The sequence below is a fragment of the Polynucleobacter sp. es-EL-1 genome (genome assembly GCF_018687975.1).
GTDB lineage: Bacteria > Pseudomonadota > Gammaproteobacteria > Burkholderiales > Burkholderiaceae > Polynucleobacter.
The window spans coordinates 1,837,788-1,893,333 of sequence record NZ_CP061310.1 but is presented as its reverse complement, the minus strand read 5'-3'; the positions used below and the strand labels follow the sequence as shown (position 1 = coordinate 1,893,333).

Genomic DNA, 55,546 nt, shown 5'->3' with positions numbered 1-55,546 from the left:
GGGGCGGGTCAGCTAAATCTAGAAGCCGACTTGGGTAGTCCGAAGTATTGCGCCCAATCGTGAAGATTTGAGAGTTTTGAGATTGTTTGGACGTGTGCATAAAACAATTTTCAGCTTAAGGAAAATTTGCACTATCGGGACAGCATGATTAGTCTGTTAGATAATTCCTACATGGCTTTATTAACTGTTCTCTGCTATCCCGATCCGCGCCTATTGAAGGTTGCCAAACCTGTTGCGCAGGTAGATGCTCGTATTCGAAAAATTGTGGCTGATATGGCCGAAACAATGTATGACGCTCCTGGCGTAGGCTTAGCCGCGACACAGGTTGATATACATGAGCAAATTATTGTGATTGATGTGTCAGACGGTCAAGATGCGCTGATGGTTTTCATTAACCCTGAATTGGTATGGTCTAGCCCTGAGAAAAAATCATGGCGCGAAGGTTGTTTATCAGTGCCTGAATATTATGATGAAGTCGATCGTCCGGCCGTGGTGAGAGTTAAGGCGCTTGATATTCATGGAAAAGAGTTTGAGCTTGAGGCCGATGGCCTATTGTCTGTCTGTCTGCAGCACGAGATGGATCATCTAAAGGGTAAAGTTTTTGTTGAGCACTTATCAATGCTTAAGCGAAATCGAATCTTATTAAAGATGAAAAAACGCGCCAAAGAATTGATAGGTCAGCGCTAAGCGCCCGATGAAAATTGTTTTTGCAGGCACCCCTGAATTTGCTGCAATTGCGATGCGTGCAATTGATGCCGCTGGACATAAAATTGTTTTAACCCTGACGCAGCCAGATCGTCGTGCTGGTAGAGGTATGCAATTACAGTCAAGTCCAGTAAAGATGTTTGCTCAGGAAAAAAATATTCCAGTATTGCAGCCAGAGACTTTAAGGCAGACGCACGCAGATATGCAAAAGCGGGATGCAGCCCGCAATACTTATGAAGTTCTTTCGGATACTGATTTTGATGCGATGGTCGTAGTTGCTTATGGCTTGATTCTGCCCCAGGAATTTTTAGATCTCGCTTCAGCTCAAGGTAGACACGGCTGTTTTAATATCCATGCTTCTCTGCTGCCCCGTTGGCGTGGCGCCGCGCCCATTCAAAGAAGTATTGAAAGTGGTGATGAGGTGACTGGCATTAGCATCATGCAGATGGATGCGGGCCTAGATACAGGTGACGTCGTGTTGGTAAAAGAGTTAATGATTTCTGCGCAGGAAACGACTGCTACTTTGCATGATCGGCTTGCCCAGCTAGGTGCGCAAGCGATGGTAGAGGTTCTTAACAATCTAGACCTGGGGCATGAGCTTATCAACATTGCTCAGCCGGCCCAAGGTTTTAGCTATGCAGAGAAAATACTGAAAAGCGAGGCTGAAATTGATTGGCAGCTGAGCGCGACTCAAATTGATCGGCGCATTCGCGCATTTAATCCATTCCCAGGCGCCACCAGTTCTTTGAATGGCGAGCATTTGAAAATATGGAATTCATCTTTACCCGGCCAGACATTACCTGTACAAAGTAAGCTACCCGGTGAGATTGTAGGTGCTAGCAAGAGCGGTATTTATGTTCAGTGTGGCGAAGGCGTCATCGAAATTCTTGAAATGCAAAAAGCGGGCGGAAAAAGATTGCCTGCAGCCCAATGCATTTCAATTAGCAATGATGGACATTTGAAGATGCAATTTCAAAAACGCAATGATTAGCAAGGAGGAGTGAATGTTTAATTTTGCAAAGACAGCAGTGTTAATGGCCGCAATTACGGCACTCTTCATTATTGTTGGTGGCATGATTGGTGGTGAGCAGGGTATGCTCATGGCCTTACTAATGGCCGTGGGCATGAACTTTTTTAGCTATTGGTTTTCAGACACCCTGGTTCTGAAGATGACTAATGCACAGCAAGTTGATGAGCGTAGTGCCCCAGAGTTTTATGCCATGGTTAAAGAGTTGGCAGAACGGGCTGGACTACCCATGCCTAAAGTTTTCTTGATTGATGAGGCTGCCCCTAATGCATTTGCTACAGGCCGCAATCCTGAAAACGCTTCAGTGGCTGCTACCACAGGCATATTAAAAGTGTTAAGTCGCCGTGAGTTGCGTGGCGTGATGGCCCATGAGCTTGCCCATGTTCGGCACCGTGATATTTTAATTTCAACAATTGCAGCAACCATGGCAGGAGCAATATCAGCATTAGCCAATTTTGCAATGTTCTTTGGTGGTCGAGATTCCGATGGCCGACCCCATAATCCGATTGCGAGCATTATGGTGGCTATATTGGCGCCGCTAGCCGCCAGTATGATTCAAATGAGTATCTCGCGTGCCAGGGAATATGAAGCAGATCGTGGAGGCGCTGAAATTAGTTCTGACCCAGAGGCGTTAGCTCGTGCATTAGAGAAAATTCATGCCTATGCACAGGGTACGCCTTTCCATGCTGTTGAACGGCATCCAGAAACTGCGCAAATGATGATTCTCAATCCCTTAAGTGCTGGTGGATTGGCACAGCTCTTTTCTACGCATCCTCCAACAGAAGAGCGTGTAGCGCGTTTATTGAGTATGGCTAAAGATGGGGCATATCCCGGAGCGGAGTAATTTGACGGACCAGAAAAAACCACGCAGTCTTCCGCTTTCAGAGGCGATCACTATTTCGGCTCAAGCCGTTGGCGAGGTCATGCTTGGACGTTCGTTAACTGAAGTGCTTGATCAGCTCGATACGCATGAGCGCCCAATTGTTCAAAGTTTGAGTTTTGATGCTTTGCGTAAATGGGTCAAATCCCACGAGCTTATTAAGCAATTTATTCCAAAAGCACCGCCACCTGAAGTGGAGTATTTATTGAGTGTTGCCATACCGCTATTTTTGCAATCTGATAGTGATGGCAAGGGCTACGCTTCTCATACGATTGTCGACCAAGCCGTGACTGCATGTAGTGAGTATGAGCCCACCCAGTATGCTAAAGGCTTGGTTAATGCTGTACTTCGTAAGGTAAGTCTAGCCATAAAAGCAGAACGTGAAAAACCTTACCCTCCCGATCCGATCCCTATGTTTTTCCCGCCCTGGTGGAGAGCAAGTCTAAAGCGGAATTACCCAAAGTCATGGCAATCTATATTGCTGGGGCAAGCGCAACGCGCACCGTTAATTTTGCGAGTGAATGCTCGGCAATACACCCGCGAAGAGTATCAACAACTTTTGCAAGAGGCAGGTATTGAGGCAACTCCAATTACTGAAATTGCAGGCGTGTCATTACATTCAGCTTTGCTACTCAAAGACCCGGTTCCCGTGGGAGATTTGCCTGGGTTTTATAGCGGCGCCGTTTCAGTTCAAGATGCGGGAGCGCAGATTGCCGCGATATTGTTAGATCCTCAACCGGGCGATCGGGTACTAGATGCTTGCGCTGCTCCCGGTGGCAAAAGCGCTCACTTATTAGAGCTTGCAGATTGTGAGCTGATTGCCTTAGAGTTAGACGGACAACGGATTACAAAGATTGGTGGAAATCTTGACCGATTACGTCTTCAGTCACAGGCTGTAAAAATTGTGCGGGGTGACGCCTCCAAAGCAGCATGGTGGGATGGCAAGCCCTTTGACAAAATTTTGTTAGACGCCCCTTGCTCAGCATCGGGCATTGTTTCTAGGCACCCCGACATTCCATTTCTCAGACGCGAGGCAGATATTTTGGCCTTGCAACAACGTCAGCGCGCTATTTTGACGCAGTCTTGGAATATGCTTAAACCAGGTGGTACCTTGTTATATGTGACTTGCTCTGTATTTCCCGAGGAGGGAGAGAATCAAGCAAGTTGGTTTGCTACAGAGCACGACGATGCATTACGATTGAATGCCCCCGGACAGATTTTGCCAACGGGGATCAATGACGGCTTTTACTATGCTTTGTTTAAGAAAAATGGGTCATGAGCCAGTGCATTAAACAGTTCATTTTTTGTAGTTTGTTGATACTGAACTTTGTTTCAGTATCAGCTCATGCAGAAGGCATCAGAATAAAGTCCGTTGAGATGGAGCGGGCGGATAACGATTGGCTATTGAATGCAACATTCCAAATTGAATTGGCGCCAGGCTTAGAGGATGCTGTCAAAAAGGGTGTAGTGCTCTACTTTCAAACGGAGTTTGATGTGACACGCTCTCGCTGGTATTGGTTTGATGAGAAACCAGCATTGGCTCAGCGTCAGACGCGCCTCTCCTATCAACCAATTACACAGCAATATCGTATTGCCTCCGAGGGATTTACATTCTCCGCAAAAACGATACTTGAGGCATTGCAGGCAGTCGGTACGATTGGCGGCTGGAAAGTAGTCGACAACAATCAAATAGATCCGGGCAAATCCTACACCGCCGCCTTGAGAATGACGCTGGATTTAAGCAAATTGCCAAAGCCTTTTCAGGTAAATGCCTTGAATAACCGGGACTGGAACGTTTCTAGCGATTGGCTCCGCTTCTCATTTCCCCCTAATAGCGCAAACCCAATTAAGCGATGAAGCTATCTTTCGACTTTATTGGTTCAAACGCCTTTGAAAAGAGCGCCTGGAAAAGACGCGCTTTACCAATAGCAATGGGTCTGATTGGTGCATTTGCTTTGTTGCTATTGCTTCTGCTTTCAATCGCGTCATCCAATACCGAATTTTTTGATAACTACTTTATTTGGCTTTACGCAGCAAATGTAGTGATCGGCGCTTGTTTGATCTTAGTCATTCTGACCTTAGTCACCGTGATCGCAATTCGTTGGCGCAAAGGGCGCTTTGGTACTCGCCTGATTGCAAAGCTGGCCATGATTTTTGCTTTGGTAGGGGTAGTGCCAGGATTAATTTTGTACGGCGTTTCTTTGCAATTCGTATCTCGCAGCATTGAAACTTGGTTTGATGTGAAAGTGGAGTCCGCGTTGAACTCTGGTCTAGAGTTGGGGCGCGTTACTTTACAGGTTGCTCAAGAGGAGATTTTGGCTGAAGGTCGGTTTATCGCCGAGCAGATCACCCAAGTTCCTGCAGGCACAAGCTCAGATCAGGTTGGAGCGATGGTAATGAAAATTCGTAATCAATTTGGCATCCAAGAGGTCAGTCTCTTTACTGCCCAGCGTAAATTAATTTTATCGAGCGAGTTAAAGTCTAAAAAATTCTTCCCTGCCCCTAGCGCTGATGTGGTTGCTGAGGCATTTAAAAAGAATGGCATTACTTTTTTAGACCAAACTGAGGTCGAGGGACAGCGGGGTTATCGTGTCAGGGCGATTGTGCCCATCGTGCGTAAAAAGCCCATTCAGGGCAAGCTAGATTCTGGTAGGGCGATCGAGGATCGGTACTTTGTGCAGTTGGTACGCTTTATTCCGAGCCCCCTGGCTAAGAATATCTTTGCGGTTGAGTCTGCTTATAGTGAGTATCAAGAAAAATCATTAGGACGCTCGGGCTTGCGTAAGATGTTTGTCGGTACTTTGACCCTAACGCTATTCTTTGCGGTATTTGTGGCTGTCACTTTGGCGCTGATTTTAGGTCGTCAGTTGGCAAGACCACTCTTGATGCTGCTCCAAGGAACCCAAGCAGTTGCACAGGGCGATTTATCTCCTAAGCCAGAATTAGATACCGGGGATGAGCTTGGTATGTTAACGCGCCAATTTAATGTCATGACACGTCAGCTGGCCGATACGCGTACTTCACTGCAGGAGTCCAAGACGTTTTTAGAGACCGTATTGGGCAGTCTTACTGCGGGCGTCTGTATTTTTGATAAAAACTTCAACGTAGTTTCAAGTAATGCAGGCGCAGATCGAATATTTGGCCAAGACCTAACTCAGATTGACGGTCGTCCTCTAAGTGACAGCCCTTCTTTGGTTGAGTTTGAACAGGCCATTAAGGAGGGCTTTGCCACGATGAAGCTCGCCGTCGGCGTGGATGGTGAGTCTACTCAGGGCAATCAGCAGAAAGCTGCCCCGGTATGGCAAAAGCAAATTCAGCTGCATAGCACTAATGAATTTGAGAATGAATTGGGTGTCACCTTATTTGTGAGGGGTACAGAGCTGACTGCAGATTTACGCATGGTCGTGTTTGACGACATTACCGACGTTGTGAGCGCTCAGCGCTCGATTGCTTGGAGTGAGGTGGCAAGACGTTTGGCCCACGAGATTAAAAATCCTCTGACCCCAATTCAACTCTCTGCCGAAAGGCTTCAGCACAAGCTGGCAGGCAAATTGAGTCCTGAGCAGGAAGAAATGATTAATCGCAGTACTGAGACGATTATTGGTCAAGTGCAAGCCATGAAAGAGATGGTGAATGACTTTAGGGATTTTGCTAAAACTCCAAGCCCCCAATTAAAGCCAGTATCCATCAATGCGCTAACCCAAGAAATTCTGGGTTTGTATGAAGGCAGCCCAATTAAAACGCAACTGGATCCACGATGTCCAAGTATTCTGGGCGATCCTACGCAATTAAGACAGATCATCCACAATCTTTTACAAAATGCACAAGATGCCACCCTTGAGGGCGAGCAGCAAAGTGCCCCAGTGGAAGTAAAAACAGAGTTAGTGCCCTACGGCGAATTAAGCGGTGTTCAGCAAAACGCAGTTCGCCTCTCAATTAGTGATTCTGGGTCTGGTTTTCCAGCTAAGATATTGGCAAGGGCGTTTGAGCCCTATATCACCACCAAAAGTAAAGGCACTGGATTGGGCTTAGCAGTAGTAAAGAAAATTGTTGATGATCATGGCGCAAAAATTGAAATCCGTAATCGGATGCAAGGCGATAAAGTTGTGGGCGCGAAAGTATCAATATTGTTTATGAATCTGGCAAAAGAGGCAGCATAAGTATGGCAAGTATTTTGGTGGTTGATGATGAAATGGGAATCCGTGAACTTCTCAATGAGATTTTGACGGACGAGGGACACACTGTGTACGCGGCAGAGAGTGCGGCACAAGCTCGGACCATTCGTGAGCAAATGCGCCCAGATTTGGTGCTACTCGATATTTGGATGCCCGATGTAGATGGCATTACTTTGCTAAAGGAGTGGTCTAAATCGGGCCAACTCACCATGCCTGTGGTCATGATGTCCGGGCATGCGACGATTGATACTGCGGTTGAAGCAACTCGTATTGGCGCACTCAATTTTCTAGAGAAGCCGATTGCCCTACAAAAGCTCTTGAAAACGGTCACCAAGGCCTTAGAGAGTTCTCCTAAGTTCGTGGAACCGGTGGAGGAAAGGGCCGCTCAGCAAGCGCTAGCGGCAATCCCAAGTCCGAAGGCCAGCGCAAACGAGCCATCTCCTCCCGTACAGGACGGCGAATACATAAGCGGCATAGCTAAAACTTACTTTGATTTACCTTTGAGAGAAGCTCGGGATCTATTTGAGAAAGCCTATTTTGAGCATCAAATGATCATTATGGGCGGCAGTATGACTAAGATTTCTGAATATACTGGCCTGGAAAGAACCCACCTCTATCGCAAGCTCAAGGCACTGGGCATTGATACTTCACGGAACAAAGGCGAGCAATAGGGCTGCTCAATAATGCGGACAAACAAACGATGCATGCATTGCATCAGCGTTTTCGGCGGTCAATATATAAAGCAATATCGGCACAGTGATCGTAAATAGTGCCCACTTCACTCTTGTAGCACTTTCGGAATATTCCCATGGAAATTAAGGTTAACTTTCTCGATAAGCTGCGACTCGAAGCGAAGTTCGATGACTTCACAGTAATTGCCGATCAGCCTATTCGATATAAGGGTGATGGATCTGCTCCTGGCCCATTTGACTATTTTCTCGCCTCATCGGCATTGTGCGCTGCTTATTTTGTAAAGCTCTATTGTGATACTCGCAATATTTCTACAGAGAATATTCGCCTTTCACAAAATAATATTGTGGATCCTGAAAACCGCTACCAACAGATTTTTAAGATTCAAGTAGAGCTGCCCGAAGATATTTCGGCAAATGATCGTCAGGGAATTTTGCGCGCCATTGAACGTTGTTCTGTTAAGAAAGTGGTTCAGGCTGGACCCGAGTTTGTGATAGAAGAGGTGAAGAATCTAGATGCGGATGCTCAGGCTTTGTTGGCTTTAAAGCCAAGCCTGGATACCAATACTTACATAGCAGGTAAAGATTTGCCACTAGAGCAAACCATTGCCAATATGTCTGCAGTATTGGCAAACTTGGGAATCAAGATTGAAATTGCCTCGTGGCGCAACCTCATTCCAAACGTATGGTCTTTACATATTCGTGACGCGCATTCGCCCATGTGTTTTACGAACGGCAAGGGCTCTACAAAAGAAAGTGCTTTGGCGTCCGCCTTGGGTGAATACATTGAACGATTAAGCAACAATCATTTTTATGCTGGCGCATTTTGGGGCGACGAGATTGCTAATAGTGAATTTGTGCACTATCCCAATGAGCGTTGGTTCAAGCCAGGAAGTAAGGATGAACTACCTGCTGGCATCTTGGATGAATACTCCCTAACAATTTATAACCCTGATGGTGAATTGCGGGGTTCTCATTTAATCGACACCAATTCTGGAAATGCCCAGCGTGGCATCTGTTGCTTGCCTTATGTTAGGCAGTCAGATGGTCAGACGGTTTATTTTCCTTCGAACCTGATCGAAAACCTGTATGTCAGTAATGGCATGAGCGCTGGCAACACTTTGGCTGAAGCGCAGGTGCAATGTTTGTCTGAGATTTTTGAGCGTGCTGTTAAGCGTGAAATTCTTGAGGGAGAAATTGCCTTGCCGGATGTGCCCCAAGAGGTATTGGCAAAATATCCCAGCATCCTTGCGGGTATTCAGAGCCTAGAGGAACAGGGCTTCCCAGTGCTGGTAAAGGATGCCTCACTTGGCGGAATCTACCCAGTCATGTGTGTGACTTTAATGAATCCACGCACAGGCGGTGTGTTTGCCTCGTTTGGTGCGCACCCCAGTTTAGAGCTGGCGCTAGAGCGAAGCTTGACCGAGCTACTACAGGGGCGCAGTTTAGAGGGTTTAAATGATTTACCTGCGCCGACTTTCTCAAGCGAGGCTGTGACAGAGCCGAACAACTTTGTTGAGCACTTTATTGATTCCAGTGGCATTGTGTCCTGGCGATTTTTTAGCGCAAAGCCGGATTATGAATTTGTTGAGTGGGATTTCACAGGCCATGGCGAGGATTCGAATGTTGCAGAAGCTGCAACCTTGTTTGAAATTCTTGCCAAGTTAGGTAAAGAATCATATGTAGCAACATATGATCAGTTGGGAGCAATTGCGTGCCGAATTCTAGTACCAGGCTACTCCGAGGTTTATCCAATTGAAGATCTTGTTTGGGACAACACCAATAAAGCCTTATTGTTTCGCAATGATATTTTGAATCTACATCAACTAGACGATAGCAGCCTAAATGCCTTGCTTGAGCGATTAGAGAGTAATGAGCTAGATGAATATGGTGATATTGCTACCTTGATTGGAGTCGAGTTTGACGAGAACACTCCCTGGGGTCAGCTAACAGTATTAGAGCTCAAGCTACAGATTCATCTTGCACTCCAGAACTTTGAGCAGGCGCAAGAACTGGTAGGTGCTTTCTTGCAATATAACGACAATACGGTTGAGCGTAGATTGTTTTATCAGGCCTTAAATGCAGTCTTAGAAATCTTGTTAGATGATGAACTTGAGCTTGCAGACTACGAGATAAACTTTCGACGCATGTTCGGTGATGAGAGGATGAGCGCGGTTTTAGGCTCGGTCGATAAAAGCGTGCGATTTTATGGCTTAACGCCGACCAGCATCAAGCTGGAGGGGCTTGATAGGCATCACCGTCTGATGGATAGTTATAAAAAGTTGCACGCTGCCCGTGGAAAATCTAAGGATCCTAATGGACTCTCAAACACTTAATTTCTGGTTAGGAAGTTTAGCTACGATTGCTTTTGCAATCACGGCAGTTCTTGCGGTTAATGAGAAAGACGATATTGACATTTTCGCAGTAGTTGTTTTGGGTGGAATTACTGCTGTAGGCGGTGGAACCTTGCGCGATCTGATGCTTGGTGTGCCGGTATTTTGGCTGCCAGATGCTACGGAGATTCGCTTGGCTGTTCTGGCTAGTGCATGCGTCTTTATCGCAAGACCACTTTTTAGAATCAATAAGGTGTATTTATTAATGCTGTACCTAGACGCCTTTGGCGCGGCCTTGTTTGCCGTGCAGGGGACTCTTAAGGTTTGGGAGCTTGGTTACACCATACCAATTCTTCCCCTTATTTTTGGTGTGATGTCTGCTATAGGTGGCGGGGTAATTAGAGATGTGATCGCTGGACGGAAAACACTTTTAATGTCCAGCGAGCTTTATATTATTCCAGTGCTTTTGGGTTGCGTATCTATGATTGCAGTATTAAAGTTTTTCCCTGAGCATGCTCTTCTTGGCGAGGTGCTTTGTTCTGCACAAATATTCTTATTTAGGGCTTGTGCAATTCACTGGAATTTAAGCGTACCGAATTTCTTAGTGTTGAGATCTAAAAAATAATATTACCCATACTAAAAATTACATCCCATGATTACAGCGCTTATTCTGACAACCGCACTCATAGCCGCAGTACTTGCTTCGGTATATTTTGCTGAAATTATCGCGCATCGCGTTGGCCAACCTTATGGCACATTGATACTAGCCATTGCCGTTACTGTCATTGAGGTAGCCTTGATTGCTAGTATTTTATTAAGCAGAAGTCCTGGTAGCGAAGCGGTTGTGCGGGACTCAATCTTCGCCACCATCATGATTGTGTGCAACGGCATAGTGGGCGTTAGCTTGCTAATAGGTGCCATCAAACATCATGAGACTATTTTTAAGTCCGAGGGTAGCAATATTGCATTAGCGCTTTTAATCACGGCATCCACACTCGCTTTTGTGTTGCCTACCTACACAACCAGCACACCAGGGCCAAATTACACCCTTCCTCAACTACGAGGTGCTGCAATAGCGTGTTTTATTTTGTACGTAACCTATGTGTATGCTCAGACTATTCGTCACAAGACACTGTTTTTGGCACCCGTCTTTGATCACGCTGTGCATGGATCAAAATCCCATCCAAAGCCAAGCAATCAGAAAACGATCATCAGCGCCTTTGCGCTCATCATGGCATTAATTGCTGTGATTGTGCTTGCCAAGCAATTGGCGCCATTTATTGAGGCTGGAGTTCAGGCGGTAGGAGCGCCCCATGAAGTTGTTGGAATTCTGATTGCTTGTTTAGTGCTGTTGCCGGAGTCTTTTACAGCAATTAGGCAGGCAATTGATAACAAGATGCAAAATAGTTTTAATTTAGCGTATGGGTCGGGCTTGGCCAGTGTAGGCCTCACCATTCCAGTAGTAGCTATTCTTTCTTATGTCTTTGGCATCACCCTAACGCTTGGCCTCGATGCCAAATCATTAGTCTTCTTAATGCTGACCTTCATCTTAAGCATCATGACGATTTCCATGGGAAGGGCTACATTTGCTCAGGGCATCATTCATTTAGTCGTTTTCGGGGCGTATTTGCGTTTAAGCATTACCCCTTGAGGAAAAGCTAAATTTGAAAGATATTGCAATTATTAGAGATGGCTTTGCTACTTGTGCCATTGATAAGTAAGCAGAGCAACTAGCTATGCAGATTTCTCGCTAAGAAAGAGTTCTATGCGCATACCAGAGCATAAATTTGGCATTTATCTTTTAGCCTGTGTTTGCGGCTTGGTGGATGTGACTTCTTTTGTTGGGCTTCATGGAGTATTCTCGGCCATGATGACTGGCAATATGCTGCTGTTTGCTGTGGCACTTTCAGAAGGTCAGCCATTTGAATTGGGGTTTAAATATCTTCGTGCTCTGATAGGTTTCGCTGTTGGTGTGATTGTTGCCACCAGAATGATGAAGGCTTGTGGTGCTGGCAATCGTTCACGCAAAGTTTTTTGGTTTGTTTGGCTTTTAATTGGACTGGCGATGTTACTGGCATTTTGGCGCCAGCCTGAAACACATCATCTCCTCAGAGATGTTCTAGTAAATCTTTTATCTATGTCTATGGGTGCAATGACTGTAATTATTCGGGTCCATGGCATCCCTGATCTTGCGACGACATTATTTACTGGGACATATACAGCTCTGATTGCTGAATCTCCCCTGGGCGGTAGCAAGAGTGATAGATGGCTGAGAAGGCTAATTTCCATTTTGCTATTTATTAGCAGTGCAGCACTAGGGGGCTACTTAGCAAAAATAAATCCCGCATATACCCTGGGATTAGCGTTTGTGGTGATGTCGATGGCTATGGTGATATTTCAAAAGTCTGCACAGGAGCAGGCTGACCCGCCGTCATGAAGCAGGAGCCCCCTGCAAGCCCTGGTTTACCAGGTTTACCCAAGAGATGGCCACAGTAGGCGCATTTTTAAAGCTCCTCAGCAGTTTCATTTATAATCCTCAGTCTTGGCCTGGTAGCTCAGTCGGTAGAGCAGAGGATTGAAAATCCTTGTGTCGGTGGTTCGATTCCGCCCCGGGCCACCAAGAAACACCAAAACCACCCTCGGGTGGTTTTTTCATTTACAGAAGATTAATTCCAAAGCCCTTCATCATCAAGGCAAATAGGCCAAAACAGACAAATGTCACCACTACGCAAGCTCCCATAGCCATCCAAAAGCCTAACTTTGGAAGCAAGTATGGAAATAGTAAAAACATGGGTAGGGTGGGAATCACATACCAGAAGGTGTAATAAGCGTGATTAGCTATCTTCTCTTCGGATTGGTTTTCAACATATAGCCATACAAGTGTTAGAAGAGTCATCAGCGGCAATGCCGCAATAAAGCCACCCAGTCGATCGCTGCGTTTGGCTACTTCAGAAATGAATACAATCATTCCGGCGGTTAGTAAGTATTTGGCGATGATCCAAGCCATTTGAGCCTTTAGTTTGTGTGCTTGCCCCATTATAGGAATGTCGTCTAAAACGACAAAATCATTAAATGGGCATAGAATTAAGATATGAGAAATATTTGTACTGCTCTCTGCCTGAGTTTATTTGCTAGCCTCATTCATGCGGGTAGCATGCCCACGGCTAATGTCGGGCTAGGGCAGTCATATTCTCAGCATGTTGTTCAACATGATTGTCATTCAACTGTCGATACAACAATTGATAAGTCACAATCAACAAACCATCAAGCACAGCATCAATGCTGTTTGGGCGTAATAGCAAGCTTATCTAAAGACCAATATATTCAGCCAGATTTTTCCAGCCACTTTGTTGTGTGGGTTCCTCAATTAGTTATTGAGACAATCCCCAATCACATCTTCAAACCTCCAAGACTGAATAGTTAACTACGCATTAACTAATTTTGTGGCATCTAGCCACCGCAATCTATTGGAGAAATCTTATGAACATGACTCACTACATGGAGTTATTGGCTGTTAATCAGCCTTGGAATTTAATTATTTTTATGGCCATACCAATTGTTTTGGCCGAAACCTTAGCTATTACTGAGCTATATATACTCTTTACTCGTAAGTTCGATGGCGCAGTTTATTACCTCAATCGCTTTTCTGGAATTGCAGTGGGTATCTACTTTATCGGCATTATTTACTACATTGTGACTAATGCCATCATTCCTATTACACGGGCAGGTGAGTGGAGAACTGTGATTGATGTAATCGCTGTCACCACTTACGTCATCGCAGGATTGCCGCTGATCTGGATTGCCCTACAAGAGTTCGGTTTAGTTAATCGAGCACTAGATCAAATGGGTAAGTTAAAGATCCATGCGATCTGTGTTGCCTTGTTCTTGGTATTTGGACACGTCGCGATGATTGCAGGCATGCTAGATCCATCCATTCTTGGTTACAAGGGGGCTAGTTCTCATCAAATGAGTTCTGGTGCTGATAGCCATGAATTTTGTCATCCCGAAGAGCATGAAAAGATGGCGAAGCAACATCAGCAAATGATGGGTAATGGACAAATGAAACAAAACATGCCAATGAATACCCAAGGACACAACCACTAATCAGGGGATTGCCTGTAAGGGCAATCTTTACTTTAAGAAAGTGATGGTTAAAAGATGAAACAAATAAATCAACAAAGGAGACTTATTTCTTTAGGATTGGTTTTATTGCCTACGCTGAGTTTTGCCGCCACTGAAAAACCTGTGATTACTATGTGGAAGAGTCCTACTTGCGGCTGTTGTAAAGATTGGGCTGACCATGTTGAGAAGAATGGTTTTTTTGTCAAAACTTATCTAGATGGCAATGATGAGATTCGCAAGAAGTTAGGAATGCCTATCCAATTTGGCTCTTGTCACACCGCATTAATTGGTGGGTACGCGATTGAAGGTCATGTGCCTGCTAAAGAAATTAAGCGACTCTTGGCAGAAAAGCCTAAAGCGGTTGGACTTGCTGTTCCTGCTATGCCAGTTGGCTCTCCGGGTATGGATGGTCCTGAATATAAGGGCAGAAAAGATGCTTACGATGTTTTATTAATTGGATTTAATGGCAAATCTACTATCTACCAAGCCTATAGGTAGAGTCAGGCATCCTTGTGTCGGTGGTTCGATTCCGCCCCGGACCACCAAAAAACACCAAAACCACCCTCGGGTGGTTTTTTCATTAATAGCGTCTAGAATGGCCAATGTTGAATTTCACATTGAGGCTATTTAGCTCTCTTCCATTGGCAGCCATTCAAATTATTGGCGCTGGCATAGGCGTATTGATTTACTTATTATCTCCCAGGTACCGGCGACGTCTTTATACAAACCATGAGAGCGCAGCCCATTATTCGGGATTCAAATCAACCCCGTGGAGGGTGGCGGCTGAATCTGGAATGATGTTTGCTGACACATTATGGATTTGGCGACATCCAAAATCGTCCATTGAGAAAGTTAGCATAGAGCATTTAGATCAAGTTATTGAGCTATCCAAAAATGGAAAAGGCTTAATTGTTCTTGCTTCACATTTAGGGGGCTTTGAAATAGTGCCACGTATTTTTGCTGAGCATACAAGGGCAACAGTAATGTATAGACCAGCTAGAAAAAAATGGGTGAATGAGCTTATGCTTAAGTCACGTAAACACCCTGAAATTGATTTTGTTGAAGCAAATATCAGTGGTGTTCGTCAGATTAAACGAGCTTTGGTAAAAGGTGAGGTAGTTGGCCTATTGGCGGACCAGGTGCCCAGCGTTGGCGATGGAGTATGGGCTAAATTTTTTAATCAATATGCCTACACAACATCATTTCCAGTTAAATTGGCTCGCCAAGCGAACGTAGCAGTTCTTTTTGTGGGGGCAGAAAGGCTGGGGCTGGGAAAGGGCTGGCTAATTAAGAGTCGATTGATGACAGAAGCCTTTCCAGATTGCCTAGTTGATGCCTGCACAGAAATGAATCAATGTTTTGAGAAAATGATACTTTCAAAGCCACGCCAATATATGTGGTCTTACAATCGCTACAAAAGACCAGCGGGAGCAGAATTGCCTCCCACAGAGTAAGGCATCCTTGGTTCCGGTCGATTCCGCCCCGGGCCACCAAAAAAGACTAAAACCACTTTCGGGTGGTTTTTTCTTTTTCTAATTAATATCTAAGAATTCTCTTGGGAGCTCAAAATGTTATTAATCACCTCAATTATTGCCGCCGCCTTAACGATCATCTTTATCAAACTCTCATTTGCTGTTATTGGCCTTAGAAAAAAGAATCAGGTTGGCTTGGGAAGTGGGGGTCACGAGGATCTTGAGAGGGCGATTCGTGCACAAGGAAACTTTGCTGAATACGTGCCTTTCGGAATCATCTTGATCGCTTGCTTAGAGTTAAATGGAGCCCCTTGGTGGTTGGTGGCGATATCAGGCATCACTTTAATCATTGGACGATTAATTCACGCTATAGGTATTCATGAGCCACCACCAGAGTTCAGTAAGCGTATTTTGGGCATGAAGCTCACATTTGCTACCTTGATTGCATTGGTTGTTTTGAACTTGGGATGGGCCCTATATGAGCTAGTTGGATAGGATTGGGCATCATAGGATCTAATTGATTCCATCCCAGTTAGCAATGTTAGGAAGGCCGACTTAGGATATATTTGCTAAATCCACCAACCACAACAACCATACTTAAATGAAAAAAATATTACTTGCGCTTGCGCTGGCATCATTGGTGGCAAGCCCAGCATTTGCTGATAACAAAGCCATTGCGATTGATGAGATGGCAGGCTATTTAGAGTTTGTGGACTATGGTGGCGGGGTTATCTTTGCCGAGCAAATTCCTGCAGAAGAATATCAAAAGATGATGATTATTGATGCTCGGGATAAGACACAGTTTGATAAGAGTCATATTCCCGGCGCAGTCAATATTGAATGGCGACAAGTATTGGCGCAAAAAGATAAGATCCCCAAAAATAAACCAGTCTTGATTTACTGCAATACCGGCAGCCTTTCAGCGCAGGCAGGCTTTGTGCTTAGGATGGCAGGTTATGAGAATTTACGCATTCTTCAGGGTGGGTATGAAGAATGGAAATCCAAGGGCGGAATAGATGCTTATAAGAAGGCTGTAAATAAACAACCCAAGCATTAGGCGCTGATTGATATCGTTCAAATCTAGATTGGGGTCATACATGAAGCATCTGATTGCAGTTCTATTGACAGCATTTCCGCTAACTTCATTTGCTCAGTTAGCGCAGGCCAATCAAATCCCGGGCGAAGTTAAAGTTACCCAGATTCTGAAGGCTACTAAAGAGTGGGACGGTAGCCCGCTTCCACCGTACCCTGCCAAGAACCCTGAAATTACTATTCTTCGCTATGAAATACCACCGGGCATAAGATTGCCCATGCATAAACATCCGGTAATTAATGCGGGCGTCATTCTGCAAGGGCAGCTCACGGTGACCGCAAAGGATGGTAAACAATTAATTTTGAATGAAGGTGACTCAATTGTTGAGTTGGTCGATAAATGGCACTATGGAGCCAACACAGGATCTGTACCCGTAAAACTCATTATGTTTTATGTTGGAGAGGTGGGAGTTCCTTTGGTAATTAAAGGCAATCAATGAATGCTCTGACGAAAGAGCTTCTTGAAAAGTACGCCCATGAATCCCATGCGGGCCTTTTAACTTTTCCCCAGGTATTGACTCGTTTAGTCGGTGCCGGGATCGAATCTTATTTTGCCGACTATCGAGATCAGTCAACTACATATTATTTGTCCAGCAATGAAGCTATTCGCATCCCTATGAAAATGCCTTACATAGAGATTCCAAATGAATTTAATCGTGAGGGTGTTGTTGCGGCAATTCATGGGGCTCAGAGTGATCAGGTTAGATACCCACAGTTTTTGGAATTAACTATGTTGGCTGGCTGTATTGGGTATATGGTTTGGATCACTGGTAAACAGGCAAGTTATTTTGGTAGACAAGGCGAAGTGCATATAGAGTATTTCCCTGAAGAATAAATCTAGTAGCGCATAAAATAGACTATGCCTATTGCAATTATTCAAGGTAGTGGAGATGTGGGCTCCGCGGTCGCCCATCAATTAACTCTTGAGGGTTTTCAGGCCATTATTGTTGACGACATTGCTCCCGCTCATGCACGTCGCGGCATGAGCTTTGTCGATGCATTCTACGAAGGCGCCGCTTTATTGAGCAGCGTTAAGGCGCGCTATACGGATGATGTTTCTTTTACAGAGGTGCGGGAAGTACTAGTAAGCAGTTGCGATGTAGCAAAATTACTTACTCAATTGAGTGTCGGTCTCGTGATTGATGCGCGCATGAGAAAAAGAATGCTTCCCGAGTTACCCGCTTGGAAAGCCCAGCATCAAGCGTTATTGATTGGCTTGGGTCCTGGGTTTGAGGTCGGCAATAACTGTGACCTTGCTATTGAGACTGCTTGGGGAGGTTCATTAGGCGAAAGCGTAAGGTCGTCAACGAAAGCTCTTGCAGGCCATCCCAAGCCCATTGATGGCCACACACGAGAGCGCATTGTTTATGCCCCTCAAGCGGGTAAATGGAATACCCAGTTTAATGTGGGTGATGTTGTCAAGGCGGGAGAGATTTTGGGAGATATCGAAGCACAGATAATTACGGCCCCACTATCAGGCAGGTTGAGAGGGATTAGTCATGGGAACGCTCAAGCAAGTAAAGCACAAAAGATAATAGAGATTGACCCATCTCATCTTGAGCAGATATACGGCATTGGTGAAAGGCCTATGAAGATAGCGCAAGGCATTATTAAGGCGTTACACACAAGAAAGTAGGACGAACTAAGCACGATTGATTGAGCTTTCGTTTTCAGGTAATGTCTTTTATTCAATATTGAATAAGCAAAGTGATGACTAATAAAGCGAATGAAAGCAGCGCAGATAAGGCTAATTACAACAGTCCTAATAATGAAGATTCTGAGACTCAGGACAAAAAAGCTGACCTCGCTAAAAATCAGACATACAGCGAAAGAAAATCCGCTCTAAGCAAGCGCGAGATCATGGAGGAGTTGTCTCGCCAACGATTTCCTTGGGAGGATTAGTCTGAGCCTTAAAGCAGGTTGTCGATTTGTAATGCTTAACTAACTAGAGTAAGCTTAAGGAAGCAATGTTGCTAATTACGCAATCAGGATTTGTAGGTTGCAATCAGTGGAGAAGTTACATGACAAGTATTCGTAAAGTACTATCGTTTTTAATCTTGGGATTATCTGTTTTGAGTTTTGGCGCAAGCGCTGCAGACGCACCCAAAAAGCCATCTGGCACAGTGAGCATTAATGAAACTCAATTTGCCTTAATTGTTGGCGGTAGCACTGGCGGCGGCGTGTTAACCTACCAAGGAAAAAAATATCCTTTCAAAATTGGTGGCATGAGTCTTGGGGCCAATGTGGGCGTATCTAAACTCTCTGCTAGTGGCGAAGTTTATGACCTGGCTGATCTTGCCAAATTCCCAGGCACTTTTACTAAGCTTGAGAGCAGTATTACATTGGGTGGCGGTGTTGGCGGAACAATACTAAAAAATGAGAATGGTGTCATCATGCGCCTAACAAGCACCTCTGAGGGCCTCCAGTTAAATCTGAGCGCCAGTGGTGTCACTGTTAAATTTGACAAGTAAGCACTTCATATTGTGATGCCACAATAAAATTTTTTATTCTATATGGCACTCCTTAAACCACCTTCGGGTGGTTTTTCATTTTGGCATCTGCTATAAATTGATTAACTATTGAAGGAGCTAGCATGACCCAATCTTCTCGCCGCCATTTCCTAAAAACATCCGTAATAGGATCTGCATCACTTGTCAGTGTTGCTGGAGTGGAGTCTGCCTTAGCTCAGCCAAATATTCCAAAATCAACGCTTGAGCTCAAGGCACAAGAGATTTCTAAAAATCTATACGCCGATGATGGTTTGGCAATTCCAATTGCTAGTAAACCTACAGTTTCAAGGCTAGCTAAGGGCATGGACCGTACTATGGTTCTGGGTGGTGGCGGTGAATACTACATCGCTTGGTATTGCGGATTTTTCCATGGCCTGCTTGAACAAGGTTTAGATATGGCCAAGCTACCTGAGATGGTTGTGGGGACTTCTGCTGGATCATATATGGGCTCATCATTACTATCAGGGGAATTCTTACGCTTGCGAAGTGAATTTGATTTCTTTGGAAAGTTTCCTGAAATCCTTGCCAAGATCGCACCAGTAACTAAGCCTAACCTCAGTCAAATGCGGGCAGATCAACTAAACATGAGTGCGGTTGATGGCAGCATTGAGACACGCAGAGTTATAGGCCATGCCGCCCTAGCCGCCGATAACAAGTTAAACGGTGAGCGTCTTGAAAAGCTGGCTGCATTGCTAACAGGAGATAGCAAAAAAGATTGGCCGACTAGTCGAATGTATACAACAGGCATTGACTGCTATACCGGAGAGCGCATAGTCGTCAGTCAACAGGCTGCTAGAAAAAATAATATCCCCTTGGCTCATGGTGCTGCAGCCAGTAGCTCCTTGCCCGGTGTTGTTGGGCCAACTTTATTGGGCCAGCGTTATGTCATGGATGGCGGCATTTGTTCTAATCCGGCGCATGTGGATTTAGTGGCCGGCTCTAAACGATCCTTGATTATTACCTTGACTGATGGCGTGACAGGTGCAGTTCTCACGACGATTCCACACCCCATTGCTAAAAACATTAAAGACATAGAGGCTTCTGGCACCAAGACGATGTGGATCGTTGCAGGAACCCCGAAGGGCATAAATTTGCTTGACCCCAAACAAATTGCAGGCGCCCTACGCATTGGTTATGAGCGATCCAAAGCTGAGGCAGCAAAAATAAAAGCATTTTGGAGCTAAAGGAATTTATTATGAAATGGTTATTGGGCATCTGCACTCTAGTTTGCTTAAATCAGGCAATCGCTCAGACAATGACCCCCATCCTTTTAGAGGTTGATGTGGGGAGGGAGTCGGGAGTTTTTTCAAAATCACCAGTTGTACAAAGAGCGATCTTATTAAAACCATCAGTCCCATCAGATACTGCATTACTCTTTTATCGTGGCTGGTCTGGAATTGCGAACATCAAGTCTGAAAACGATTGGAAGCGAAATCTAAACTATTTAAAGAACAACACGGAGTTATTTGCCCAGTCAGGTATTGCGCTGGTAGTCATGGATTGCCCAAGCGATGAAAATAAAGTTGCCCCTGGTAATAAGCCTCTAGCTTGTAATGACGATTATCGATCGTCAAAGCAGCATGCCGATGATGTGCGAAAAATTATTGCGCTTCTAAAGGAAAAGTATGGCATCAATAATTTCTACGTCATGGGCCATAGCTATGGAACAGTCTCATCGAAGTGGCTAGCTAAAAATCTGGGCAATGAAATACAGGGCAGTATTCACTCTGCATCTATGACCGTAGCTAATAATTACAACAGGAGTTATGGCTCTTCAGTAGAGTCATTTGATATGGCAGCATTAAAAGCCCCGGTGCTTAACATTCATCATGGAGATGACCAATGTTCACATACGCCATATTCAACCGTGGTGGCGTATTCTAAAAGTAATCTGATTACCGTAAGGGGTGGCGAAGGAACTGGAGATATTTGTGGGGGCACCCATCTTCATTCCATGGCCGGAAGAGAGGAGCTTGCCACTAAGGCAATTATTCAGTGGATTAAAACCCGTCAGGTTGAAGCTGTTGTTGGCTCATAGTTTGTATAGATGCCATTAAACCCGCGTGAAATCCTCAATCGCTTTCCTATTGTCTGCCGAGTTGCCAAATTCTGTTAATAAAGCCGCTCGGTTTGCAATTTCAAAATCTTCAAATTCAAAGCCGGGCGCTACTGCACAACTGACTAAGCTAAAGGAATCTTGTTGTAGAGGTTTAGCGGCAAACCAAGTATTGGCAAGAATGGTTGCCTGTAAATTCTGAGATTCATGCCCTAGTTGTAAGGTCTGCAAGATTTTATTTTGATCAAAAAAGTAAATCAGCACATCACAACCAAGATGAAAGTACCAAGTTTCATCAGAGCTAATTCGATGCCAAGATGAAAAGTCATTACCTGAGAGCAGATAGTAGATGCTAGTTAACGCACTTTTCTTGCTCGCCCCATTTGCATCTCGTACAACGGTTGTAGATCGATGCATTTCCTTATAAAAACCACCCTCTGGATGGGGCTCTAGTTGTAGCGTATTCACAAGCCTATCTATTTCTTGCATGATGTTTTCCTATGAACAATTCTGCAGCCCTTACACAGCACTATCAAAAATTCCCAAATATAGAGGCAAGAAGAATTACTACAGCTAGGGCAATTAATGGAAACACAATCGTGACCATTGCAATATAGCGATAGCCCTCGCGATGGGTGAGTTGACAAATACCTAGAAGGGTAATCACAGCACCATTGTGCGGTAAGGTATCCATGCAGCCAGATGCCATGACGGCAATACGATGTAAGAGTTCAGGGCTGATGCCCAGCGCCGTTGCTTTGGCTAAATAATCAGCACCCAGAGTTTGCAATGCAATTGACATGCCGCCAGATGCTGAGCCAGTAATGCCAGCAAGTACATTCACAGCAACAGCTTCACTAATGAGGGGATTGCCAGGTGAAATATTGAGCACAAACTCTTTGATCAAAACAAAGCCACTCAAGCTTGCTATCACTGAGCCATAGCCTACTTCTGAGGCAGTGTTCAGAATTGGCAGCATAGAGCCAATCGATCCTTGGTTAATTGCTTCGTTTGCTTTGGCGGCTTGTTTCGCCACTAATGCTTGCAGAATATAAATAAATAGGATGCCTACTGTGAGAGCAATGATGATGGCCCAAATCCCCGTGAGCGATGATAGTGATGAAATACCAAAAGTGTTTTCTTGTAAGAATTGAGGGCGCCAATGAGGCAAAAACCATTTAGCCATCAGCAAATTGCTTAGACCCATAAGCAGGATGGGCAAGATCGCAATTTGAAAAGGTATTTTTATAGCGATAGAGGTGATTTGATTTCTGGAATCATGTTGATCAGAAAAATCAGCGGGTGTAGCTTTGACACTTTGACCCAGTAAACGCTTTTGGCGATTGAGCCATACTGCGCCAAAACCCAACATAATGCAGCTAGCAATAAAGCCCAGTCCCGGTGCAGCAAAAGCATCTGTTCCAAAAAAAGGCTTGGTATCGAGTTTTGTACTGAAGGAGTTCCAGGTAAGGCCGTCATGGTAAATGTGAACGCACCTAATGCAATTGCCCCTGGCAATAAATTGAGTGATATTGATGAACGCTCAAAGAGTGATTTGCCGATGGGGAACATCATGAAAGCTACAACAAACAAAGAGACTCCGCCATAGGTCAAGATAGCGCAAGCAAGTACAACAGCCAGAAGCGCATGTTGAGAACCCAATTTTTGCGTGATGCCATTTGCAATCGTTAAAGCATATCCTGAGGACTCCATCAGCTTGCCAAATATTGATCCCAATAGAAAGAGTGGGAAGTATTGAATGAGATAGCCGCCCATTGCCTTCATAAACACTTGGGTGTAAATAGGCAAGAGGTCGCTGAGATTGCCGCTGAGCAAGACTGCTAGTAGTGCCATCACTGGGGCCAGAATTAATACACTCATACCTCTATAGGCGAGTAGCATTAGTAGGCCGAGTGATACAAAGATTGCAATTAAATCCATAGTGTTCTTCTCGCAAATTAGAGATGGCAATGCTTCAGTATAGTAATGTGCATCACCGGTATTGAATTTCCATGATGAAGCCCATGAGCATATGAAGGAGAATGTCTTATTGGGTTTGCTAAGTAGATTGCCTATTCTTTAGGTCATCTAATACGTGGTTTAAAATCAGTAGCTCGTTAACACCCTTAATATCATCACTTTTGACGTAACAACAAATGGGTTGTTGTGCTCATAGAAAGCCATATGACCTCAATCTCAGCACAAGAAATCAAAATTAATATTTTGGGAGGCCTTACGGTTGCTCTCGCAATGGTTCCGGAGGCTATTGCTTTTGCTTTGGTTGCACATGTATCCCCCTTAACAGGCTTATACGCAGCATTTATTGTTGCTTTAATTACATCGGCGTTTGGCGGAAGACCGGGAATGGTCTCGGGAGCTACTGGTGCCTTGGCAGTAGTAATGGTCGCTTTAGTGGTCACTCATGGCGTCGAATATCTATTTGCTACTGTAGTCCTGATGGGCGTCCTACAAGTCTTATTTGCCGTTGCTAAGTTAGGTAAGTTAATTCGAATGGTGCCTTATCCAGTCATGTTGGGTTTCGTCAATGGCCTAGCAATTGTGATTTTTTTGGCGCAGTTCAGCCACTTCAAGGTAACTGATGCCAACGGAGTTACTGTTTGGATGAGTGGACAAGCCCTTTATGTCATGCTGGGTTTAATCGCTCTAACGATGGTGATTATTTATTTGTTTCCCAAGATTACTAAAGCCGTTCCAGCTACGCTGGTAGGCATCTTGGCAGTGTCCTTATTGGTTGCCTTTACTGGCATAGAAACAAAGACTGTTGGTGACTTGGGCTCTATTGCTGGTGGATTACCAACATTTCATATTCCTAATGTAGACCTGAGTTTTGAGACTCTACGTATTATTTTCCCGTATGCCATTATCTTGGCTGCCATTGGATTGATTGAGTCTTTACTTACGCTCAATCTCATTGATGAAATGACTGATACCCGTGGTAAGCCAAACAAAGAATGTATGGCACAGGGAGCTGCCAATATTGTGACAGGCTTTTTTGGAGGCATGGGGGGTTGTGCCATGATTGGTCAAAGCATGATCAATGTGAATAATGGCGCCCTTAAAAGGTTGTCGGGCATCTCGATGTCACTTTTTTTACTCAGCTTTATTTTGTTTGGTTCGAGCCTCATTGAGGCGATACCTCTAGCAGCTTTAATTGGGGTGATGTTCTTTGTTTCCGAAAAAACATTTGAATGGGGTAGTCTGGCTGCGCTTAAAAAGATCCCAAGATCTGACGCCATCATTGTTGTTGCTGTAACGGTTGTTACTGTATTTACTGACTTGGCCATTGCGGTCATTTTAGGCATTGTGATTGCCGCCCTAGTCTTTGCTTGGCAACATGCTAAGCAAATTAATGTCAAAACTTACACAGATGACAAAGGTTGGAAGGTTTATGAATTAGAGGGCTCTTTATTCTTTGCTTCTATTGCCCAATTTCAAAACTTGTTTAGCCCTAAAGAAGATCCTGAGCATGTTGTCATTGAATTTAAGCGCTCAAAGGTGATGGATCATTCAGCCGTTGAGGCAATTGACACTCTTGCTACTCGATATCAAGCAGAGGGTAAACGACTCCATTTAAGACACCTCAGCTCCGATTGTCTAGAGTTGCTTGAGAAGGCAAAAGATATGGTGGAGGTCAACACTTACGAAGACCCCCACTATCATATTGCTGATAGTAAGTTGGGTTAATTAATCTTCAGCCCCTAATGTATGCAATCAAGATGCCCATGTTTGTTCTCCCTGTAAGGTCTCTGGTTTCAAAATACTTGCTAAATCCCTGTCATATTCATGGTTAAGAAAATATAGGTTTTCAGCTAGCCCCGCTAATTTCATTTGTACTTTCATGCTGATCTCCATCTTTTATGAGTTGCGATGGGTGTATCTTGCGCTTAATGGGCTGATCAGTCCAACGAATTTATATGAAGAACTTAATCGATTAAGTCGATAACTACTTAAAAGGGATTTTTTGGTAGTTGTCAGACTGGTGTTTACATGAATAAACCACAACGCTATGAGCGCGTATTTGCTAGACTGCAATCAGTAAATCTAGAAAGAATCGAATTTAACAATGTATAAGCTTATTGCTTTTGATGCCTACGGCACCTTGTTCGATGTGTACTCAATTAGTCAGTTAGCCGAAGAGTTTTTTCCTGGAAATGGTCAGGCATTGGCCTTGATGTGGCGCGATCGTCAAATTGAATACACCCGACTAGTGACGATGAGTGATCCTAATCCAAGTGGTAGCAAGCATTACTTGCCCTTCTGGGACATCACTATTTTGTCTTTGCGTTATGTTTGCCAACGAATGGCTTTAGTTCTTACTCCAGAGTATGAGAAGCACCTCATGGATCAATATGCCAAGCTCACTCCGTTTGAGGATAGCCTTAATGTTTTGAAGACCATTAAGGAGCAAGGTAAATTTACGGCGATTTTGTCTAACGGCAGCAAAGAAATGCTTGCTACCGTTGTTCAGAGTGGTGGACTAACTCCATACCTTGATCAATTGCTCACTGTAGAAGAGGTGCGATTATTCAAAACAGCGCCACAAGTATATGAGCTCTTATTAAAAGCTTTTCCTGTGCAAAAAAAAGAAATTTTGTTTATTTCTAGTAATGCTTGGGATGCTTTGGCGGCTAAATGGTTTGGTGTTGATGTTTTTTGGGTTAATCGATTGGGGCATCCTTTTGAAGAGATTGGGGAACGCCCCAACTATGAAGGAAGCTCATTAAGTGAGATAGTGTCAATTCTTTAAGATAAGCCGGCAAGCGGATGCTTGCTGTTTAGACTTAAAGCTAATAATCTACTGAACGATCATATGACTGTACGCCCAATATTGAGCATTATCCTATTTGCTATCACTGCGATTATGTTGGGTGGGTGTCAGGCAAGCTCTACATCACCGGATGGGGTCAGTTGTGATTTCAGGCAAGAGAAGCCCTTATGGGAAATGCCTTTGGTGTGTCAGGGTAGATAGTCATGATGTCCATAGTTAGTCTGCATTCATTGCAATGAATCAGCCCCAGCTCATTTCTCTTAGTTATATTAGCAAGGCCACCCAAGATATGGGTGTCTTGGCCTTAATGCGCTTAACCGATCAGGCTTCACAGCTCAATCAAAAATTAGCAATTACAGGGGTTCTCTTTTATGAGAATCAGCATTTTGGTCAAACCATTGAAGGCCCTAAGAAAGCCGTCATGCTGTTGTGGGAAAAAATTCAGAAAGATCCACGCCATCAAAATGTTCGCATGCTAGAGGTGGGCGATATTGAGGCTAGACGTTTTCCAGCTTGGTCTATGCGCTTTTTCTTGGCAAAAGAAATTGTCAAAAAGATGCCCCAATTAACAGGAGTGCTAGATGGCTTGCCAGAGCATGACGATGAATTATTAAAGTTAATGCGCAGCGCTAATAGTTAGCTGCATTAGGGCAGCGTAATCTTGGCCCAAGAAAATAAAACATTGCCTACATTTTGGCCGCCCGGAACATAGGCTGCTTGCAGGCTGAAATCTTTATAGCTGATTGAGGCAATCGGTAACACCCCCGGAAAAGGGATGTAGTTCATGATGTCTTGTCGGGACATAATGAAGGCAGTGACACCCGCGCCGTATTTCCAGTCAGAGCTTTTGCCTATATTCCACATCGGAATCCATCCATAGCCCACCATGTATTGATAAATGCCATGGGAGTCCTTGAAGGTCATGCCATAAATGCCTTCCCAATTTCCGCTTTCATTGATCAGTCCTCTACCAAATCCTATCCCCATGGGATATTCGGTGTACTGATCTATTTTTTCTTGTGAGTAGGCATAGGGCATATGGTAGGTATACAAGGGAACATAAAGTTCGTTACTTCCCTTGTCCCAAATCGACTCTAGGTGGGTAGTGGTATTTTGAAACCACTCCGATGCAGTTTGGGCATTTACCTTTGAAGTTGCCAGGCACATCAGTGCAAGCACTATAAATCTAATACAAATATCAAAAAACATTAATTCATTTCACTTTAGATGCCAGTTGCTGGTGCCGCCAAATCGCGTTTAAACGCAATTTTTTTCAGCTTAAACGTGATTATATGTTGCTTTGCAGCATTTTTTGCTTGCTATGACCAAAATATCGGCTTAATATGGTGCAGTGCAACAAATTAACCTTTAAAGGAAAAATCATGTTCAACAACCAGTTCGTAGAAAATCAAGCTAAGTCAGCCGAAAATGCCCGTGCTTTGGGCCAAACAGCCCTAGAAAATGCTCAAGAGCTAGCAGAGATCAATTACCAAGCCGCTCAGCAGGCTGTGGCAAATGCTCAAGCAAAAGCGGCAGAGTTGCTTAAGGGCAAGGATGCTAAGGCAGCATTGGAGTTGTTACAAAGTCCAGAAGTGCAAGAGGCAGTAGCTCAAGTGGCCGATTATCAAAAGAAAGTGGCTGCAGTGTTGCGCCGCGGAAATCAGGAATTGGTTGAGGCGGTTGAATCTGCCATTGATCAATCCCAGGATGACTTAAAAAACTTCGTTGCCGCAGCAACATCAAAGGCGCCGGCTGGTTCAGAGGCTTACATTAGCGCATTTACTACAGCGTTTAATACCGCCATGCAAAACTTCGACCAAGTTCGCACAAGCACTCAAGACGCATTTGCAAACTTCGAAAAAAGCGTTGAAACCGCAATGAAGAGCGCTCAGGGTCAATTTACTCAGAACCAAAAAGCTACTAAAACTCGTAGCAAGTAATTAGAGCGGTTTCCTAGCCTTATAAAGCCCCGTATTTACGGGGCTTTATTCATTGGTCTTTGACTATCTGCATACACCTAAAATAAAAAATTCACGATATACTTCACATCAAGCAGGAGAGTGAGGTGAACACCTCCACCGAAGGCGCAAACTCCCATGAACGCTCAGGTACCGAATCGGGAAGTACTGCTTATCCTAAATAGCCGTCTGGAGAGTCACCGATTATGGTGCACCGAAGGAGCAAGCCTTCAGCAAAGCTGAAGGTGAATCTCTCAGGTATCAAGGACAGGGGGAGCGGCAGGCGCGCATGCATTGATAGCATGCACGTCAATAATTAGGAGCCTCGCAATGAAAACCATCCCTAGCTAATTTAGTAGTTTGAATTGATCTGTGAATCGATCTATTAACAACTTACTAAATAAGGATAGCAATATGAGTAATCAATATACCCAAGAAGCCCCATACCACCCTGGATATGAGGATGCATGCTTTAAGAATGAAGTTTCTAAAGATGTTTCAGAGTTAAGCGAGTCTCGGAAAGTCAATGCGCGTTACTTAAAATTCTCAGATGCCATTGTTGAGTTTTGTAAGTCTGGTGCAGGTAGTCGAATTTAAGCAAAAGTGCTGCAAGTAAAACCACCTTCGGGTGGTTTTTTTAATTCAATCCTTGTTAAGATAAATCATCTGATTAATGGCCCATACCTATCACATGAAATTAACCCGCATCTTCACCATCTTTCTGTTTTCAATCTTATTTTTGGGCGCTTGCTCTAAACAAGAGCCAGCAAATGTCCTCAAGGTGGCAGTGACACCATCGATTCCACCAATGTTGTTTGAAAAGGATGGCAAATACGCAGGCATTGATTTAGAAATCTTTGAGGGCTACTGTAAGTCACGTGGATGCAACTTCAAGATGACTGCCTATGACTGGCTAGGAATGTTGGGCGCTGTTGCTAGTGGGCAGGCAGATCTCGCCTTTTCAGGAATATCGATTACTGATAAGCGCAAAGAAGTAATGGATTTCTCTAATCCATACTTTGTTAGTAGTTGGGATCTTATTGGCCTCAATAAGCGCAATATCAAAATTACCGATTTATCGCAGCTCAAAAATTATACGATTGCCTACCCCACGGGGACTGTCTTTGATGATTACGTAAAGAATGTCCTGCAACCCCAGGGCTACTATTCAGTAGATCAGGTTAAGTTGTACCCATCACCAACAGAGGCATTAATAGCCTTGCAAAATGGCAATGTAGACTTAGTCTTTGTGGATAAGGTGATGTTAGTGAATTACCAAAAATCCCTCAATTTACCGGTTAGTAGCAGCTATCAAGTAGTTGGCTTCGATAAGCTAGGATTTGCCTTTAAAAAGGGCTCGAAGCTACGCGACGACTTTAATCAATATCTAAATGAGCTTGGCCCGGAGAAGCTCAAGGCCATTATTGATCGTTGGACGCAATAAGTAGCGCATTAGCTAGGGAATGGGTTAAAGTGCACCTTAGGCAGATTCATTCAACAATGTATAAGGAAAACTATGTCTCATCATGACAAATTAATCGCAGCTTTTGAAACATATCAAGCTGAAAATGAAAAGTTTCATGGCAAAGGGGTTAAAGCCTCTGCTGCAAGAGCGCGTAAAGCACTGCAAGAGATTGCTGGTTCTTGCAAAGAGCGTCGTAAAGAAATTACCGCTGAAAAAGAGGCATTAGAGGGCAAGCCAAGAGGTGACGGCATGTCACAAGATGCTGCACGTCATGCCCACATTAGAAAGTAATAGCATTGTTCTAAAGTATAAAGCCGCCTAAGGGCGGCTTTATTACTAGAGGTCTACGTTTTCAAGAGCGCCACCTTCAAGATGGCGTGTGTCAGCCCAGCGCTCAACAGACCAGCCTTGATCGTTATGCACAATCCAATTTAAAGAGGCATTGGGTACCGAAACAATTCTCTCGGAGCCCAAGGATTGTTTGCTAGCAATACGATACATCATGTCTAGAGTGCCCCCATGACTCACAAGCAAAATGGTTTTTCCACTGTGAAGCATGCGTAGCTTTTCAATTACCCCTTCAACGCGCGCAGCAAACTGAAGAATGCTCTCTCCACCCGCCAGATCATGATCGAGCTCGCGGGTAATATGCGCTTGCCATATTGCAGGATGGGCTATCGGTGCTTGTTCAATACTTAAGCCTTGAAGTACTCCAAAATTCCGCTCTCGCAAAGCGCTCTCGATCGTGGCTTGTACTCCAAATAATTGCTCAATCGCATTGGCAGTATTGACTGCTCTCTGAAGATCGCTAGAGTACAAAATATCAAAAGATAGGTTGGCGTTTTTAAGGGCTTGCGCCATTTGCCGGGCTTGTATCTCGCCTCGTGAGTTCAGCGGAGTATCAGTGTGACCTTGCAGGCGCCTCTCGGTATTCCAGGTCGTTTCACCATGGCGAATTAGGCAGAATCTGGTAGTGCTCATAATTTAAGTATGACACAAGAAAAACCCCGAATAAACGGGGCTGTTGTTTGATATTTTATGTTGCAAGCGGAAGGATAGTTTTTCCAAGCTTATTCAACGCCCTCTGGATCTTATCTTTTTCTTTAGGTTTAGTGCTAGATTCAAGCAGCTTGCTCAGTTGAGCAGTATTGAGGGGTCCCAATCTGGCTTTGCCAGTTTTAGTAAGCATGGAGTCATTTTTTCTATTTCTTTGATTTTGGCCAACAGCCATATAGTTTCCTAGAGTAATGGATGATGAGAATCTGACCTTAGTCAGAGCACTCCCCTATCTAGGGCGCAAAATAGTGATCACCATTTCAGAATAACAGTTAAGCGCTATAGACGCTATGATTAACAAATACAAATTTTTTATGGAGAGAGTGATGAAGCAACTCGTTCGGGTATGGCCATTGAGCATTCTATTATTGAGTGGATGTGCGGCAGTCTATACCGATGCTTCTGACGCTAATCATGTAACGTTTCTCAATAGCGATGGCGACTCAATCGAATCGCTCACGCAAAAAGCCAATGCCTACTGTGCGCAATACGGAAAAACTGCCAGCTTTAGAAAGAGCGATACCCAGTTAGTAGCAGTATTTGATTGCAACTACCCCAAATCTAAATAGCGCAACTCTAACCTGCTAAATCAGATTGGTAGATTAAGCCTGCATGCTCACGTAATGCGTGGAATTGAATAGATTCCCAGCGTTGCTGGGCAACATCGAGTTCTGATTTATGGGAAGCCAAAAATACTGAGGCACCCACAACGTCTTCAGCCATGCGATGAATATTTTCTTGGATGAATTTCTTCAGAGCAACAGGATCATCCGAGCTAACCCAGCGAGCTAAGTTATAGCGTGCGGGCAGTAAGCGAACCTCTGCACCATATTCAGTTTGCAAGCGGTGGCTCACGACTTCAAATTGCAATTGCCCAAATGCACCGAGGAGCATAGTGCCGCCTGTCATCGGGCGAAACACCTGAATAGCACCCTCTTCCCCCAGCTGCATAAGGCCAGTGCGCAACTGTTTGGAGCGCAATGGATCAGCAGACTCAACCATGCGGAAAATCTCCGGGGCAAAAAATGGCAGGCCTGTAAATTGGAGTTGCTCTCCTTCAGTCAGCGTATCACCCAGTCTTAAGAGTCCATGATTAGGTAATCCAATAATGTCGCCTGGAAATGCTTCATCTAAGATATCGCGTCTTTGGGATAAGAAAGAGAGTGCATTATTGGTCCGCACCTCTTTGCCATTACGACAGATTTTAAGTTTCATACCACGTTGAAAATGACCCGAGCAAATACGCAAAAAGGCTACTCGATCACGGTGGGCAGGATCCATGTTGGCTTGAATCTTAAAGACAACTGCTGAGAATTTATTTTCTGCAGGGCTGACTTCACGTTGCAATGCCTTGCGTGATCCAGGCGATGGGGCTAGCTCAACTAAAGTGTTAAGAATTTCCCGCACGCCAAAGTTATTAATTGCGGAGCCAAAAAATACTGGAGATTGATGCCCTGCTAAAAAAGCCTCTTTATTAAAGGCAGGCATTGCATTTTTAATGAGGTCGACTTCAGCCAAGGCATTTTCCAGATCTGTTCCTAAGCGCTCTTTGAGAGCCGGATCATTAATGTCAACAATCGCGTGTGAGTTTTCGGTAACACGATCTTCACCAGCTTTAAACATGCGCATTTGTGAGTTGGCAATATCAATCACACCAGCAAATGATTTACCCATTCCTACTGGCCAGGTAAATGGAACAACTTCAATACCAAGGGCGGACTCAATTTCATCCATCAACTCCATGGGAGGCTTTACTTCGCGATCCATTTTGTTAATGAAGGTAACAATAGGGGTATTACGCGCACGACATACCTCTAATAGACGGAGAGTCTGTGACTCAACACCATTTGCCGCGTCGATCACCATCAGAGCTGAGTCAACTGCCGTGAGAACGCGATAGGTATCTTCAGAAAAATCTTGGTGGCCCGGAGTATCCAGCAGATTAATAATGCAGTCGCGATATTCCATCTGCATCACTGAGCTAGCCACAGAAATACCACGTTGTTTCTCAATTTCCATCCAGTCTGAAGTCGCATGCCGACTTGCTTTACGGGCTTTTACACTGCCCGCAATCTGAATAGCCCCTGCGTAGAGGAGTAATTTTTCGGTAAGCGTGGTTTTACCTGCATCCGGATGAGAGATGATGGCAAAGCTACGACGTCTTAAGACTTCTGCGCCGGGAGTGCTGGAGGTGATGGTATCGATGGTAATTCTGCGCCTATTTGAATAGACAGAATTATAAGCGGGGGCCGTGCTTAAAACTGTTCTTCAGGTCTAACAAAGCGCCATTTTCCAGGCGGTAAGGCGCCAAGCGAAATACGACCCATACGAACCCGCTTTAAGCCCAAAACCTTGAGTCCTACCATCTCACACATCCTACGAATTTGACGCTTGCGTCCTTCACGCAAAACAAAGCGGAGTTGATCTTCATTTTGCCAGCTGACTTGGGCAGGCTTTAGGACGACGCCATCAAGCTCAAGACCATGTCTCAATCGATCAAGATCGGCAAAAGAGAGTGCGCCTTCAACGCGGACAAGATATTCTTTTTCAATAGGACTGTTTTCGCCAATAAGCAGTTTGGCAATTCGCCCATCTTGGGTCAGGACTAGCATACCTGTCGAGTCGATATCTAAACGACCGGCCGGAGCAAGACCTTTCGTATTAAAGCGCGGGTTTCGGCCCTTATCCAGCGGGCTAGCAAAGTAGTTGTCTGGTGTGATAAGTGAGGCTGCCGGCTGATACTCTTGCTCATCATCAAAATGGGAGATATATCCAACAGGCTTATTCAAGATGACAGTTACGCGAGAGGCCTGTTGTGCTTTGGCACCAGACTGTAGCTCTATCTTTTGATGCCGGAATGCTCGAGAGCCTAGTTCGTTTACCACCTCGCCATCCACCGTCACCAAGCCCTGCTCAATGTAAGAGTCCGCCTCCCGTCGAGAGCATAGGCCTAGTTCAGATAAGAGCTTAGAGACACGAATTTTTTCTTCCATCACCACATTATCGAGCAATTGCTCGGTTTAAGGCTAGTAGGGGCTGGCTTCGTTAAAGGGACGATTTTTAAAGCGTTTATGAACCCAGTAGTATTCAGCCGGGCGCAAACGAATTTCTTTTTCAAAGATTTGATTGAGTCTGGCAGTATCGGCCTGAGGGTCGTCGGTAGGAAAGTTTTCTAATGGCTTACTGATTGAGCAAAGATAGCCAGCTTCATCTTTTTTAAGGGTGGTAATCATCATGCAAACTTGTGCGCCTGTGATTTTGGCTAGCCTAGATACTGCCGTAATGGTATTGGTTTGAATATCAAAAAAAGGTACAAAAGTAGAGTCTTTTAGTCCCAAATCAATATCTGGCGCAATGATGATGAAGCTGCCCTTGCGAATTTCTCGAATGAGCTCAAGCGAGTTCCCTTGACGATCAATGGAATTACCGCCAAAGCGATTGCGCCATTCAATAATTTTTTGATTAAAAAAAGGATTCTTCATTCGTTGAAAAAAGCCAGAGGTTCTTGGCCACCCTTTTTCTTCAGAGAGTGCGCTAAGGATGATGCTCCCTTCAATGCCAATGAAATGCATATTGACCAATATTCTTGGTTTTCTATCGCTTAAATCCACCTCTGAATGGACTTCAATCATATCGCGAAGCTGCTTTTTGCTACCCAGCCAAATGATGCTTTTTTCAACCATGCTTCTTCCTAGAAGCCGCCAATGTTTTTTTCTGAGTTGATCAATTTCTGCATCACTTAATTCAGGAAAACAGAGTTGAAGATTTTTTTGTACGACACGATTGCGATCAGTGGGAATATATGAGGCGAGCAAACCTAAACCATAGCCAATCGCAATGAGGACTTTATAAGGAAGTGACACGAGGAACCTGAGAAGTGCAACCCCAGAATAATTGGATAGGTTTTTAAACAAAGCCGAACTTATGCAGCGTCGTAGCGTGAGAGAGATTTAGCGTAGCGGATATTCATTTCCTCAGGCGAGCTAATCGACATACCTAGGTCATTTACTAAGCCTGTCTCTAAGCGATATGTCCAACCATGTACCGTCAGGTCCTGGCCTCTTGCCCAGGCATCTTGTACGATGGTAGTTTCGCAGACATTGACTACTTGCTCAATGACATTGAGTTCGCATAAGCGATCATGGCGTTTGGGGCTCGGAATGAGCTCTCCAAGATAGCGCTCATGTTTTTGATGAACATCTTTAACATGACGTAACCAATTATCAGCAAGGCCTACGCGCTTATCTGTCATCGCGGCATGAACACCGGAACAGCCATAGTGCCCGACCACCAAAATGTGCTTTACTTTTAATAAGTCAATTGCAAATTGAATGACGGATAAGCAATTTAAATCGGTGTGCACAACGACGTTAGCAATATTGCGATGGACAAACAATTCGCCTGGTAGCAGGTTAACGATGTCATTTGCAGGTACACGACTATCTGCACAACCAATCCAAAGATATTCAGGCGCCTGCTGAGAAACTAAGCGCTGAAAGAAATCAGGATCTTGTGCAATCATCGCTTCTGCCCAAGAACGATTGTTGCTAAATAACTGCTCAAGCGCTTTAGAGTTTTTCGTTATCATGGGCTTAGTTTAAAGGACTTTCATGATAGCGAATTGGTTAAAACAAACCCCCACAGGAATTGTGCTTAACCTGTACTGTCAGCCTGGCGCGAAACAGACCAAGATAGTGGGTTTACATGACGGGTGCTTGAAAATTTCTCTTCAGGCGCTGGCTGCTGATAATAAAGCAAATGAAATGCTGCTAGCTTGGCTTTCAAAACAACTTAAAGTTCCACAAAAGCAAATTCAATTTCTTTCAGGCCAAAGCAGTCGAAAAAAGAGGTTGGAAGTTTGGGGCTCCATTACGCCCGAACAAATTATGGAAATACTCAGTCCTTAGGCTACCAAAATATTGCCCATAGAATTCCTAAAATCAGCACCCATTTGCCGATGTAATAGATCTGGCGATGTGTTGCCTTTAGTTTTTTTGCTTGTGCTCTCAGGTGATAAAAATATTTAAATAGCACATTAACAAATCCAACCTGCTCGCCTTCCACGTTTTGTGATGATGCGGCGCTCATGACATAACGTCCAAACCAGCGATTAAGTAATTGAACAGGCTTTGTATAAACCGGACGCTCTACATCACAAAAGAGCACGATACGCTGATGATCTGTTTCATTGGCTGCGTAATGAATGTAGGTTTCGTCAAACATCACTGGTTCGCCGTCTTTCCAGTAATAGCGCTCTCCATCAACGTCAATAAAGCATTTAGGATCATTTGGTGTGACCAGGCCAATGTGATAACGCAAAGATCCCGCATAGGGATCGCGGTGTCGAACGAGCGTAGCTCCAGGCGGTAGAGAGGCAAACATCGCCGCTTTTACGGATGGAATAGACTTTAGTAGTGCAACTGTTTTGGGGCAATTGGCCTGTGCCGAAGGCATTTCTTTGCCGTACCAGTACAGGTGAAAACGTTTCCAGCCAGTTCTAAAGAAAGAATTAAAACCAATATCGTTATAGCCAGTTGCGGCAGCAATGGCGCCATCTGCGTTTAAGGCTAGCGCTTCATCGCGAATGATTTGCCAATTATCCTGAAGGATTTGCATTTCAGGAAAGTCTTTGGGCGGAATAAAAGCGCCCGCTTTGGTTTTGGAAAAAAGATACAGTAGGCTGTTAATTGGGGCCAACAGGACTTGGTAGTCGGTAAGGGAGCGCACTAAGCCAAATCGCACCTTGCCCCTGAAATAAACATAAACAGCTGAGACAACAAAGATCAAAAAGACAAGATGACGAAATTCCATGAGGTTTACCAATTAGCGTTAATACTAGTATTTTAATTTGGATGGAGTGTCATTTCATCCCTATTTTTGTAATGAATATGCTCAAATGTTGGCTATGGTCAAAAAGGCCGTGGCAAATGCACCTAATTAGGGCTGCAAAGATGATTTATTAAGGAAAACTGCATGAATGGATTTGTAAAATGGCTTGTAAGCCTTCTATTAATTGGCTTTGCTGGCCTTGCTGCTTATACCTGGATTATGCTCAATTGGAGCTATGGAAGCGGTGAGCGCGCTGGATATGTGCAAAAGTTTTCACATCGGGGCTACATTTGCAAAACTTGGGAGGGAGAGTTGGCCATGGTTTCTATGCCGGGAACAATGTCAGAAAAGTTCCTCTTTACGGTGCGAGAAGATGCAGTTGCACAAAAAATCAATGCGAATTTGGGCAAAAAGGTGTCTCTTACCTATGATCAACATATTGGTTTGCCAACCACTTGCTTTGGGGATACAGAGTATTTTGTCTCTGATATCACTGTTTTAGAAGATTAATCAGACGCGGCAAATAAATTTGCTGTGATGCAGCTTTATTTTTGTAATTTTTTGTGGTTAAAATCATGTAAGCGTAATGTGCGCTGACATCAATATATATAAGGAGCTCCACTTGAACAAAGCAGAACTAATCGCAGCGATTGCTGACGATGCTGAGATCTCAAAAGCCAAAGCTGAATTTGCATTAAATTCTGCTATTGAGCAAATCATTAAAGCTGTTACTAAAGGCGACTCAGTACAACTGATCGGCTTCGGTACTTTTGCTTCTGGTAAGCGCGCTGCACGTATGGGCCGCAACCCAAAAACTGGCGAGCCACTTAAAATCGCCGCTGCTAAAACTGTTAAGTTTTCTGCTGGTAAGGCATTTAAAGATTCAGTGAACAAGCGTAAGAAGTAATTCTTGCATTGTTGATAAAAAGCCCGGCATGCCGGGCTTTTTTGTTTCTAGAGCTTACGCAAAAATTTAACGTAAGTTGCGAATCTGATTTCTTAGCTTTGCACCAATCTTCGATGGCGGTGAATACTCATCAAAATACCGGCACCAAATCCCAGTGTTACTAGCGCAGTTCCACCATAGCTAATAAATGGTAGCGGAACCCCTACAATGGGTAGCAAACCACTGACCATGCCAATATTGACAAAAGCATAAGTAAAGAAAATTAAGGTTACCGAAGCTCCGAGTAAGCGCGTGAACAAATTGGGCGCACTAGCAGAAATGGCCAAGCCTCTTTTAATGAGGGCAAAAAACAGAGCCAATAAAATGATATTGCCTAGAAGTCCAAACTCCTCTGAATAAACAGCAAAAATAAAGTCCGTATGTTTTTCTGGAATAAATTCAAGATGCGTTTGAGTTCCCTGGAACCAACCCTTACCAAAAAAACCACCAGATCCGATTGCAATCATCGATTGAATGGTATGAAAACCCTTTCCAAGAGGATCACTAGTTGGATCAAGCAATGTACATACTCTATGTTTTTGATAAGTGTGTACAAATGGCCACACGACATCTTGCGCACAAATCGTGCTGCCAAAAATAATAATCAAAATGATGCCCAGTGCACCTAGACCAATAAATGGCAAGATCCATTTCCAGGGCAGTCCAGCGAGAATGATCACGTACATGCCTGCAGCAAAAACCAATAATGAGGTTCCTAAATCTGGTTGGCGGGCAATGAGTAAAACAGGAATGCCAAGAATGATTGCCGCTACTGCATAGTCCCACGATTTTTGAATGCCTTCACGCTTTTGAAAGTACCATGCCAACATTAATGGCATAGCAATTTTCATAAGCTCAGAAGGCTGAATGACAAAGCCAATATTGAGCCAGCGTCGCGCGCCTTTTTTAATTAGGCCAAAGACTGCCACGGCGATGAGCAAAGCGACTCCGATGCTATAAATCCAAACAGCAGCCATCTCCAACCACTTTGGAGGAATGCGCGATACGATCCACATGACTATAAAAGATAGCGCTAGATTACGAAGTTCATCTTGAAATCGTACGGGCGTATCTTGACTGGCAGATAAAAAGGTTAGGAAGCCAACTGTTGCTAAGGCAAGCAGAATAAGGCCTAGCTGGCGATCAAGTCCGCTAAAAATTGCGAAGAATATTTTTTTAAATGTTCCTAGGGTGCTCTTTTCCATTCAGGAATCTCCTTAGGCCACTTACCTTCGATATAAAAATCCAATGCTTTTCGAGCAATAGGCGCAGCATGTTGTGCGCCAAATCCTGCGTTCTCTACAACCATTGCAATCACAATAGTTGGTTTTTCAGCAGGCGCAAAAGCAACATATAAAGCATGGTCCCGCAAAAACTCTGCAGTAGATCCGTGATGATATTCTTTTGAATTCAAACTAAACACTTGCGCCGTTCCCGTCTTGCCACCTACTTGGTAAGTGGTGCCTTTAAACACTGAGGCTGATGTTCCTGTATTGTTCACTTCAACCATTGCCTTCTTAATGACTTCAATATTTTCAGGCTTGAGTTCAATGCGGTAACTTTCTTTGGGTGTGGTTAATTCTCTGTGCCGGGTAAATGGATCTTCAATCGCTTTTACTAAATGGGGTTTCATGACGATGCCATTGTTTGCTAAGTTAGCCATGGCATGTGCTAACTGCAGAATGGTGAATGCGTTATAGCCTTGACCAATTCCAAGTGAAATGGTTTCACCTTCATACCATTTTTGTTGCTCTGGTTTCTTGAAGGCCTTTTTTTTCCACTCAGTAGATGGAAGAACGCCTTTTGACTCACCCTGTAAATCAATGCCAGTAATTTGCCCGAAGCCAAATGGCTTCATGAAATCATGCATCATATTCACGCCCATATCACGTGCTAGTAAGTAGTAGTAGGTGTCACAAGATTCAACAATCGACTTTTGCATATCAACAATGCCATGGCCACCTTTTTTATCGTCACGAAAGACATGATTGCCAAATTCAAAGTAACCTGGATCTGAAATGCTTTGTGATGGCGTGCGTTTATTAGTTTCTAGTGCAGCTAGAGCCATGAATGGTTTATATGTTGACCCTGGTGGATAAATACCTTTAAGTGGACGGTTGTAGAGTGGTTTTTGTGGCGAGTCGTTGAGTTCTTTCCAGGTAACAGCATCAATACCCTCAACAAAATCATTGGGATTAAAGTTGGGTTTAGATACAAATGCCAGAATATCGCCAGTCTCTGGTTCAATCGCAACAAATGCACCACGGAAATTTCCATACAGCTGCTCTACCAAATATTGCAATTTGATATCGACAGAGAGAATGACATTTTTTCCGGGTATCGAGGGCGAGCTTGATAGTGTGCGTACAGGTTTTCCGCCCGCCGTAATTTCTACTTGGTCATATCCAGGCGTGCCGCGTAAAACAGATTCGTAGCTTTGCTCTAAACCAATTTTCCCAACGTACTGAATGCCAGGTAAGAATGAAGTCTGCAGGGCATTCGGATCATCAGCCTTCGCATTCTCTATTTCAGTCTGCATGCGTTCTCTATCTTTTTGAGAAACGCGCCCAATATAGCCAATTAAATGGGAGGCTAACTCGTTATAGGGGTACTCACGAAAGCTTCGGGCGCGGATTTCAACCCCAGGAAAGCGATAGCGATTGGCCATAAATCGGGCTGTTTCAGCCTCAGTTAGCATGGATCTAAGGGGAAATGTACCCATTTTTCGCGAATCTTCTAGGGAGCGCTTGAAATTACGGCGATCTCTTGGGGAAATCAAGACGATCTGAGAAAGCTCATCGATCAAGTCATCAACATTGCCCTTCACTTCCTCTGCGTTGACATCTAACGTTAGCGCAGAGTAGTTTCGGCCAATCACAATACCATTTCGGTCAATCAGTAAACCTCGGTTGGCCGGCGCAGGAACGAGTGCAATACGATTATTTTCAGCCAATAAAGCGTACTTGCCATGACTGACAAGTTGTAGCCACACCAAGCGCGTAATCAGTAGTAAAAAGCAAAAAGTGACAAAAATAGTCGCAATATGAATTCGCTCTTGAAACGAATCGAGATCTGGTTTTTTAAAGGAAACCATGCCGCTCTTTAGATGGGACGATTGTGATCAACGTCAATAGGACGACGCTGTGGCGACAGCAAAATTCGTGTTGCCACTGGCCATAGTAATGCTTCAATCGTGGCTTGAATGACGCCGGTCAGCGCCCACCAGTAGACTTCTCCACTTAATAGCCAATGAGCCAGCACTGGAAATAGAGAAACCAATATGAAGATGGGGAAGAGGTGCAGGGCTTGAATAAGTACTGATAGAGCAATGATGCGCCGATGCCATGTAATTGCAAGATAAGCCACCAAGGAGTAGCTAAACGCATGCAAGCCCAATAGGTCTGAGTTGTGCACATCCATTAGTAAGCCAAGAATAAATGCAGTGATCACGCCAACATAGCGATGTTGATGAATATTCCAAAAAACAATACAAATAATGAGCCAATCTGGTATCCAGCCGTAATTGCCAATTGGCAATAGATTCAACAGCAGTGCGCAAAGCAGGCTGAAGTAAATAAAGACCGGATTGACCGGGCGCAGAATATAGCCGCTCTGAAAATCAATCATTGCATGCCTCGCGTGCGTGTTTGGCGACGACCAGGTGTATTGCTGGTTGGCGCTCCCGGCTTTCCAGAAGCTGAAGAGGCTTTGGCATCCCACTGAGGATCGTAGAGTAAGGCTAGCGCTTGGCGATAGCGATTGACAGGCGCAATTGGCACACAAAATACGTTTGAAGAATTTTTATCTGCATTACGCTCAATACGACTAATCACCGCGACTGCAAACCCAGGCGGATATATTCCGTCGATACCTGAGGTGATTAATACATCTCCCACCTCCAAATCACTGGCAACGGGGAGGTAGCGCAACTCCAGAGGGTTGCCGCGCCCAGCCCCAAATACTGCCGCCCTTAAGCCATTGCGTGCTACTTGGACGGGTACTGCAAAGTCACGATCTTCTAATAGAGACACTTCTGCAGAGCGATCATAGATACGCACGACTTGTCCCAAAATGCCCGAGTCATTGGCAATGGGGTTACCTAGTTTCAGACCATCATTGCTTCCGCGATTGATGACAATGCGTTGAGAAATAGGATTGGGTGGATTGAATAAGATTTCAACTGGCAGAGTTTTGAATGGCACTTGTTTTTGCAAATCCATTAACTGCCGTAAATTTTGATTCTCTACCAATAGAAATTCGGATTGATTGGCAAGCAAAGATAACTCCGCTTGGCGCACTTTCATCTCTTGGTTTTCTTTATCGAGGGTACTACGTGTTGTGAAGTACTCTGCTGTTGCCTCATAAACATTGCGAGGCATCATCATGACGTACTCAAGTGGGCGCAAGAGCCAATTCACATGATTGCGGATAGGATCAAGTGTTTTATAACGAAAATCGACCAACATCAGTGCGATGCTGATCGATAAGCAGACAATCAGTTTGACTAAAGCCGGAACGCCTTGTCTGAAAAGAGGAGGAGCGCTATGTTGCAATTCCCTAATCGACGCTTAGGTCAATTACTCTTGTGAGAACACGCCACCCAGCTTGTCCATGCGCTCAAGTGCAATACCGCAACCACGAGCAACGCAAGTCAGTGGATCTTCAGCGATATGAATGGGCAACCCAGTTTCTTCGAGCAGTAAGCGATCGAGGTCACGCAATAGTGCGCCACCACCGGTTAGCATCATGCCCCGGTCAGCAATATCCGATGCCAGCTCAGGTGGAATTTGTTCAAGCGCTGCTTTAACGGCAGTCACAATTTGATTTAATGGATCTGTCAAAGCTTCCAGAACTTCATTGCTCGTCACTGTGAAGCTGCGTGGAATACCTTCAGAAAGATTACGCCCCTTCACTTCCATCTCACGCACTTCTTGACCTGGGAATGCAGAGCCAATGGTTTTCTTGATTAACTCGGCGGTTTGCTCACCAATTAACATGCCGTAGTTACGGCGAATGTAGTTGGTAATTGCTTCATCAAATTTATCGCCACCAACACGAACGGAGCCTTTGTAAACCATCCCGCCTAATGACATCACGCCAACTTCAGTTGTACCGCCACCGATGTCAACGACCATTGAGCCAGCAGCTTCGGAAACAGGCAAGCCAGCTCCAATTGCAGCAGCCATCGGTTCCTCAATTAAATACACTTGTGAGGCGCCTGCCCCTAAGGCGGATTCACGAATCGCACGACGTTCAACTTGAGTTGAGCCGCAAGGTACGCAAATAATGATGCGTGGGCTTGGTTTTAAAAGCTTGCTCTCATGCACCATTTTGATAAATTGCTTGAGCATTTGCTCGGTAATCGTGAAATCGGCAATAACGCCGTCTTTCATTGGGCGAATTGCCTCAATATTGCCTGGAACACGTCCCAACATGGCTTTTGCTTCTTTTCCGACCGCCAAAATGGTTTTTTTGCCACTGGGACCGCCTTCTGTGCGAATTGCCACCACTGACGGCTCATCAAGCACAATACCCCGATCACGCATATAAATTAAGGTGTTGGCGGTACCTAGGTCGATGGCCAGGTCATTCGAAAAGTAGCTGCGGAAAAAACCAAACATGATGTAGTGGGAAAATAAGTAAGTGTTAAAAAATATATATAGGAATGATACTCTAGCGCCCCATGAAACTTGATGATGTCCAGCGCATTGCGCACCTTTCCAGTCTTGAGTTAAATCAAGCAGAAGCCGAGGCGGTATTGCCTCAATTACAGGCTATTTTTGCCTTGGTTGAGCAAATGCAAGCGGTTGATACCAGTGGTCTTGAGCCCCTGGCTCACCCTATTCTCTTTTTACGTGATTTGGCGCAGCCCATGCGTGCAGATGCTGTAACCGAATCTGATCATCGCGCCGAGAACATACAATCGGCCCCTGCGGTTCAGGATGGCTATTTCTTAGTTCCAAAGGTGATTGAATGAGTTGGAGCCAAACCCCCATCGCCTTAATGGCGAAAGCCTTAGCCGCTAAAGAGGTCTCAAGTACTGAATTAACAAAGTACTTTTTAGATCGAATTGAGGCGGAAAAGCGCTTCAATGCATACCTTGATGTAAGTGCTCACTTAAGTTTAGAGCAAGCATCTAAAGCTGATTCTTTAATTGCCTCGGGAAAGGCTGGAAAATTAACCGGAATTCCCATAGCCCATAAAGATGTCTTTGTTACCCGCGGTTGGAAGTCAACTGCAGCCTCCAAAATGCTCGAGGGATACCTTAGCCCATTCGATGCCACTGTGGTCGCAAATTTGGGCATTCCAGGCGAAAACAATCCCAATGGTGCTGGCATGGTTTGCTTGGGCAAGACCAATATGGACGAGTTCGCTATGGGCTCTTCCAATGAAAATTCAGCTTATGGACCAGTCTTAAATCCTTGGAATTGCGACTATGTCGCTGGTGGGTCTTCAGGTGGTTCCGCCGCCGCTGTGGCAGCTGGATTAGCGCCAATTGCAACAGGAACCGATACTGGCGGCTCAATCCGTCAGCCGGCAGCATTTTGTGGCTTGACCGGCATTAAACCCAGTTATGGGCGTGTATCACGCTACGGCATGATTGCATATGCATCCTCTTTGGATCAAGCTGGTCCAATGGGTAAAACCGCGGAAGACTGCGCCCTGCTGCTCACCGCGATGTCATCGCATGATCCACGTGACTCCACATCCTTGGCGGACTCTGGTGAGGACTATGGTCGTTACCTGACACAGGCCTGGCAAGCGGGCAATGGGAATACAGCAAAACCATTAGAAGGATTACGTATTGGTTTGCCAAAAGAATTCTTTGCCGAAGGCTTGGCTCAAGATGTAGCGAACTCAGTTAATGCTGCAGCAAAAGCCTTAGAAGCATTGGGTGCGCAATTAGTTGAGGTGAGCTTGCCCAAAACAAAACTCTCAATACCGGTGTATTACGTGCTGGCACCAGCTGAAGCATCCAGTAATTTAAGCCGCTTTGATGGTGTGCGTTATGGACATCGTGCCAATGAATATCGCGACTTGGCAGACATGTACAAAAAATCACGTACTGAAGGTTTTGGAGCTGAAGTCAGGCGTCGTATCTTAATTGGCACCTACGTCCTTTCCCACGGTTACTACGACGCCTACTATTTACAGGCGCAAAAAATTCGTCGCATTATTGCTGCAGATTTTCAAGCAGCATTTGAAAAGTGTGATGTGATCTTGGGACCAGTAGCACCAGATGTAGCGTGGCGTCTTGGTGAAAAATCAAAAGATCCGGTGCAAATGTATTTAGAAGATATCTATACGCTTTCCACGAACCTGGCGGGCTTACCGGCTATGAGTGTTCCGTGTGGGTTTAATGCAAATAATTTACCGATTGGCATGCAGTTGATTGGCAACTATTTTTCTGAGGCGCGCCTGTTGCAAGTGGCCCATCAATATCAGCAAGCCAGTGATTGGCATTTGCGCATTGCAAGCGAGGTGGCATGATGCAGTGGGAAGTCGTTATCGGTCTAGAGACCCATGCCCAACTCCAGACACAATCCAAAATTTTTAGTGGAGCAAGTACTCGTTTTGGTGCTGGTCCTAATACGCAAGCATGTCCAGTGGATTTAGCTTTGCCTGGTGTTTTGCCTGTGCTCAATCGCCAAGCTGTGGAGCATGCAATTCGCTTTGGTTTAGCGGTAGGTGCAAAGATTTCACCGGCAAGTATTTTTGCGCGCAAGAATTATTTCTATCCTGATCTACCTAAGGGCTACCAGATTAGCCAGATGGAGATTCCCGTGGTTGTTGGCGGCCATCTGGAGATATTGGTTGGCGATGAAGTGAAGGTGGTTGAGCTTACCCGTGCCCATATGGAGGAGGATGCTGGCAAGTCTGTCCATGAAGAGGGCTTTATTGGTCCGCATGGTGAAGCATCAAGCGGAATTGACTTAAATCGCGCTGGTACGCCTTTGTTGGAGATTGTGACTGAGCCCGTCATGCGTAGCGCCGCTGAAGCGGTTGCTTATGCAAAAGCTTTGCATTCCTTAGTAGTTTGGCTTGGAGTATGTGATGGCAATATGCAAGAAGGCTCATTCCGCTGTGACGCCAACGTATCCGTTCGCCCAGTAGGACAACAAGAATTTGGTACCCGCTGCGAAATTAAGAACTTAAATTCCTTCCGCTTTTTAGAGGAAGCAATTCAATATGAAGTGCGTCGTCAAATTGAGCTCATAGAAGATGGCGGCACAGTCGTGCAAGAAACTCGCTTATACGATCCAGATCGTCAAGAAACTCGCAGCATGCGAAGTAAAGAGGATGCAAACGACTATCGCTACTTCCCAGATCCAGATTTATTACCCGTAGTGATAGATGACTCGTGGATTGCGGATGTGCGCAGCAAGATGCCAGCGCTTCCAGCACAACTGCGTGAGCAATGGCAAGGTGAATTTGGCCTGAGCGCATATGACGCGCAACTGCTGACACAAGATCGCGATACAGCAAAAGTGTTTGAAGAGCTTTTAGCAATTGTGGGTAAGCCATTGGCTAAAGCGGCTGCGAATTTGATTGCGGGCGAGTTTGCCTCATCACTCAATCGCGCTGGAATTGCTACTGCAGATGCGCCATTAAAGGCGGAGCACTTAGCGTCACTATTAACCCGCGTAGCAGACGGCACGATCTCCAATAAGATCGCAAAAGATATTTTTGCAATACTGTGGGAAGAGGCTATTGCCGGTAAACCTATTAGCACAGTGGATCAAGTGATTGATGCCAAGGGCTTAAAACAGATTAGCGATAGTGGTGAACTTGAAGCCATGATTGATAAGGTGCTCGCGGCAAACGAGAAGTCTGTCGAAGAGTTCCGCGCTGGTAAGGAGAAGGCATTTAATGCCTTGGTTGGTCAGATTATGAAAGCTTCTCAAGGTAAGGCCAATCCAGGTCAAGTAAATGAATTACTCCGTAAAAAACTAGGCTAATAAATAAGCTAAATAAAAGTAAGCGAGAAAAAAAGATGAGCGCAATTGATCCTAAACAGGCTGAGCAAGAAGAGTTGGTGGCAGAGTGGTTGCGCGCTACGCCAGGATTTTTTGAGCGTAATGCCAATCTCTTAAATGAAATTCGTTTAAAGCATCCACATGAAGATCGCGCGATCTCTTTGCAAGAACGTCAAATGACGATGTTACGTTCGCAAAACCAAGAGCTCAATCGACGCCTCAGTGAAATGTTGCACTTTGGTAGTCGCAATGACAAAACCCAGCAAAGTTTAGTGGCATGGTTGCTGCGTTTAATGCAGGCAAATAACAAGGCTGATGTTGAGGCCGCCGTAACTCAGGGTTTGGCAGAAGTATTTGAAGTCGAATTTGCACAACTGTTATCTCCTAGCCCTGCTTTTGGTCCTTGGGTAGATACTCCGTTATGTGGTTCGGCTAAAGAGCTAGCATCGGCTAGCGTAGATTTACTGGCAACTCAAGTCGCGATCAATCCTGACTGGCAAAGTATGGTGGCCATTGGCATCCCCTTGGGTAAGAGTACTGGTGTACCTCAGTCACCAGCAGTATTGCTGTTGGCGAGCAAGGACGAAACCCGCTTTACGGCTGATATGGGCGCGTTCTATTTGCGCCAAATTGCCGAGTTAACTGCAGCAGCTTTGGATCGCATCCAGGCTTATGAGCCAAACGCTAGCTGAGACACATCCTCTTATTGAGGAATATTTGCATGAGCTGCATGTATTAAGACAGCTCTCACCCCATACGCTTAAAGCATATCGGATGGATTTAGGTGGGCTGCAGGCATTTGCTGCAGAAGATTCTGTTGATCTTCTTAAGGTAACGAATGCGCATGTACGTCGTTGGGCTGGGCGTTTGCATTCCAAAGCAAAATCATCCCGCACCATTGCACGCGCACTTTCTGCATGGCGTGGGTGGTATGACTGGTTAACAGAGAAAGATGCGCGTCGTGATGCTCAAGCAGGACGTGCTGCAGCAAGCTTGGTTGCCAACCCAGTCGATGATGTTAAAGCCCCCAAGCGGCTTAAATCCTTGCCTAAGGCGCTTTCAGTGGAGCAGGCCCTTTCTTTAGTTAATCAAGCGGTAAAAGAAGCGCAAGAGAAGAAAGACTTAGAAACGGTACGTGATGCTGCCATCATTGACTTGCTCTATTCCTCAGGTCTGCGTTTATCAGAGCTTTTGGGTATTGATGTGATGCAGAGTAAAGATCGCCAACAGGAGTCAGCGGGATGGTTGGATTGGGATGCGGCAGAGGTCACCGTTTTAGGTAAAGGCGGCAAGCGTCGTTCAGTGCCCATTGGTAAGCCCGCATTGCAATCATTAAGAGTTTGGCGCGAGTTGCGGGATCAGGCCCAGCAGGTGGGCCAAGCGCAATCATCAAATGCACTGTTTATCTCAGCAACAGGCGCCAGGCTATCTCCTAGGACGGTTCAGGCACGATTGCGGACCCTGGCCATGCGAGCGGGACTTCCAACGCATGTTCACCCGCATATGATGCGTCATAGCTTTGCTAGCCACGTTTTGCAGTCTTCGCAAGACTTGCGGGCAGTTCAGGAGATGTTGGGGCATGCCAGCATTGCCAGCACCCAGATTTACACCTCTTTGGATTTTCAGCACCTTGCTCAAGCCTACGATAAAGCCCATCCTCGCGCAAAGGCTGGCAAAGGCTGAGGAACTCGGTAATATAGAAGGTTTCCCGAATGGGGAAGATGTTGATAGATTTTGAATGGATCAAAAATGGCGTTAATTCCGGTAACAATTCTTACGGGCTTTTTGGGTAGCGGCAAAACCACTTTGCTCAAACATATTCTGACTGAGCAACATGGTCAAAAAATCGCCGTCATTGAAAATGAATTTGGCGAGGAGAATATTGATAACGATATCTTGGTCCAAGACAATCAAGAAAATATTGTGCAGATGAGCAATGGCTGTATTTGTTGCACCATTCGCGGCGATTTAGTTGAGGCGCTCAATGCATTGTGGGAGCAGCGCAAGGATAAAAAAATCAGCTTTGAACGTGTTGTGATCGAGACTACTGGTGTAGCCAATCCTGGCCCAGTGGCGCAGACTTTCTTTATGGATGATGATGTTGCTGATCATTACGTATTGGATGCCGTCGTGACTTTAGTGGACGCCAAGCACGGCCAACAGCAACTCACTGAGCATGAAGAGGCGCAGCGTCAGGTCGGCTTCGCAGACCAAATTTTTATCACCAAAACGGATTTAGTAACGCCTGCAGAGGTAGAGGCCTTACGGGGTCGCTTGATGCATATGAATCCTAGAGCCCCGATTCAGGCAATCTCTAAAGGGGTGGTGCCATTAGAGGCTGTTCTAGATCTCAAAGGTTTTAACTTGAATGCCAAGTTAGATATTGACCCTCATTTTTTAGAGCAAGAAGACCATGATCACGCCACCTGTGGCCATGATCACAGTCACGATCACCATGACCATAGCGCTTGCGGACATGACCATAGCCATGATCATCATGGACATGCTGGGCATACAGATCGCATCCAATCCTTCGTTTTTCGTAGTGATAAACCCTTTGATCACAAAAAATTAGAAGACTTCCTAGGGGGCATTTTGGAGGTCTTTGGAGAGAAGATGTTGCGCTATAAAGGGGTGCTTTATGTCAAGGGAAGCAACCGAAAAGTCGTGTTTCAGGGCGTCCATCAGATGATGGGAAGTGATTTAGCCGGTTTATGGGGCGCTGAACCCAAGCAAACCCGGATGGTCTTTATCGGTATCGATCTACCCAAGGACACCCTGCTGGCTGGGCTCGAAGGCTGTTTGGCCTAGAAAATATCAAGTACAATCCGCCGCCACGGTCAATATTGCTAAATATTGGCTAAACGGCAATAAAAGTTTGGCAGAATGAAGCAATAATGGTTCAAATCCATGGAAAGAATGAAATGACGGTAAAAACACCAACGAAATCTACGGCCGCAGCAAAAGCTCCTAGTAAGGCCGCAAGCACTAAGGTTGCCAAGGGCGCCCCCTTAACAGAGGCAGAATTGCTCAAGATGTCCGAAAAGGACTATATGAATGCTGCCCAGCTAGATTTTTTCCGTCAGAAGTTGCTCACTTTAAAAGACGATATCTTGAAGAATGCCTCTGAAACAACTGAGCATCTTCGTGAGAATATTTTGGTCCCTGACCCAGCTGACCGCGCGACAATCGAAGAAGAGCACGCGCTTGAGTTGCGTACGCGCGATCGCGAGCGCAAGCTGTTGAAAAAGGTGGAGCAAGCCCTTGCGCGCATTGAGTCTGGAGATTACGGTTGGTGTGAAGAGACTGGCGAGCCTATTGGCTTAAACCGTTTAATTGCTCGCCCAACTGCTAATCTTTCCCTTGAGGCGCAAGAGCGTCGCGAGTTACGTCAAAAATTATTTGGCGATTAATTTACTAGACTCAATTCAGAAGCAGCAATGACCAAGCAATCACCATCTATTAGCGAAATCCCTCCTTTATTAAAGGCAGAGATTTTGGCTGAGGCTTTGCCTTATATCCGCGCGTATCACGGGAAGACCATCGTTATTAAGTACGGCGGAAATGCCATGGTGGAAGAACGTCTGAAGGAAAGTTTTGCACGCGATGTTATTTTGCTCAAGTTAGTTGGCATGAATCCCGTAGTAGTTCACGGCGGCGGCCCGCAAATTGATGAGGCACTTAAGAAAATTGGTAAGAGTGGCACCTTTATTCAAGGGATGCGCGTTACTGATGAAGAAACTATGGAAGTGGTTGAGTGGGTGCTTGGTGGTGAAGTGCAACAAGATATCGTGATGCTGATCAACCATTTTGGCGGTCAAGCGGTTGGCTTAACCGGCAAAGATGGCGGTTTGATTCGTGCAAAGAAAATGCTAGTTGCCGATGAGAAAACACCTGGGGGCACAATTGATCTTGGTTTTGTAGGTGAAATTGAAGCGATCAATCCTGCAGTTGTTAAGGCTTTGCAGGATGATGCTTTCATTCCCGTGATCTCTCCAATTGGATTTAGTGAAGAAGGTCAGGCATACAACATCAATGCAGACTTAGTGGCTGGCAAGATGGCAGAAATTTTGCACGCTGAGAAGTTAGTCATGATGACCAATATTCCAGGAGTAATGGATAAGAGCGGCAATCTGTTAACTGATCTGACGGCGCGCGAGATTGATGCCTTATTTGCAGATGGCACTATTTCCGGCGGCATGCTTCCTAAGATTTCTTCAGCATTGGACGCTGCCAAGAGTGGTGTGAATTCAGTTCATATTATTGATGGACGAATCGAGCATTCTTTGCTGTTAGAAATTTTGACTGAGCAAGCTTTTGGAACGATGATTCGCTCGCGTTAAGAATAAAATAAAAGAGATAAACATGCGTGATTCTTTAGAGCCCACTTCAGAACTTGAAGCAAGCACTGTCGATGCGGCTAAGACACGCAAGCGCCCACGTCCAGGCGAGCGTCGCCTTCAAATCCTTCAGGTACTTGCCGAGATGTTGCAAAACCCAAAGGGTGAGCGCGTCACAACGGCAGCATTAGCAGCAAAAATTCAAGTTTCTGAAGCAGCTCTTTATCGACATTTCGCCAGTAAAGCGCAAATGTTCGAAGGTCTTATTTCTTTCATTGAGCAAACGGTATTTGGTTTGATTAATCAGATTAATCAAAAAGAAGAATCTGGACTTGCACAAGCGCGCGGTATTTTGCAAATGCTTCTATTCTTTGCGGAAAAAAACCCTGGGATGACTCGCGTCCTTTTAGGCGATGCATTATTGCAAGAGGATGATCGTTTGCAAGAGCGCATTACCCAGGTCTTAGATCGCGTTGAGGCTTCATTAAAACAAGCGCTACGAATTGCCCAAACTCAAGGCGGTGCCTGGGCAAATATTAGTCAAGATGAAGTCAGTATTCGTGCTGCGATGTTGATGAGCTGTGTTCTAGGACGCTGGCATCGATTTGCTCGCAGTGGCTTTAAAAAGCTACCAACAGATGCATCTGATATCAGTCTGCGCATCCTTCTATCCGAATGAGCGAGCTACACCTCTCAAGAAATACAATCCACTTTGCCGAGCCTTTGCCTTTGCAAAGTGGCGCCATACTATCTGGCTATGATTTAGTGATTGAAACTTACGGCAAGTTAAATGCCGATAAAAGCAATGCAGTATTAGTTTGTCATGCCTTAAATGCGTCGCATCATGTGGCTGGCCCGAACCCAGATGATCCAAAGGATATTGGTTGGTGGGATAACATGATTGGTCCCGGTAAACCCGTGGATACCGATCATCTCTTTGTTATCGGAGTTAATAACTTAGGCTCTTGCTTTGGCTCAACTGGTCCAATGAGTATTAATCCTGCTAGTGGCAAACCTTATGGCGCAGACTTTCCAGTCATTACGGTTGAAGATTGGGTCAATACTCAAGCTCGCTTAGCGGATAAGTTGGGCATCCGTAAATTTGCTGCTGTGATGGGCGGCAGTCTGGGTGGCATGCAAGCTTTGGCTTGGTCAATACAGTTTCCTAAGCGCTTGGCACATTGCGTCATCATTGCTTCAACACCCAAGCTGAGCGCTCAGAATATTGCTTTTAATGAAGTGGCGCGCAATGCCATTTTGTCTGATCCTGATTTCCATGGTGGAAATTATTATGAGCATGGTGTAGTCCCTAAGCGTGGTTTACGTTTAGCGCGTATGGTGGGACACATTACGTATTTGTCTGATGACGATATGGCAGAAAAGTTTGGGCGCGAATTGCAACGCCCCGACGGTGAGTCACATGACTACCGCTTTAGCTTTGATGTTGAATTCGAGGTTGAGAGTTATCTGCGGCATCAAGGAGATAAATTCTCTACTTATTTTGATGCCAATACCTATTTACTCATTACTAGAGCCTTAGATTATTTTGATCCATCACGTCGTTACGAGGGAAGCCTCAATCGTGCCTTGGCTGAGGTGCAGGCGAAGTTTTTGGTGGTGAGTTTTTCTACTGATTGGCGCTTCCCGCCAAATCGTAGTCGCGAAATTGTGGAGTCCTTGCTTAGTAACAAGAGTGAAGTCAGTTATGCAGAGATCGACGCTCCCCATGGGCATGATGCATTCCTGTTGGATGATCCTCGTTATCACAACTTGATTCGAGCGTATTTTGAGCAGATGCTGGAGGCAACATCATGAAGCGCGTAGACTTTGCCGCGATTGCGAATTGGATTGCTCCCAAAAGTGAAGTGCTTGACCTTGGTTGTGGTGATGGCAGTTTTTTGGAGTATTTGCAAAAGCAAAAACCTGTACATGCTTATGGTGTTGAGATTGATGATGCACGCGTTCTGTCTTGCGTACAAAAGGGTATCAATGTCATTCAGCAAAATCTGGAGGGCGGGTTAGCGCTATTTGAGAACAGTAGTTTTGATACAGTGGTGCTTTCGCAAACCTTACAAACTATTCATGAGACTGAAAAGATTTTGCGCGAAGTGGTGCGAGTCGGTAAAGAATCGATCGTGTCATTTCCTAACTTTGGACATTGGTCCCATCGTTTATCAGTAGGTTTTGGGCGGATGCCTGTCTCTAAGAGTCTGCCTTATCAGTGGTACAACACCCCTAACGTACGCGTCCTCACAGTGGCCGATTTTGAAAAACTGGCCTCTAGCTTAGGGCTCAAAATTTTGGATCAATGCATCTTGCATGAAGGCCGTCAGGTGACCTTGATGCCCAATCTTTTTGGAAGCTTAGCGCTGTTCCGCGTTCGCCGTGCTTAGTGCTGCTCAGTCCTGGCTGAAAGATTTTCGGGTTTATCTCGAGTGGCCTTGTTTGCGAATGCTTTTCTTGGGCTTCTCCGCAGGATTGCCCCTCTTATTAATTTTAGGTACGCTCAGCTTTTGGCTGAGAGAAGCAGGCATCGATCGCAGCACCATCGGCTATCTCACATGGGTTGGTCTGATCTATGCATTCAAGTGGATGTGGGCACCGCTGGTCGACAGACTACCTATCCCCGTGCTGACTTCATTTTTTGGTAGACGGCGGAGCTGGCTATTATTTGCCCAGATGCTGATCATCTTAGGTCTTGTTGGTATGGCCAGCATTGATCCTCAGGCGCAGCTCACGCCAATTGTTTGGTGTGCTTTATTGGTTGCGTTTGGTTCTGCTACTCAAGATATTGCTTTAGACGCCTTTCGGATCGAGTCAGCCGACAGCGATCATCAGGCAGCTTTGGCGGCAACCTATCAAATGGGCTATCGATTAGCGTTAATTTGGTCTGGTGCTGGCGTATTGTGGTTAGCTGCTCGGGCTGAGGCTGGAACTATTGGCTACGATGCCAGCGCTTGGCAGTTCGCGTACCTCTGTATGGCCCTTTCTATTGGGGTAGGAGTTGTCACGACGCTATTGAGTAAAGAACCGGTGCGCGTTGAGTTAGCAAAGGCCCGAAATGCTAAGGCATGGCTGCATCAAACTCTGATTGAACCTTTTGCCGACTTTATTACGCGTTATGGTTGGCATGCCATTCTCATTCTGTCTTTGATTGCCATCTATCGCATTAGTGATGTGGTGATGGGCATTATGGCCAATCCGTTTTACGTCGACATGGGCTACACCAAAGACGAAGTTGCTGCTGTGAGCAAGGTGTTTGGTGTGGTGATGACTTTGGTGGGCGCTTTTGTTGGTGGAGTTCTCACTCTTCGATTTGGTGTAATGCGTATTTTGTTTTTAGGCGCAATTCTGTCGGCCGTGAGTAATTTGTTATTTGCATGGCTTGCAACGCAGGGTCATGATTTGCATGGCTTGGTGTGGGTAATTTCTGCAGATAATCTGAGTTCAGGAATCGCTACTGCAGCTTTTATTGCATTTTTATCGTCGCTTACTAACATTCAGTATTCAGCAACGCAGTACGCTTTATTTAGTTCGATGATGCTACTGATGCCCAAATGGTTGGCCGGATTCTCAGGTGTTTTTGTTGATAACTTTGGTTACTCAACATTCTTTATCAGTACTGCCATTATTGGTGCACCGGTCTTAATTTTGATTTGGCTGACTATTCATTTCAAAGTGGTGGAATTTAAAAAGCACGACTCTCAGGTTGTTAAATAGTCCATTCATAATCCACGGTTAATGGCGCATGATCTGAGAAGCGCTCATCTTTATAAACAGCCGCTTTTTTCGCGCTTTGAGCAATGCCAGGAGTGGTGATGTGATAGTCGATGCGCCAGCCCACGTTCTTTGCATACGCTTGACCCCGATTGCTCCACCAGGTGTAGCAGGCATCGGTCGCTTCTGGCTCTAGCTTTCTATAGACATCTACGTAACCAACTTTACCAAATAGGTTTGTCAGCCAAGCACGCTCTTCTGGTAAAAAGCCTGAGTTCTTCAGGTTGCCTTTCCAATTTTTTAAATCGATTTCATTGTGGGCGATATTGACATCGCCACATAAGACAATCTCGCGCCCTGATTTTTTGAGCTCAACTAGGTGTGGCAAGAAAGAGTCTAGATAACGATATTTTGCTTCCTGCCTTTCTGGCGAGCTTGAGCCTGAGGGCATGTATACGGAGATGACTGAGAGCTTCTTAAATCTTGCTTCAACATAGCGACCTTCAGCATCAAACTCCGCATTTCCGTAGCCATAGAGCACTTCATCCGGATTGTGGGGGGTGTAGATGCCGCAGCCGCTATAACCCTTTTTCTCGGCATGATGAAAGAAGCCATGTAGGCCATCAGGATTAAGAATCGCATCCTCTAGATCATCTTGCTGGGCTTTGAGCTCCTGCATACAAACAAAGTCCGCCTTTTGTTTTACAACCCAAGGCATAAAGCCTTTTTTGACTGCAGAGCGGATTCCGTTGAGGTTGGCAGAAATGATGCGTAACATATAGGCCTATGAGCTCAAAAAATTCTAATCAAGATAACTTTATTCGTTTTGCCTTAGAGGCAAATGTTTTGTCGTTTGGGGAGTTTAAAACTAAAGCGGGACGTCTATCGCCTTATTTCTTTAATGCGGGTGGATTTAATGATGGAGCGCGTTTAAGTGCTTTAGGTCGTTATTACGCCAAAGCCTTACAAGAGTCTGGCATTGAATATGACATGCTTTATGGCCCTGCTTATAAAGGGATTACCTTGGCTGCTGCAACCGCAATTGCGCTTGCTGATGCTGGTCGTAACGTGCCATATGCCTATAACCGCAAAGAAGCTAAAGATCATGGCGAGGGGGGCTCTTTGGTAGGCGCTCCAGTAAAGGGCAAAGTAGTCATCATTGATGATGTTATCTCTGCAGGAACCTCGGTGAGAGAGTCCGTGAAACTCATTCGTGAAGCAGGTGCTGAGCCAGCAGCGGTGTTAATTGCTTTAGACCGCATGGAAAAATCAGGAACTGCAACAGAGATTGGTGATAAGTCAGCAGTACAGGCAGTTGAGCAAGAGTTCGGATTGCCGGTAGTGGCGATCGCTAACTTAGCTGATGTGATGAGTTTCTTAACGGCATCAAGCGATACTGGGTTAACA

General features: G+C 45.0%; 64 protein-coding genes, 1 tRNA gene, 1 pseudogene and 2 riboswitches (2 of these 68 only partly in view). Of the genes and pseudogenes, 48 read left to right on the top strand and 18 right to left on the bottom strand.

Features of this window, described 5'->3' with window-relative positions; genetic code table 11:
- Positions 1-100, bottom strand: partial view of a DNA-processing protein DprA gene (dprA, locus tag FD974_RS09705; RefSeq protein WP_215364649.1) — the 5' portion only. 581 nt of this gene lie to the left of the window's left edge; 100 of the gene's 681 nt are visible here — the first part of the coding sequence; its start codon is at positions 98-100; the stop codon falls past the left edge of the window.
- Between the two features lie 71 nt (positions 101-171).
- Here dprA and def point away from each other — a divergent pair, with 71 nt between their 5' ends.
- The 12 genes from def (at position 172) to FD974_RS09645 (ending at position 12,429) form a co-directional block, all read left to right on the top strand.
- Complete coding sequence (gene def / locus FD974_RS09700) at positions 172-687, top strand: peptide deformylase (RefSeq protein WP_215364646.1); 516 nt, start codon at positions 172-174, stop codon at positions 685-687.
- A gap of 7 nt (positions 688-694) precedes the next feature.
- Positions 695-1,696: a methionyl-tRNA formyltransferase gene (gene fmt / locus FD974_RS09695; RefSeq protein WP_215364643.1), complete on the top strand. Its 1,002-nt coding sequence runs from the start codon at positions 695-697 to the stop codon at positions 1,694-1,696.
- A gap of 13 nt (positions 1,697-1,709) precedes the next feature.
- A complete protein-coding gene (gene htpX / locus FD974_RS09690; protein WP_215364640.1) occupies positions 1,710-2,576 on the top strand; it encodes a zinc metalloprotease HtpX in 867 nt (288 codons plus the stop codon).
- Position 2,577: 1 nt separating this feature from the next.
- Positions 2,578-3,891 (top strand): 16S rRNA (cytosine(967)-C(5))-methyltransferase RsmB, encoded by a 1,314-nt coding sequence (gene rsmB, locus FD974_RS09685; protein ID WP_215364638.1) that lies wholly within the window; start codon positions 2,578-2,580, stop codon positions 3,889-3,891.
- The gene (locus FD974_RS09680; RefSeq protein ID WP_215364636.1) at positions 3,888-4,469 is read left to right on the top strand and encodes a DUF4390 domain-containing protein; all 582 of its coding nucleotides are present in this window, start codon (positions 3,888-3,890) and stop codon (positions 4,467-4,469) included. The genes rsmB and FD974_RS09680 overlap by 4 nt, the downstream gene beginning before the upstream one ends.
- On the top strand, positions 4,466-6,772 hold the full coding sequence (locus FD974_RS09675) for an ATP-binding protein (RefSeq protein ID WP_215364634.1): 2,307 nt from the start codon (positions 4,466-4,468) through the stop codon (positions 6,770-6,772). The genes FD974_RS09680 and FD974_RS09675 overlap by 4 nt, the downstream gene beginning before the upstream one ends.
- Before the next feature lie 2 nt (positions 6,773-6,774).
- Positions 6,775-7,458, top strand: coding sequence for a response regulator (locus FD974_RS09670; protein ID WP_215364631.1), 684 nt, complete (start codon positions 6,775-6,777; stop codon positions 7,456-7,458).
- Between the two features lie 137 nt (positions 7,459-7,595).
- Positions 7,596-9,812, top strand: a complete 2,217-nt coding sequence (locus FD974_RS09665) for an OsmC domain/YcaO domain-containing protein (protein WP_215364629.1) — start codon at positions 7,596-7,598, stop codon at positions 9,810-9,812.
- Entirely contained in the window at positions 9,793-10,434 is a 642-nt protein-coding gene (locus tag FD974_RS09660; protein ID WP_215364626.1) for a trimeric intracellular cation channel family protein, read from the top strand. Before FD974_RS09665 ends, FD974_RS09660 begins: the two co-directional genes overlap by 20 nt.
- 27 nt (positions 10,435-10,461) lie before the next feature.
- Entirely contained in the window at positions 10,462-11,460 is a 999-nt protein-coding gene (locus FD974_RS09655; protein ID WP_215364624.1) for a calcium:proton antiporter, read from the top strand.
- A 114-nt stretch (positions 11,461-11,574) separates the two neighbouring features.
- A complete protein-coding gene (locus tag FD974_RS09650; protein WP_215364621.1) occupies positions 11,575-12,246 on the top strand; it encodes a YoaK family protein in 672 nt (223 codons plus the stop codon).
- Positions 12,247-12,353: 107 nt separating this feature from the next.
- Positions 12,354-12,429 (top strand) — tRNA-Phe (locus tag FD974_RS09645).
- Between the two features lie 36 nt (positions 12,430-12,465).
- Here FD974_RS09645 and FD974_RS09640 read toward each other — a convergent pair.
- On the bottom strand, positions 12,466-12,816 hold the full coding sequence (locus tag FD974_RS09640) for a DUF3147 family protein (RefSeq protein WP_215364619.1): 351 nt from the start codon (positions 12,814-12,816) through the stop codon (positions 12,466-12,468).
- Positions 12,817-12,973: 157 nt separating this feature from the next.
- Positions 12,974-13,111, bottom strand: coding sequence for a hypothetical protein (locus tag FD974_RS09635; RefSeq protein ID WP_215364617.1), 138 nt, complete (start codon positions 13,109-13,111; stop codon positions 12,974-12,976).
- Between the two features lie 178 nt (positions 13,112-13,289).
- Here FD974_RS09635 and FD974_RS09630 point away from each other — a divergent pair, with 178 nt between their 5' ends.
- From FD974_RS09630 to FD974_RS09575, 12 genes are all read left to right on the top strand, one after another.
- The gene (locus FD974_RS09630; RefSeq protein ID WP_215364615.1) at positions 13,290-13,913 is read left to right on the top strand and encodes a DUF6803 family protein; all 624 of its coding nucleotides are present in this window, start codon (positions 13,290-13,292) and stop codon (positions 13,911-13,913) included.
- Positions 13,914-13,967: 54 nt separating this feature from the next.
- Complete coding sequence (locus tag FD974_RS09625; RefSeq protein WP_215364612.1) at positions 13,968-14,429, top strand: DUF411 domain-containing protein; 462 nt, start codon at positions 13,968-13,970, stop codon at positions 14,427-14,429.
- 143 nt (positions 14,430-14,572) lie between these two features.
- A complete protein-coding gene (locus tag FD974_RS09620; RefSeq protein ID WP_215364610.1) occupies positions 14,573-15,385 on the top strand; it encodes a lipid A biosynthesis acyltransferase in 813 nt (270 codons plus the stop codon).
- A gap of 114 nt (positions 15,386-15,499) precedes the next feature.
- Positions 15,500-15,898, top strand: a complete 399-nt coding sequence (locus FD974_RS09615) for an MAPEG family protein (protein ID WP_215364608.1) — start codon at positions 15,500-15,502, stop codon at positions 15,896-15,898.
- A gap of 106 nt (positions 15,899-16,004) precedes the next feature.
- On the top strand, positions 16,005-16,460 hold the full coding sequence (locus FD974_RS09610) for a rhodanese-like domain-containing protein (protein ID WP_215364606.1): 456 nt from the start codon (positions 16,005-16,007) through the stop codon (positions 16,458-16,460).
- A 40-nt stretch (positions 16,461-16,500) separates the two neighbouring features.
- Positions 16,501-16,935: a cupin domain-containing protein gene (locus FD974_RS09605; RefSeq protein ID WP_215364604.1), complete on the top strand. Its 435-nt coding sequence runs from the start codon at positions 16,501-16,503 to the stop codon at positions 16,933-16,935.
- The gene (locus tag FD974_RS09600) at positions 16,932-17,330 is read left to right on the top strand and encodes a DUF1398 family protein (protein WP_215364602.1); all 399 of its coding nucleotides are present in this window, start codon (positions 16,932-16,934) and stop codon (positions 17,328-17,330) included. Before FD974_RS09605 ends, FD974_RS09600 begins: the two co-directional genes overlap by 4 nt.
- 24 nt (positions 17,331-17,354) lie before the next feature.
- Positions 17,355-18,131, top strand: coding sequence for a hypothetical protein (locus tag FD974_RS09595; protein WP_215364600.1), 777 nt, complete (start codon positions 17,355-17,357; stop codon positions 18,129-18,131).
- Between the two features lie 74 nt (positions 18,132-18,205).
- Positions 18,206-18,397, top strand: coding sequence for a hypothetical protein (locus FD974_RS09590; protein ID WP_215364598.1), 192 nt, complete (start codon positions 18,206-18,208; stop codon positions 18,395-18,397).
- Between the two features lie 65 nt (positions 18,398-18,462).
- Positions 18,463-18,966 carry a DUF1134 domain-containing protein gene (locus tag FD974_RS09585; RefSeq protein WP_251374601.1) on the top strand — a complete coding sequence of 168 codons (504 nt, stop codon included), beginning with the start codon at positions 18,463-18,465 and terminating at the stop codon, positions 18,964-18,966.
- Positions 18,967-19,088: 122 nt separating this feature from the next.
- Positions 19,089-20,189, top strand: a complete 1,101-nt coding sequence (locus tag FD974_RS09580; RefSeq protein ID WP_215364595.1) for a patatin-like phospholipase family protein — start codon at positions 19,089-19,091, stop codon at positions 20,187-20,189.
- Positions 20,190-20,200: 11 nt separating this feature from the next.
- A complete protein-coding gene (locus FD974_RS09575) occupies positions 20,201-21,043 on the top strand; it encodes an alpha/beta hydrolase (protein ID WP_215364593.1) in 843 nt (280 codons plus the stop codon).
- Between the two features lie 15 nt (positions 21,044-21,058).
- Here FD974_RS09575 and FD974_RS09570 read toward each other — a convergent pair whose 3' ends face one another.
- Both FD974_RS09570 and FD974_RS09565 read right to left on the bottom strand, forming a co-directional pair.
- Positions 21,059-21,550 (bottom strand): cupin domain-containing protein, encoded by a 492-nt coding sequence (locus FD974_RS09570; RefSeq protein ID WP_215364591.1) that lies wholly within the window; start codon positions 21,548-21,550, stop codon positions 21,059-21,061.
- Positions 21,551-21,593: 43 nt separating this feature from the next.
- Positions 21,594-23,002, bottom strand: a pseudogene (locus FD974_RS09565) (GntP family permease).
- A gap of 243 nt (positions 23,003-23,245) precedes the next feature.
- On the opposite strand from FD974_RS09565, the gene FD974_RS09560 reads away from it, so the two are divergent.
- The 3 genes from FD974_RS09560 to FD974_RS09550 all read left to right on the top strand — a co-directional run bounded on the left by FD974_RS09560 (position 23,246) and on the right by FD974_RS09550 (position 26,490).
- On the top strand, positions 23,246-24,766 hold the full coding sequence (locus tag FD974_RS09560) for a SulP family inorganic anion transporter (protein WP_215364589.1): 1,521 nt from the start codon (positions 23,246-23,248) through the stop codon (positions 24,764-24,766).
- A 379-nt stretch (positions 24,767-25,145) separates the two neighbouring features.
- Entirely contained in the window at positions 25,146-25,829 is a 684-nt protein-coding gene (locus tag FD974_RS09555) for a haloacid dehalogenase type II (RefSeq protein ID WP_215364587.1), read from the top strand.
- A 256-nt stretch (positions 25,830-26,085) separates the two neighbouring features.
- A complete protein-coding gene (locus FD974_RS09550) occupies positions 26,086-26,490 on the top strand; it encodes a BLUF domain-containing protein (protein ID WP_215364585.1) in 405 nt (134 codons plus the stop codon).
- A gap of 5 nt (positions 26,491-26,495) precedes the next feature.
- On the opposite strand, the gene pagP is transcribed toward FD974_RS09550, so the two are convergent.
- Entirely contained in the window at positions 26,496-27,029 is a 534-nt protein-coding gene (pagP, locus tag FD974_RS09545; protein WP_215364583.1) for a lipid IV(A) palmitoyltransferase PagP, read from the bottom strand.
- A 203-nt stretch (positions 27,030-27,232) separates the two neighbouring features.
- On the opposite strand from pagP, the gene FD974_RS09540 reads away from it, so the two are divergent.
- From FD974_RS09540 to FD974_RS09525, 4 genes are all read left to right on the top strand, one after another.
- Positions 27,233-27,790: a phasin family protein gene (locus FD974_RS09540; protein ID WP_215364581.1), complete on the top strand. Its 558-nt coding sequence runs from the start codon at positions 27,233-27,235 to the stop codon at positions 27,788-27,790.
- A 103-nt stretch (positions 27,791-27,893) separates the two neighbouring features.
- Positions 27,894-27,977, top strand: a riboswitch (glycine riboswitch).
- 10 nt (positions 27,978-27,987) lie between these two features.
- Positions 27,988-28,089, top strand: a riboswitch (glycine riboswitch).
- Positions 28,090-28,222: 133 nt separating this feature from the next.
- A complete protein-coding gene (locus tag FD974_RS09535; protein ID WP_215364579.1) occupies positions 28,223-28,405 on the top strand; it encodes a hypothetical protein in 183 nt (60 codons plus the stop codon).
- A gap of 94 nt (positions 28,406-28,499) precedes the next feature.
- The gene (locus tag FD974_RS09530) at positions 28,500-29,252 is read left to right on the top strand and encodes a transporter substrate-binding domain-containing protein (protein ID WP_215364577.1); all 753 of its coding nucleotides are present in this window, start codon (positions 28,500-28,502) and stop codon (positions 29,250-29,252) included.
- 72 nt (positions 29,253-29,324) lie between these two features.
- Positions 29,325-29,564 (top strand): hypothetical protein, encoded by a 240-nt coding sequence (locus tag FD974_RS09525; protein ID WP_215364575.1) that lies wholly within the window; start codon positions 29,325-29,327, stop codon positions 29,562-29,564.
- Between the two features lie 45 nt (positions 29,565-29,609).
- On the opposite strand, the gene FD974_RS09520 is transcribed toward FD974_RS09525, so the two are convergent.
- Positions 29,610-30,254 (bottom strand): histidine phosphatase family protein, encoded by a 645-nt coding sequence (locus tag FD974_RS09520; protein ID WP_215364573.1) that lies wholly within the window; start codon positions 30,252-30,254, stop codon positions 29,610-29,612.
- Positions 30,255-30,655: 401 nt separating this feature from the next.
- On the opposite strand from FD974_RS09520, the gene FD974_RS09515 reads away from it, so the two are divergent.
- On the top strand, positions 30,656-30,898 hold the full coding sequence (locus tag FD974_RS09515) for a hypothetical protein (RefSeq protein WP_215364571.1): 243 nt from the start codon (positions 30,656-30,658) through the stop codon (positions 30,896-30,898).
- Positions 30,899-30,905: 7 nt separating this feature from the next.
- Here FD974_RS09515 and FD974_RS09510 read toward each other — a convergent pair whose 3' ends face one another.
- From FD974_RS09510 to can, 4 genes are read right to left on the bottom strand one after another with little or no spacing between them, the layout of a single operon-like run.
- Complete coding sequence (locus FD974_RS09510) at positions 30,906-32,525, bottom strand: peptide chain release factor 3 (RefSeq protein ID WP_371817141.1); 1,620 nt, start codon at positions 32,523-32,525, stop codon at positions 30,906-30,908.
- 59 nt (positions 32,526-32,584) lie between these two features.
- Positions 32,585-33,322 (bottom strand): pseudouridine synthase, encoded by a 738-nt coding sequence (locus FD974_RS09505; protein ID WP_215364569.1) that lies wholly within the window; start codon positions 33,320-33,322, stop codon positions 32,585-32,587.
- 33 nt (positions 33,323-33,355) lie between these two features.
- Positions 33,356-34,243 (bottom strand): lipid A biosynthesis acyltransferase, encoded by an 888-nt coding sequence (locus tag FD974_RS09500; protein ID WP_215364567.1) that lies wholly within the window; start codon positions 34,241-34,243, stop codon positions 33,356-33,358.
- A gap of 8 nt (positions 34,244-34,251) precedes the next feature.
- Positions 34,252-34,917 (bottom strand): carbonate dehydratase, encoded by a 666-nt coding sequence (gene can / locus FD974_RS09495; RefSeq protein WP_215364565.1) that lies wholly within the window; start codon positions 34,915-34,917, stop codon positions 34,252-34,254.
- A gap of 22 nt (positions 34,918-34,939) precedes the next feature.
- Between can and FD974_RS09490 the strand changes: the two genes are divergently transcribed.
- Positions 34,940-35,236, top strand: a complete 297-nt coding sequence (locus FD974_RS09490) for a DUF167 domain-containing protein (RefSeq protein ID WP_215364563.1) — start codon at positions 34,940-34,942, stop codon at positions 35,234-35,236.
- A gap of 1 nt (position 35,237) precedes the next feature.
- On the opposite strand, the gene FD974_RS09485 is transcribed toward FD974_RS09490, so the two are convergent.
- On the bottom strand, positions 35,238-36,140 hold the full coding sequence (locus FD974_RS09485) for an aspartyl/asparaginyl beta-hydroxylase domain-containing protein (RefSeq protein ID WP_215364557.1): 903 nt from the start codon (positions 36,138-36,140) through the stop codon (positions 35,238-35,240).
- A 162-nt stretch (positions 36,141-36,302) separates the two neighbouring features.
- On the opposite strand from FD974_RS09485, the gene FD974_RS09480 reads away from it, so the two are divergent.
- Entirely contained in the window at positions 36,303-36,668 is a 366-nt protein-coding gene (locus tag FD974_RS09480) for a hypothetical protein (RefSeq protein ID WP_215364553.1), read from the top strand.
- Between the two features lie 76 nt (positions 36,669-36,744).
- The gene (locus tag FD974_RS09475; RefSeq protein WP_143742185.1) at positions 36,745-37,065 is read left to right on the top strand and encodes an HU family DNA-binding protein; all 321 of its coding nucleotides are present in this window, start codon (positions 36,745-36,747) and stop codon (positions 37,063-37,065) included.
- 92 nt (positions 37,066-37,157) lie between these two features.
- On the opposite strand, the gene rodA is transcribed toward FD974_RS09475, so the two are convergent.
- Genes rodA through FD974_RS09450 form a run of 5 tightly spaced genes read right to left on the bottom strand, consistent with a single transcriptional unit; the run spans position 37,158 to position 42,725 of the window.
- Positions 37,158-38,309: a rod shape-determining protein RodA gene (gene rodA, locus FD974_RS09470; protein WP_215364551.1), complete on the bottom strand. Its 1,152-nt coding sequence runs from the start codon at positions 38,307-38,309 to the stop codon at positions 37,158-37,160.
- A complete protein-coding gene (gene mrdA, locus FD974_RS09465) occupies positions 38,291-40,198 on the bottom strand; it encodes a penicillin-binding protein 2 (RefSeq protein ID WP_215364548.1) in 1,908 nt (635 codons plus the stop codon). The genes rodA and mrdA overlap by 19 nt, the downstream gene beginning before the upstream one ends.
- Positions 40,199-40,206: 8 nt before the next feature.
- A complete protein-coding gene (mreD, locus tag FD974_RS09460) occupies positions 40,207-40,731 on the bottom strand; it encodes a rod shape-determining protein MreD (RefSeq protein WP_215364545.1) in 525 nt (174 codons plus the stop codon).
- Positions 40,728-41,657 carry a rod shape-determining protein MreC gene (gene mreC, locus FD974_RS09455; protein WP_215364543.1) on the bottom strand — a complete coding sequence of 310 codons (930 nt, stop codon included), beginning with the start codon at positions 41,655-41,657 and terminating at the stop codon, positions 40,728-40,730. Before mreC ends, mreD begins: the two co-directional genes overlap by 4 nt.
- A 24-nt stretch (positions 41,658-41,681) precedes the next feature.
- Positions 41,682-42,725 (bottom strand): rod shape-determining protein, encoded by a 1,044-nt coding sequence (locus FD974_RS09450; RefSeq protein WP_215364540.1) that lies wholly within the window; start codon positions 42,723-42,725, stop codon positions 41,682-41,684.
- 62 nt (positions 42,726-42,787) lie between these two features.
- On the opposite strand from FD974_RS09450, the gene gatC reads away from it, so the two are divergent.
- From gatC to FD974_RS09390, 12 genes are all read left to right on the top strand, one after another.
- The gene (gene gatC / locus FD974_RS09445) at positions 42,788-43,081 is read left to right on the top strand and encodes an Asp-tRNA(Asn)/Glu-tRNA(Gln) amidotransferase subunit GatC (protein WP_215364537.1); all 294 of its coding nucleotides are present in this window, start codon (positions 42,788-42,790) and stop codon (positions 43,079-43,081) included.
- Positions 43,078-44,595 (top strand): Asp-tRNA(Asn)/Glu-tRNA(Gln) amidotransferase subunit GatA, encoded by a 1,518-nt coding sequence (gene gatA / locus FD974_RS09440; protein ID WP_215364535.1) that lies wholly within the window; start codon positions 43,078-43,080, stop codon positions 44,593-44,595. The genes gatC and gatA overlap by 4 nt, the downstream gene beginning before the upstream one ends.
- Positions 44,595-46,064: an Asp-tRNA(Asn)/Glu-tRNA(Gln) amidotransferase subunit GatB gene (gatB, locus tag FD974_RS09435; protein ID WP_215366876.1), complete on the top strand. Its 1,470-nt coding sequence runs from the start codon at positions 44,595-44,597 to the stop codon at positions 46,062-46,064. Before gatA ends, gatB begins: the two co-directional genes overlap by 1 nt.
- Positions 46,065-46,099: 35 nt before the next feature.
- The gene (locus FD974_RS09430) at positions 46,100-46,774 is read left to right on the top strand and encodes a DUF484 family protein (RefSeq protein ID WP_215364533.1); all 675 of its coding nucleotides are present in this window, start codon (positions 46,100-46,102) and stop codon (positions 46,772-46,774) included.
- The gene (locus FD974_RS09425; RefSeq protein ID WP_215364531.1) at positions 46,755-47,765 is read left to right on the top strand and encodes a tyrosine recombinase XerC; all 1,011 of its coding nucleotides are present in this window, start codon (positions 46,755-46,757) and stop codon (positions 47,763-47,765) included. The genes FD974_RS09430 and FD974_RS09425 overlap by 20 nt, the downstream gene beginning before the upstream one ends.
- 66 nt (positions 47,766-47,831) lie before the next feature.
- A complete protein-coding gene (locus FD974_RS09420; RefSeq protein ID WP_215364528.1) occupies positions 47,832-48,893 on the top strand; it encodes a GTP-binding protein in 1,062 nt (353 codons plus the stop codon).
- A 224-nt stretch (positions 48,894-49,117) separates the two neighbouring features.
- Entirely contained in the window at positions 49,118-49,495 is a 378-nt protein-coding gene (gene dksA, locus FD974_RS09415) for an RNA polymerase-binding protein DksA (RefSeq protein WP_062307316.1), read from the top strand.
- 27 nt (positions 49,496-49,522) lie between these two features.
- A complete protein-coding gene (argB, locus tag FD974_RS09410) occupies positions 49,523-50,425 on the top strand; it encodes an acetylglutamate kinase (RefSeq protein ID WP_215364524.1) in 903 nt (300 codons plus the stop codon).
- Positions 50,426-50,447: 22 nt separating this feature from the next.
- Positions 50,448-51,101, top strand: a complete 654-nt coding sequence (gene slmA, locus FD974_RS09405) for a nucleoid occlusion factor SlmA (RefSeq protein ID WP_215364521.1) — start codon at positions 50,448-50,450, stop codon at positions 51,099-51,101.
- Positions 51,098-52,237, top strand: a complete 1,140-nt coding sequence (locus FD974_RS09400; RefSeq protein ID WP_215364518.1) for a homoserine O-acetyltransferase — start codon at positions 51,098-51,100, stop codon at positions 52,235-52,237. The genes slmA and FD974_RS09400 overlap by 4 nt, the downstream gene beginning before the upstream one ends.
- Positions 52,234-52,815 (top strand): methionine biosynthesis protein MetW, encoded by a 582-nt coding sequence (gene metW, locus FD974_RS09395; RefSeq protein ID WP_215364515.1) that lies wholly within the window; start codon positions 52,234-52,236, stop codon positions 52,813-52,815. The genes FD974_RS09400 and metW overlap by 4 nt, the downstream gene beginning before the upstream one ends.
- Positions 52,808-54,142: an MFS transporter gene (locus FD974_RS09390; RefSeq protein WP_371817113.1), complete on the top strand. Its 1,335-nt coding sequence runs from the start codon at positions 52,808-52,810 to the stop codon at positions 54,140-54,142. Before metW ends, FD974_RS09390 begins: the two co-directional genes overlap by 8 nt.
- Here the strand turns inward: FD974_RS09390 and FD974_RS09385 are convergent.
- Positions 54,135-54,917: an exodeoxyribonuclease III gene (locus tag FD974_RS09385; RefSeq protein ID WP_215364513.1), complete on the bottom strand. Its 783-nt coding sequence runs from the start codon at positions 54,915-54,917 to the stop codon at positions 54,135-54,137. The genes FD974_RS09390 and FD974_RS09385 overlap by 8 nt on opposite strands.
- An 8-nt stretch (positions 54,918-54,925) precedes the next feature.
- Between FD974_RS09385 and pyrE the strand changes: the two genes are divergently transcribed.
- A protein-coding gene (gene pyrE, locus FD974_RS09380) for an orotate phosphoribosyltransferase (RefSeq protein ID WP_215364511.1) crosses the window boundary here: on the top strand, positions 54,926-55,546 show its 5' portion. 48 nt of this gene lie beyond the right edge of the window; the window shows 621 of its 669 coding nt (coding positions 1-621); the start codon lies at positions 54,926-54,928; the stop codon falls past the right edge of the window.

What these genes read in the sequence shown, in the direction of transcription:
- def (WP_215364646.1), top strand. Translation starts at nt 172, where the DNA reads ATGGCTTTATTAACTGTTCTCTGCTATCCCGATCCGCGCCTATTGAAG.
- fmt (WP_215364643.1), top strand. Translation starts at nt 695, where the DNA reads ATGAAAATTGTTTTTGCAGGCACCCCTGAATTTGCTGCAATTGCGATG.
- htpX (WP_215364640.1), top strand. Translation starts at nt 1,710, where the DNA reads ATGTTTAATTTTGCAAAGACAGCAGTGTTAATGGCCGCAATTACGGCA.
- FD974_RS09680 (WP_215364636.1), top strand. Translation starts at nt 3,888, where the DNA reads ATGAGCCAGTGCATTAAACAGTTCATTTTTTGTAGTTTGTTGATACTG.
- FD974_RS09675 (WP_215364634.1), top strand. Translation starts at nt 4,466, where the DNA reads ATGAAGCTATCTTTCGACTTTATTGGTTCAAACGCCTTTGAAAAGAGC.
- FD974_RS09670 (WP_215364631.1), top strand. Translation starts at nt 6,775, where the DNA reads ATGGCAAGTATTTTGGTGGTTGATGATGAAATGGGAATCCGTGAACTT.
- FD974_RS09665 (WP_215364629.1), top strand. Translation starts at nt 7,596, where the DNA reads ATGGAAATTAAGGTTAACTTTCTCGATAAGCTGCGACTCGAAGCGAAG.
- FD974_RS09660 (WP_215364626.1), top strand. Translation starts at nt 9,793, where the DNA reads ATGGACTCTCAAACACTTAATTTCTGGTTAGGAAGTTTAGCTACGATT.
- FD974_RS09655 (WP_215364624.1), top strand. Translation starts at nt 10,462, where the DNA reads ATGATTACAGCGCTTATTCTGACAACCGCACTCATAGCCGCAGTACTT.
- FD974_RS09650 (WP_215364621.1), top strand. Translation starts at nt 11,575, where the DNA reads ATGCGCATACCAGAGCATAAATTTGGCATTTATCTTTTAGCCTGTGTT.
- FD974_RS09640 (WP_215364619.1), bottom strand. Translation starts at nt 12,816, where the DNA reads ATGGCTTGGATCATCGCCAAATACTTACTAACCGCCGGAATGATTGTA.
- FD974_RS09630 (WP_215364615.1), top strand. Translation starts at nt 13,290, where the DNA reads ATGAACATGACTCACTACATGGAGTTATTGGCTGTTAATCAGCCTTGG.
- FD974_RS09625 (WP_215364612.1), top strand. Translation starts at nt 13,968, where the DNA reads ATGAAACAAATAAATCAACAAAGGAGACTTATTTCTTTAGGATTGGTT.
- FD974_RS09615 (WP_215364608.1), top strand. Translation starts at nt 15,500, where the DNA reads ATGTTATTAATCACCTCAATTATTGCCGCCGCCTTAACGATCATCTTT.
- FD974_RS09610 (WP_215364606.1), top strand. Translation starts at nt 16,005, where the DNA reads ATGAAAAAAATATTACTTGCGCTTGCGCTGGCATCATTGGTGGCAAGC.
- FD974_RS09605 (WP_215364604.1), top strand. Translation starts at nt 16,501, where the DNA reads ATGAAGCATCTGATTGCAGTTCTATTGACAGCATTTCCGCTAACTTCA.
- FD974_RS09600 (WP_215364602.1), top strand. Translation starts at nt 16,932, where the DNA reads ATGAATGCTCTGACGAAAGAGCTTCTTGAAAAGTACGCCCATGAATCC.
- FD974_RS09595 (WP_215364600.1), top strand. Translation starts at nt 17,355, where the DNA reads ATGCCTATTGCAATTATTCAAGGTAGTGGAGATGTGGGCTCCGCGGTC.
- FD974_RS09590 (WP_215364598.1), top strand. Translation starts at nt 18,206, where the DNA reads ATGACTAATAAAGCGAATGAAAGCAGCGCAGATAAGGCTAATTACAAC.
- FD974_RS09585 (WP_251374601.1), top strand. Translation starts at nt 18,463, where the DNA reads ATGTTGCTAATTACGCAATCAGGATTTGTAGGTTGCAATCAGTGGAGA.
- FD974_RS09580 (WP_215364595.1), top strand. Translation starts at nt 19,089, where the DNA reads ATGACCCAATCTTCTCGCCGCCATTTCCTAAAAACATCCGTAATAGGA.
- FD974_RS09575 (WP_215364593.1), top strand. Translation starts at nt 20,201, where the DNA reads ATGAAATGGTTATTGGGCATCTGCACTCTAGTTTGCTTAAATCAGGCA.
- FD974_RS09570 (WP_215364591.1), bottom strand. Translation starts at nt 21,550, where the DNA reads ATGCAAGAAATAGATAGGCTTGTGAATACGCTACAACTAGAGCCCCAT.
- FD974_RS09560 (WP_215364589.1), top strand. Translation starts at nt 23,246, where the DNA reads ATGACCTCAATCTCAGCACAAGAAATCAAAATTAATATTTTGGGAGGC.
- FD974_RS09555 (WP_215364587.1), top strand. Translation starts at nt 25,146, where the DNA reads ATGTATAAGCTTATTGCTTTTGATGCCTACGGCACCTTGTTCGATGTG.
- FD974_RS09550 (WP_215364585.1), top strand. Translation starts at nt 26,086, where the DNA reads ATGAATCAGCCCCAGCTCATTTCTCTTAGTTATATTAGCAAGGCCACC.
- FD974_RS09540 (WP_215364581.1), top strand. Translation starts at nt 27,233, where the DNA reads ATGTTCAACAACCAGTTCGTAGAAAATCAAGCTAAGTCAGCCGAAAAT.
- FD974_RS09535 (WP_215364579.1), top strand. Translation starts at nt 28,223, where the DNA reads ATGAGTAATCAATATACCCAAGAAGCCCCATACCACCCTGGATATGAG.
- FD974_RS09530 (WP_215364577.1), top strand. Translation starts at nt 28,500, where the DNA reads ATGAAATTAACCCGCATCTTCACCATCTTTCTGTTTTCAATCTTATTT.
- FD974_RS09525 (WP_215364575.1), top strand. Translation starts at nt 29,325, where the DNA reads ATGTCTCATCATGACAAATTAATCGCAGCTTTTGAAACATATCAAGCT.
- FD974_RS09520 (WP_215364573.1), bottom strand. Translation starts at nt 30,254, where the DNA reads ATGAGCACTACCAGATTCTGCCTAATTCGCCATGGTGAAACGACCTGG.
- FD974_RS09515 (WP_215364571.1), top strand. Translation starts at nt 30,656, where the DNA reads ATGAAGCAACTCGTTCGGGTATGGCCATTGAGCATTCTATTATTGAGT.
- FD974_RS09505 (WP_215364569.1), bottom strand. Translation starts at nt 33,322, where the DNA reads ATGGAAGAAAAAATTCGTGTCTCTAAGCTCTTATCTGAACTAGGCCTA.
- can (WP_215364565.1), bottom strand. Translation starts at nt 34,917, where the DNA reads ATGATAACGAAAAACTCTAAAGCGCTTGAGCAGTTATTTAGCAACAAT.
- FD974_RS09490 (WP_215364563.1), top strand. Translation starts at nt 34,940, where the DNA reads ATGATAGCGAATTGGTTAAAACAAACCCCCACAGGAATTGTGCTTAAC.
- FD974_RS09485 (WP_215364557.1), bottom strand. Translation starts at nt 36,140, where the DNA reads ATGGAATTTCGTCATCTTGTCTTTTTGATCTTTGTTGTCTCAGCTGTT.
- FD974_RS09480 (WP_215364553.1), top strand. Translation starts at nt 36,303, where the DNA reads ATGAATGGATTTGTAAAATGGCTTGTAAGCCTTCTATTAATTGGCTTT.
- FD974_RS09475 (WP_143742185.1), top strand. Translation starts at nt 36,745, where the DNA reads ATGTGCGCTGACATCAATATATATAAGGAGCTCCACTTGAACAAAGCA.
- rodA (WP_215364551.1), bottom strand. Translation starts at nt 38,309, where the DNA reads ATGGAAAAGAGCACCCTAGGAACATTTAAAAAAATATTCTTCGCAATT.
- mrdA (WP_215364548.1), bottom strand. Translation starts at nt 40,198, where the DNA reads ATGGTTTCCTTTAAAAAACCAGATCTCGATTCGTTTCAAGAGCGAATT.
- mreD (WP_215364545.1), bottom strand. Translation starts at nt 40,731, where the DNA reads ATGATTGATTTTCAGAGCGGCTATATTCTGCGCCCGGTCAATCCGGTC.
- FD974_RS09450 (WP_215364540.1), bottom strand. Translation starts at nt 42,725, where the DNA reads ATGTTTGGTTTTTTCCGCAGCTACTTTTCGAATGACCTGGCCATCGAC.
- gatC (WP_215364537.1), top strand. Translation starts at nt 42,788, where the DNA reads ATGAAACTTGATGATGTCCAGCGCATTGCGCACCTTTCCAGTCTTGAG.
- gatA (WP_215364535.1), top strand. Translation starts at nt 43,078, where the DNA reads ATGAGTTGGAGCCAAACCCCCATCGCCTTAATGGCGAAAGCCTTAGCC.
- gatB (WP_215366876.1), top strand. Translation starts at nt 44,595, where the DNA reads ATGCAGTGGGAAGTCGTTATCGGTCTAGAGACCCATGCCCAACTCCAG.
- FD974_RS09430 (WP_215364533.1), top strand. Translation starts at nt 46,100, where the DNA reads ATGAGCGCAATTGATCCTAAACAGGCTGAGCAAGAAGAGTTGGTGGCA.
- FD974_RS09425 (WP_215364531.1), top strand. Translation starts at nt 46,755, where the DNA reads ATGAGCCAAACGCTAGCTGAGACACATCCTCTTATTGAGGAATATTTG.
- FD974_RS09420 (WP_215364528.1), top strand. Translation starts at nt 47,832, where the DNA reads ATGGCGTTAATTCCGGTAACAATTCTTACGGGCTTTTTGGGTAGCGGC.
- dksA (WP_062307316.1), top strand. Translation starts at nt 49,118, where the DNA reads ATGTCCGAAAAGGACTATATGAATGCTGCCCAGCTAGATTTTTTCCGT.
- argB (WP_215364524.1), top strand. Translation starts at nt 49,523, where the DNA reads ATGACCAAGCAATCACCATCTATTAGCGAAATCCCTCCTTTATTAAAG.
- slmA (WP_215364521.1), top strand. Translation starts at nt 50,448, where the DNA reads ATGCGTGATTCTTTAGAGCCCACTTCAGAACTTGAAGCAAGCACTGTC.
- FD974_RS09400 (WP_215364518.1), top strand. Translation starts at nt 51,098, where the DNA reads ATGAGCGAGCTACACCTCTCAAGAAATACAATCCACTTTGCCGAGCCT.
- metW (WP_215364515.1), top strand. Translation starts at nt 52,234, where the DNA reads ATGAAGCGCGTAGACTTTGCCGCGATTGCGAATTGGATTGCTCCCAAA.
- FD974_RS09385 (WP_215364513.1), bottom strand. Translation starts at nt 54,917, where the DNA reads ATGTTACGCATCATTTCTGCCAACCTCAACGGAATCCGCTCTGCAGTC.